Annotated in this window: 58 protein-coding genes (2 of these 58 only partly in view); 24 read left to right on the forward strand and 34 right to left on the reverse strand. The window is 64.8% G+C overall.

The genetic code is table 11. The features are described from left to right. The 3 genes from ACTXGA_RS17735 to ACTXGA_RS17745 form a co-directional block, all read left to right on the forward strand. Positions 1 to 1858 carry the 3' portion of a DUF3772 domain-containing protein gene (locus ACTXGA_RS17735; RefSeq protein WP_443395940.1) on the forward strand. It extends 563 nt beyond the left edge of the window, so 1858 of the gene's 2421 nt are visible here — the last part of the coding sequence; the start codon falls outside the window, past its left edge; its stop codon occupies positions 1856 to 1858. Further along, a complete protein-coding gene (locus ACTXGA_RS17740) occupies positions 1855 to 2571 on the forward strand; it encodes an alanyl-tRNA editing protein (RefSeq protein WP_443395941.1) in 717 nt (238 codons plus the stop codon). Before ACTXGA_RS17735 ends, ACTXGA_RS17740 begins: the two co-directional genes overlap by 4 nt. Positions 2572 to 2646: 75 nt before the next feature. Beyond that, entirely contained in the window at positions 2647 to 2997 is a 351-nt protein-coding gene (locus tag ACTXGA_RS17745; protein WP_443395942.1) for a GNAT family protein, read from the forward strand. 312 nt (positions 2998 to 3309) lie between these two features. Here ACTXGA_RS17745 and ACTXGA_RS17750 read toward each other — a convergent pair whose 3' ends face one another. From ACTXGA_RS17750 to ACTXGA_RS17760, 3 genes are read right to left on the reverse strand one after another with little or no spacing between them, the layout of a single operon-like run. Further along, positions 3310 to 3723 carry a Fur family transcriptional regulator gene (locus ACTXGA_RS17750; RefSeq protein ID WP_443395943.1) on the reverse strand — a complete coding sequence of 138 codons (414 nt, stop codon included), beginning with the start codon at positions 3721 to 3723 and terminating at the stop codon, positions 3310 to 3312. Beyond that, entirely contained in the window at positions 3720 to 4643 is a 924-nt protein-coding gene (locus tag ACTXGA_RS17755; protein ID WP_443395944.1) for a DMT family transporter, read from the reverse strand. The genes ACTXGA_RS17750 and ACTXGA_RS17755 overlap by 4 nt, the downstream gene beginning before the upstream one ends. 4 nt (positions 4644 to 4647) lie before the next feature. Beyond that, entirely contained in the window at positions 4648 to 5505 is an 858-nt protein-coding gene (locus tag ACTXGA_RS17760; protein WP_443395945.1) for a DUF533 domain-containing protein, read from the reverse strand. Between the two features lie 116 nt (positions 5506 to 5621). Here ACTXGA_RS17760 and ACTXGA_RS17765 point away from each other — a divergent pair, with 116 nt between their 5' ends. Then, complete coding sequence (locus tag ACTXGA_RS17765; protein ID WP_443395946.1) at positions 5622 to 6539, forward strand: DMT family transporter; 918 nt, start codon at positions 5622 to 5624, stop codon at positions 6537 to 6539. Positions 6540 to 6545: 6 nt separating this feature from the next. Here the strand turns inward: ACTXGA_RS17765 and ACTXGA_RS17770 are convergent, their stop codons facing one another. From ACTXGA_RS17770 to ACTXGA_RS17780, 3 genes are read right to left on the reverse strand one after another with little or no spacing between them, the layout of a single operon-like run. Continuing rightward, entirely contained in the window at positions 6546 to 7964 is a 1419-nt protein-coding gene (locus ACTXGA_RS17770; RefSeq protein ID WP_443395947.1) for a protein adenylyltransferase SelO, read from the reverse strand. Between the two features lie 45 nt (positions 7965 to 8009). Then, positions 8010 to 8456, reverse strand: coding sequence for a GNAT family N-acetyltransferase (locus ACTXGA_RS17775; protein ID WP_443395948.1), 447 nt, complete (start codon positions 8454 to 8456; stop codon positions 8010 to 8012). Continuing rightward, the gene (locus tag ACTXGA_RS17780) at positions 8453 to 9394 is read right to left on the reverse strand and encodes a nucleoside hydrolase (RefSeq protein ID WP_443395949.1); all 942 of its coding nucleotides are present in this window, start codon (positions 9392 to 9394) and stop codon (positions 8453 to 8455) included. Before ACTXGA_RS17780 ends, ACTXGA_RS17775 begins: the two co-directional genes overlap by 4 nt. 342 nt (positions 9395 to 9736) lie before the next feature. Between ACTXGA_RS17780 and zwf the strand changes: the two genes are divergently transcribed. The 4 genes from zwf (at position 9737) to ACTXGA_RS17800 (ending at position 14233) form a co-directional block, all read left to right on the forward strand. Further along, the gene (zwf, locus tag ACTXGA_RS17785) at positions 9737 to 11191 is read left to right on the forward strand and encodes a glucose-6-phosphate dehydrogenase (protein WP_443395950.1); all 1455 of its coding nucleotides are present in this window, start codon (positions 9737 to 9739) and stop codon (positions 11189 to 11191) included. A gap of 39 nt (positions 11192 to 11230) precedes the next feature. Then, entirely contained in the window at positions 11231 to 11908 is a 678-nt protein-coding gene (pgl, locus tag ACTXGA_RS17790; RefSeq protein WP_443395951.1) for a 6-phosphogluconolactonase, read from the forward strand. An 82-nt stretch (positions 11909 to 11990) separates the two neighbouring features. After that, positions 11991 to 13574, forward strand: a complete 1584-nt coding sequence (gene pgi / locus ACTXGA_RS17795; protein ID WP_443395952.1) for a glucose-6-phosphate isomerase — start codon at positions 11991 to 11993, stop codon at positions 13572 to 13574. An 89-nt stretch (positions 13575 to 13663) separates the two neighbouring features. Next, entirely contained in the window at positions 13664 to 14233 is a 570-nt protein-coding gene (locus tag ACTXGA_RS17800) for a PRC-barrel domain-containing protein (protein WP_443395953.1), read from the forward strand. Positions 14234 to 14284: 51 nt separating this feature from the next. On the opposite strand, the gene ACTXGA_RS17805 is transcribed toward ACTXGA_RS17800, so the two are convergent. Then, positions 14285 to 14704 (reverse strand): cupin domain-containing protein, encoded by a 420-nt coding sequence (locus tag ACTXGA_RS17805; protein WP_443395954.1) that lies wholly within the window; start codon positions 14702 to 14704, stop codon positions 14285 to 14287. A gap of 83 nt (positions 14705 to 14787) precedes the next feature. Between ACTXGA_RS17805 and ACTXGA_RS17810 the strand changes: the two genes are divergently transcribed. The 4 genes from ACTXGA_RS17810 to ACTXGA_RS17825 all read left to right on the forward strand — a co-directional run bounded on the left by ACTXGA_RS17810 (position 14788) and on the right by ACTXGA_RS17825 (position 18501). Beyond that, positions 14788 to 15411 (forward strand): holin-associated N-acetylmuramidase, encoded by a 624-nt coding sequence (locus ACTXGA_RS17810; RefSeq protein WP_443395955.1) that lies wholly within the window; start codon positions 14788 to 14790, stop codon positions 15409 to 15411. Further along, positions 15402 to 15956, forward strand: coding sequence for a holin family protein (locus ACTXGA_RS17815; RefSeq protein WP_443395956.1), 555 nt, complete (start codon positions 15402 to 15404; stop codon positions 15954 to 15956). The genes ACTXGA_RS17810 and ACTXGA_RS17815 overlap by 10 nt, the downstream gene beginning before the upstream one ends. Positions 15957 to 16042: 86 nt before the next feature. Further along, positions 16043 to 18010 carry a heme lyase CcmF/NrfE family subunit gene (locus ACTXGA_RS17820; protein WP_443395957.1) on the forward strand — a complete coding sequence of 656 codons (1968 nt, stop codon included), beginning with the start codon at positions 16043 to 16045 and terminating at the stop codon, positions 18008 to 18010. Next, positions 18007 to 18501 carry a cytochrome c-type biogenesis protein gene (locus ACTXGA_RS17825; RefSeq protein WP_443395958.1) on the forward strand — a complete coding sequence of 165 codons (495 nt, stop codon included), beginning with the start codon at positions 18007 to 18009 and terminating at the stop codon, positions 18499 to 18501. The genes ACTXGA_RS17820 and ACTXGA_RS17825 overlap by 4 nt, the downstream gene beginning before the upstream one ends. 75 nt (positions 18502 to 18576) lie before the next feature. On the opposite strand, the gene ACTXGA_RS17830 is transcribed toward ACTXGA_RS17825, so the two are convergent. Further along, the gene (locus ACTXGA_RS17830) at positions 18577 to 18804 is read right to left on the reverse strand and encodes a hypothetical protein (protein ID WP_443395959.1); all 228 of its coding nucleotides are present in this window, start codon (positions 18802 to 18804) and stop codon (positions 18577 to 18579) included. Between the two features lie 185 nt (positions 18805 to 18989). Here ACTXGA_RS17830 and ACTXGA_RS17835 point away from each other — a divergent pair, with 185 nt between their 5' ends. Both ACTXGA_RS17835 and ACTXGA_RS17840 read left to right on the forward strand, forming a co-directional pair. Then, positions 18990 to 19493, forward strand: a complete 504-nt coding sequence (locus ACTXGA_RS17835; protein ID WP_443395960.1) for a DUF2087 domain-containing protein — start codon at positions 18990 to 18992, stop codon at positions 19491 to 19493. 70 nt (positions 19494 to 19563) lie between these two features. Next, entirely contained in the window at positions 19564 to 20340 is a 777-nt protein-coding gene (locus ACTXGA_RS17840) for an enoyl-CoA hydratase-related protein (RefSeq protein ID WP_443395961.1), read from the forward strand. Between the two features lie 118 nt (positions 20341 to 20458). Here ACTXGA_RS17840 and ACTXGA_RS17845 read toward each other — a convergent pair whose 3' ends face one another. The 3 genes from ACTXGA_RS17845 to gltX form a co-directional block, all read right to left on the reverse strand. Further along, the gene (locus tag ACTXGA_RS17845; protein WP_443395962.1) at positions 20459 to 22579 is read right to left on the reverse strand and encodes a hypothetical protein; all 2121 of its coding nucleotides are present in this window, start codon (positions 22577 to 22579) and stop codon (positions 20459 to 20461) included. Positions 22580 to 22892: 313 nt separating this feature from the next. Beyond that, a complete protein-coding gene (gltA, locus tag ACTXGA_RS17850) occupies positions 22893 to 24188 on the reverse strand; it encodes a citrate synthase (protein WP_443395963.1) in 1296 nt (431 codons plus the stop codon). An 82-nt stretch (positions 24189 to 24270) separates the two neighbouring features. Further along, positions 24271 to 25686 carry a glutamate--tRNA ligase gene (gene gltX / locus ACTXGA_RS17855; protein WP_443395964.1) on the reverse strand — a complete coding sequence of 472 codons (1416 nt, stop codon included), beginning with the start codon at positions 25684 to 25686 and terminating at the stop codon, positions 24271 to 24273. A gap of 76 nt (positions 25687 to 25762) precedes the next feature. On the opposite strand from gltX, the gene ACTXGA_RS17860 reads away from it, so the two are divergent. Beyond that, positions 25763 to 27832: a ComEC/Rec2 family competence protein gene (locus tag ACTXGA_RS17860; RefSeq protein WP_443395965.1), complete on the forward strand. Its 2070-nt coding sequence runs from the start codon at positions 25763 to 25765 to the stop codon at positions 27830 to 27832. On the opposite strand, the gene lexA is transcribed toward ACTXGA_RS17860, so the two are convergent. The 8 genes from lexA to ACTXGA_RS17900 all read right to left on the reverse strand — a co-directional run bounded on the left by lexA (position 27826) and on the right by ACTXGA_RS17900 (position 34310). Next, on the reverse strand, positions 27826 to 28521 hold the full coding sequence (gene lexA / locus ACTXGA_RS17865) for a transcriptional repressor LexA (protein ID WP_443395966.1): 696 nt from the start codon (positions 28519 to 28521) through the stop codon (positions 27826 to 27828). The genes ACTXGA_RS17860 and lexA overlap by 7 nt on opposite strands. A 185-nt stretch (positions 28522 to 28706) precedes the next feature. Then, positions 28707 to 29873, reverse strand: coding sequence for a molybdopterin molybdotransferase MoeA (locus ACTXGA_RS17870; RefSeq protein ID WP_443395967.1), 1167 nt, complete (start codon positions 29871 to 29873; stop codon positions 28707 to 28709). Beyond that, complete coding sequence (locus ACTXGA_RS17875) at positions 29870 to 30766, reverse strand: GIY-YIG nuclease family protein (RefSeq protein WP_443395968.1); 897 nt, start codon at positions 30764 to 30766, stop codon at positions 29870 to 29872. The genes ACTXGA_RS17870 and ACTXGA_RS17875 overlap by 4 nt, the downstream gene beginning before the upstream one ends. Continuing rightward, entirely contained in the window at positions 30763 to 31239 is a 477-nt protein-coding gene (gene moaC, locus ACTXGA_RS17880) for a cyclic pyranopterin monophosphate synthase MoaC (protein WP_443395969.1), read from the reverse strand. The genes ACTXGA_RS17875 and moaC overlap by 4 nt, the downstream gene beginning before the upstream one ends. Then, a complete protein-coding gene (trpC, locus tag ACTXGA_RS17885) occupies positions 31236 to 32039 on the reverse strand; it encodes an indole-3-glycerol phosphate synthase TrpC (RefSeq protein ID WP_443395970.1) in 804 nt (267 codons plus the stop codon). Before trpC ends, moaC begins: the two co-directional genes overlap by 4 nt. Beyond that, a complete protein-coding gene (locus ACTXGA_RS17890) occupies positions 32036 to 32695 on the reverse strand; it encodes a uracil-DNA glycosylase (RefSeq protein ID WP_443396012.1) in 660 nt (219 codons plus the stop codon). The genes trpC and ACTXGA_RS17890 overlap by 4 nt, the downstream gene beginning before the upstream one ends. A 17-nt stretch (positions 32696 to 32712) precedes the next feature. Next, positions 32713 to 33732: an anthranilate phosphoribosyltransferase gene (trpD, locus tag ACTXGA_RS17895; RefSeq protein WP_443395971.1), complete on the reverse strand. Its 1020-nt coding sequence runs from the start codon at positions 33730 to 33732 to the stop codon at positions 32713 to 32715. Then, positions 33729 to 34310 carry an anthranilate synthase component II gene (locus ACTXGA_RS17900; RefSeq protein ID WP_443395972.1) on the reverse strand — a complete coding sequence of 194 codons (582 nt, stop codon included), beginning with the start codon at positions 34308 to 34310 and terminating at the stop codon, positions 33729 to 33731. The genes trpD and ACTXGA_RS17900 overlap by 4 nt, the downstream gene beginning before the upstream one ends. A 176-nt stretch (positions 34311 to 34486) precedes the next feature. Between ACTXGA_RS17900 and ACTXGA_RS17905 the strand changes: the two genes are divergently transcribed. After that, positions 34487 to 36136 carry a divergent polysaccharide deacetylase family protein gene (locus tag ACTXGA_RS17905; protein WP_443395973.1) on the forward strand — a complete coding sequence of 550 codons (1650 nt, stop codon included), beginning with the start codon at positions 34487 to 34489 and terminating at the stop codon, positions 36134 to 36136. 4 nt (positions 36137 to 36140) lie between these two features. Here ACTXGA_RS17905 and ACTXGA_RS17910 read toward each other — a convergent pair whose 3' ends face one another. The 4 genes from ACTXGA_RS17910 to ACTXGA_RS17925 form a co-directional block, all read right to left on the reverse strand. Continuing rightward, on the reverse strand, positions 36141 to 36788 hold the full coding sequence (locus tag ACTXGA_RS17910; protein ID WP_443395974.1) for a DUF1638 domain-containing protein: 648 nt from the start codon (positions 36786 to 36788) through the stop codon (positions 36141 to 36143). After that, complete coding sequence (locus ACTXGA_RS17915; protein ID WP_443395975.1) at positions 36769 to 36942, reverse strand: hypothetical protein; 174 nt, start codon at positions 36940 to 36942, stop codon at positions 36769 to 36771. Before ACTXGA_RS17915 ends, ACTXGA_RS17910 begins: the two co-directional genes overlap by 20 nt. Positions 36943 to 37032: 90 nt before the next feature. Next, on the reverse strand, positions 37033 to 37350 hold the full coding sequence (locus ACTXGA_RS17920; RefSeq protein ID WP_443395976.1) for a YbjQ family protein: 318 nt from the start codon (positions 37348 to 37350) through the stop codon (positions 37033 to 37035). Next, positions 37350 to 37565 carry a hypothetical protein gene (locus ACTXGA_RS17925; protein WP_443395977.1) on the reverse strand — a complete coding sequence of 72 codons (216 nt, stop codon included), beginning with the start codon at positions 37563 to 37565 and terminating at the stop codon, positions 37350 to 37352. Before ACTXGA_RS17925 ends, ACTXGA_RS17920 begins: the two co-directional genes overlap by 1 nt. A 189-nt stretch (positions 37566 to 37754) precedes the next feature. Between ACTXGA_RS17925 and ACTXGA_RS17930 the strand changes: the two genes are divergently transcribed. Then, complete coding sequence (locus ACTXGA_RS17930) at positions 37755 to 38141, forward strand: hypothetical protein (RefSeq protein ID WP_443395978.1); 387 nt, start codon at positions 37755 to 37757, stop codon at positions 38139 to 38141. A gap of 35 nt (positions 38142 to 38176) precedes the next feature. On the opposite strand, the gene ACTXGA_RS17935 is transcribed toward ACTXGA_RS17930, so the two are convergent. From ACTXGA_RS17935 to ACTXGA_RS17945, 3 genes are all read right to left on the reverse strand, one after another. Then, a complete protein-coding gene (locus ACTXGA_RS17935; protein ID WP_443395979.1) occupies positions 38177 to 39472 on the reverse strand; it encodes a PQQ-dependent sugar dehydrogenase in 1296 nt (431 codons plus the stop codon). 192 nt (positions 39473 to 39664) lie between these two features. After that, positions 39665 to 40039 carry a c-type cytochrome gene (locus ACTXGA_RS17940; RefSeq protein WP_443395980.1) on the reverse strand — a complete coding sequence of 125 codons (375 nt, stop codon included), beginning with the start codon at positions 40037 to 40039 and terminating at the stop codon, positions 39665 to 39667. A 196-nt stretch (positions 40040 to 40235) separates the two neighbouring features. Beyond that, entirely contained in the window at positions 40236 to 40940 is a 705-nt protein-coding gene (locus ACTXGA_RS17945; protein ID WP_443395981.1) for a cobalamin B12-binding domain-containing protein, read from the reverse strand. 175 nt (positions 40941 to 41115) lie between these two features. On the opposite strand from ACTXGA_RS17945, the gene ACTXGA_RS17950 reads away from it, so the two are divergent. Continuing rightward, on the forward strand, positions 41116 to 42213 hold the full coding sequence (locus ACTXGA_RS17950) for a PA0069 family radical SAM protein (protein ID WP_443395982.1): 1098 nt from the start codon (positions 41116 to 41118) through the stop codon (positions 42211 to 42213). A 19-nt stretch (positions 42214 to 42232) separates the two neighbouring features. Here ACTXGA_RS17950 and ACTXGA_RS17955 read toward each other — a convergent pair whose 3' ends face one another. The 5 genes from ACTXGA_RS17955 to ACTXGA_RS17975 all read right to left on the reverse strand — a co-directional run bounded on the left by ACTXGA_RS17955 (position 42233) and on the right by ACTXGA_RS17975 (position 47131). Further along, positions 42233 to 42454 (reverse strand): hypothetical protein, encoded by a 222-nt coding sequence (locus ACTXGA_RS17955; RefSeq protein WP_443395983.1) that lies wholly within the window; start codon positions 42452 to 42454, stop codon positions 42233 to 42235. Between the two features lie 98 nt (positions 42455 to 42552). Next, positions 42553 to 43569 carry a betaine--homocysteine S-methyltransferase gene (gene bmt, locus ACTXGA_RS17960; RefSeq protein ID WP_443395984.1) on the reverse strand — a complete coding sequence of 339 codons (1017 nt, stop codon included), beginning with the start codon at positions 43567 to 43569 and terminating at the stop codon, positions 42553 to 42555. Between the two features lie 139 nt (positions 43570 to 43708). Continuing rightward, complete coding sequence (locus tag ACTXGA_RS17965; protein WP_443395985.1) at positions 43709 to 44353, reverse strand: YdcF family protein; 645 nt, start codon at positions 44351 to 44353, stop codon at positions 43709 to 43711. Further along, positions 44350 to 45918 (reverse strand): glutamine-hydrolyzing GMP synthase, encoded by a 1569-nt coding sequence (gene guaA / locus ACTXGA_RS17970; RefSeq protein ID WP_443395986.1) that lies wholly within the window; start codon positions 45916 to 45918, stop codon positions 44350 to 44352. Before guaA ends, ACTXGA_RS17965 begins: the two co-directional genes overlap by 4 nt. Positions 45919 to 45958: 40 nt before the next feature. Further along, on the reverse strand, positions 45959 to 47131 hold the full coding sequence (locus ACTXGA_RS17975; protein ID WP_443395987.1) for an alpha/beta hydrolase: 1173 nt from the start codon (positions 47129 to 47131) through the stop codon (positions 45959 to 45961). 160 nt (positions 47132 to 47291) lie between these two features. Between ACTXGA_RS17975 and ACTXGA_RS17980 the strand changes: the two genes are divergently transcribed. From ACTXGA_RS17980 to ACTXGA_RS17990, 3 genes are all read left to right on the forward strand, one after another. Beyond that, on the forward strand, positions 47292 to 47471 hold the full coding sequence (locus ACTXGA_RS17980; protein WP_443395988.1) for a hypothetical protein: 180 nt from the start codon (positions 47292 to 47294) through the stop codon (positions 47469 to 47471). A gap of 102 nt (positions 47472 to 47573) precedes the next feature. After that, a complete protein-coding gene (locus tag ACTXGA_RS17985) occupies positions 47574 to 47915 on the forward strand; it encodes a Lin0512 family protein (protein WP_443395989.1) in 342 nt (113 codons plus the stop codon). After that, positions 47912 to 48214: a Lin0512 family protein gene (locus ACTXGA_RS17990; protein ID WP_443395990.1), complete on the forward strand. Its 303-nt coding sequence runs from the start codon at positions 47912 to 47914 to the stop codon at positions 48212 to 48214. Before ACTXGA_RS17985 ends, ACTXGA_RS17990 begins: the two co-directional genes overlap by 4 nt. A gap of 110 nt (positions 48215 to 48324) precedes the next feature. Here the strand turns inward: ACTXGA_RS17990 and ACTXGA_RS17995 are convergent, their stop codons facing one another. Next, entirely contained in the window at positions 48325 to 48957 is a 633-nt protein-coding gene (locus ACTXGA_RS17995) for a DUF2270 domain-containing protein (protein WP_443396013.1), read from the reverse strand. Positions 48958 to 49197: 240 nt separating this feature from the next. Between ACTXGA_RS17995 and ACTXGA_RS18000 the strand changes: the two genes are divergently transcribed. Then, on the forward strand, positions 49198 to 50742 hold the full coding sequence (locus ACTXGA_RS18000; protein WP_443395991.1) for a trimethylamine methyltransferase family protein: 1545 nt from the start codon (positions 49198 to 49200) through the stop codon (positions 50740 to 50742). A 16-nt stretch (positions 50743 to 50758) separates the two neighbouring features. Here ACTXGA_RS18000 and ACTXGA_RS18005 read toward each other — a convergent pair whose 3' ends face one another. Next, a complete protein-coding gene (locus ACTXGA_RS18005) occupies positions 50759 to 51046 on the reverse strand; it encodes a DUF6477 family protein (protein WP_443395992.1) in 288 nt (95 codons plus the stop codon). 265 nt (positions 51047 to 51311) lie between these two features. On the opposite strand from ACTXGA_RS18005, the gene ACTXGA_RS18010 reads away from it, so the two are divergent. Both ACTXGA_RS18010 and lipA read left to right on the forward strand, forming a co-directional pair. Continuing rightward, a complete protein-coding gene (locus tag ACTXGA_RS18010) occupies positions 51312 to 52391 on the forward strand; it encodes a DUF6456 domain-containing protein (protein ID WP_443396014.1) in 1080 nt (359 codons plus the stop codon). Between the two features lie 236 nt (positions 52392 to 52627). Further along, a complete protein-coding gene (lipA, locus tag ACTXGA_RS18015) occupies positions 52628 to 53575 on the forward strand; it encodes a lipoyl synthase (protein ID WP_443395993.1) in 948 nt (315 codons plus the stop codon). Between the two features lie 60 nt (positions 53576 to 53635). Here lipA and ACTXGA_RS18020 read toward each other — a convergent pair whose 3' ends face one another. Further along, positions 53636 to 53644: the 3' end of a c-type cytochrome gene (locus ACTXGA_RS18020; RefSeq protein ID WP_443395994.1), read on the reverse strand. The gene runs 867 nt beyond the window's last position; the window shows 9 of its 876 coding nt (coding positions 868-876); the start codon falls outside the window, past its right edge — the gene reads right to left on this strand; its stop codon occupies positions 53636 to 53638.

A 53644-nucleotide genomic window follows, 5' to 3' on the forward strand; every position in this document is an offset into this window, starting at 1 on the left:
CACCGACCGGGCAAACCGGACGCGGGCCATGCGGAACCTGCCGCTGGTGCTGTTGTACGTGCTGGTTGGCGTGATGCTGATTGCGCGCGGGTCGGTCTGGGCAAGGGCCGGGGTAGAGCGCCTGCGGGCGGGAACGCGGCGCGGCACCGGCGCCTTTCGGTTCCTCGTATCGCTGGGCAAGATCCTGTTGCCCTACCTTGGCATCGTCGCCCTGTTGCAGGGCGTCGAGGCGACCGGATTTGCCATCGACGACTGGAACGTCCTGCTGAACAAGCTGCCGATCTGGGTGGCGATGCTGTTCGGCATCCGCTGGCTGGCGGATGAGGCGCTGAACGACGACGATGAAATCGCGGCGCTGAAGCTGCCCGCCGATGAGCGGCCCGTGGCGCGCAGGCTGGCGAATGCGCTGGCGGCCCTTTACGTGGTGGAATCCATCGTCAGCACCCTGATCGAGCTTGGCGGGTGGTCTGCCGCGACGGCGGCGGTGGCACAGTTCCCGGTTCTGGTTCTGGCCGGTCTGATGCTGGTGCGGCTGGGCCGGGTGCGCAACGACGCGGCCATGGTCGGCACGCGGGAGGCACAAGAGGCGGGGCCGGGCGATTTCCGTCTGCGGTTTGCGCGCCTGTTGGGCCGGGCCTGTCAGATCATAGGGATCGCGGGGCCGGTGCTGGCGGCGATCGGCTATTTCCGCGTGGGCGAGTCGCTGGTCTATCCGGCCATTGCCACGCTTGCGCTTGTTGGCCTGATCATGGTGCTGCAGCGTTTCCTGACCAGCCTGTACGAGCTTGTTTCCCGCAAGGACGGGAAGGGCGGTGAAAGCCTGTGGCCGGTTCTGGGCGGCTTTGTCCTTGCCATGCTGGCGCTGCCCTTGTTGGCGCTGATCTGGGGCGCGCGCGAGGCGGACCTGACAGAGATCTGGGCCCGCGCGCAGGAAGGCATCAGCATCGGCGCGACGCAGATAACGCCGATGACCTTCTTTGTCGTGATCGCCGTCTTTGCGGCGGGATACCTGTTGACGCGTTTGCTGCAGGGGGCGCTGCGGACCTCTGTCCTGCCCAAGACGGAGATCGATCAGGGCGGGCAGAACGCCATCGTCTCGGGCGTGGGTTATGTCGGTGTCTTTGCCGCCGTGGTGACGGCGGTGACGGCGGGCGGTCTGGACCTGTCGTCGCTGGCCATTGTCGCCGGTGCGCTGTCCGTCGGTATCGGTTTCGGCCTGCAGAACATCGTGTCGAACTTTGTCTCCGGGATCATCCTGCTGATCGAACGTCCCATCGGCGAGGGCGACTGGATCGAGGTGAACGGCACCCACGGCATCGTCAAGGATATCTCTGTCCGGTCCACGCGGGTGGAGACCTTTGACCGTTTCGACGTGATCATCCCGAACGCCGACCTCGTGTCGGGGACGGTGTCGAACTACACCCGTGGCAATTCGCTGGGCCGGATCATCATCGAGGTGGGCGTGGCCTATGGCTCGGACACCCGCAAGGTGGAACGCCTGCTGCTGAACATCGCGCGCGAGCACGAAATGGTGCTGATGAACCCGGCGCCCGCAGTGGACTTCATGAACTTTGGCGCGGATTCGCTGGATTTCCGGATCCGGGCGGTTCTGCGCGACATCGGGCAGGGCATGGCGGTCAAGACCGAGATGCGCCACCAGATCAACGAGATCTTTGCCGAAGAGGGGATCGAGATTCCCTTTGCGCAGCGCGATCTCTGGCTGCGCAATCCCGAGGTGCTGGCCGATGCGGTCGAAGAACGCATGAGCGAGGCGCGCAAGTCCAGCGAGAGTACCTCGCCGCGTCCCTCCACCGCGGTCCTTGGCGACGAGCGGGTGGGCGACGAGGACGAAGGGTGAGCGATTTGCTGTACCGCGAGGACGCCTATCGCCGCGAGGCGGAGGGCGAGGTCATCGCGCTGACCGGAGAGGGCGGCATCGTGGTGTCGCAGGCGGTTTTCTATCCCACGGGCGGCGGCCAGCCCGGCGACAGCGGCTGGCTGGAATGGTCCGGCGGGCGCCTGCCGATCGCCACGACGGTCAAGGGCGAGGGCGGGGCTTCGGTCCTGTTGCCCTCCGAACCCGCCGCGCTGCCAGCGGTGGGCACAAAGGTGCTGCAGGTGCTGGACTGGGAACGGCGGCACAAGCACATGCGCGTGCACACGGCGCTGCACCTCTTGAGCGTGGTGATCCCGCTGCCGGTGACCGGAGGACAGATCGGGCCGGGAAGCGGGCGGCTGGATTTCCACATGCCGCAGCCGCCAGAGGACCGGGACGCGCTGCAACAGGCACTGAACGATCTGATCGACCGCGATCTGGAGGTCAGCGAAGACTGGATTTCCGAGGAAGAACTGGACGCGCGGCCCGATCTGGTCAAGACGCTGAGCGTCCAGCCGCCGCGCGAGGCCGGGCGCATCCGGCTGATCCGCATCGGGCGCGGCGGGGAGCAGGTGGACCTGCAGCCCTGCGGCGGCACCCATGTGGCGCGGACCGGAGAGATCGGCTGTGTCACGCTGGGCAAGATCGAGAACAAGGGCAAGCAGAACCGGCGGGTGCACATCGCCCTGTCGTGAGCGCGGACGGGAGGCTGGGCAGACGAACAGGGGTGGGGTAGACTGCCTGAGGTTGTCTGACCGGAGGATGAGCCGATGCGTGTCGTTCCAATCCTTTGCGCCTTGTTCCTTGGATCGGCCGGTCAGGCCGACACCTCGACCGAGGCTTTTCTGCAAAGCTGTCGCGATCTGCATCAGGGCCGTCCCGGTGGCGCGCAGTGTGAGGCCATGCTGGAGGGGGTTCTGGGGGCGTTCAGCCTGATCGGACGGGATTACTATCCGGTCTCGGCGGAACTGGGCTATTGCCTGATGCCCGACATGACGCCGGTCGAGGCGGCGACTGCCATCATCCGCTATGCGGACACCGATCCTGACTGCGCGCGGCTGGCGCATTTTTCCATGTGCATGAATCTTGCCTTTCAGAAAACCTACGCCGGATCCTGTTGAGAGGGGGATCCGATTGCGCGCTGCCGCGCACCGGTTTCCGGTTGGGGCTATGCGACGCCCGGATCGGGATCGTGGGGGAGGTGGCTGGCGGAATTGAAACTTCAGGATTCACCAGAACGAAGACCTTCGTTCCGGCCCCAACCCTCATCCCGCTTTGTGCCTGACAGCCCCGCCCCTCCGCGCCAAGCGAAATAGCGGTTTCCCGCCTTTGGCGGGTCCCTCCGCGATTTCCCTTGTCCCGGCGGTACGGCGCCGTCTTTTCGGCACGCGGGACGAGGGATGGCTCCGGAACGAAGATCGTCGCAGGCGAGGTCAGCGCTTTTTCAGCGGGACGCCGTAGAGTTCCATGCGATGGCCCTTGAGCCGGTAGCCGAGTTTTTCGGCGATCTTTTCCTGCAGCGCCTCGATTTCGGGGTCGACGAATTCGATCACCTCACCGCTGTTGAGGTCGATCAGGTGATCGTGGTGTTCGCGTTCCGCGTCCTCGTAGCGGGCGCGGCCATCGCCGAAGTCGACCCGTTCGAGGATGCCTGCCTCTTCGAAGAGTTTGACGGTGCGATAGACCGTGGCGATCGATATGTTGGGATCACGGTCCGAGGCGCGGGCATAGAGTTCCTCTACGTCCGGGTGATCGTTTGCGCCTTCCAGCACATCGGCGATGGTGCGGCGTTGCTCTGTCATGCGCAGGCCCTTGGCCGCGCAGCGGTCTGTGATGGTGTCGGTCATGGGCCCGGTGTCGCCTGTTCTCTGTCCGTTTTAGGCAATGGCGCGCGGGAGGCCAAGCCTCGAACGCGCCGCGCCCGAAGGACGTAGAGGCCGAGGGTTGTCACCACGATCAGCCCGCCTGTGATCATGCGGGGGGAGGGGGCCTCTCCGGTGCCGAGCCAGACCCAGAGCGGCGCCAGTACGGTTTCAAGCAGCAGGAGCAGGCTGACATTGGCGGCCGAAGTGTATCGCGAGGCCTGGCTGAGGGCGAAGAAGGACAGCGGCAGGACCAGAAGGGCGGTGGCGAGGATGGCAGTCAGGTTGCCGCTGGTCATGTTGGCCGGACCGGTGACGAGCCAGCCTGTGGCCCCCGCAAGGCCCGCGCCAAGGCCGATGACCAGCAGGAGCGGCATCTGCGGGTGGTGGCGCAGGGTGACGAAGTTCAGCGCCAGCGCGGCGGCTACGCCAAGGCCGCAGGCCGCGCCCAGGAGCGCGCGGGTATCGAAGGCGGTGCCCGTGTCGCTGACCGCCAGCGCGATCCCGGCAAGAACGCAGAGGGTCGCGCCCCAAGTGGCGCGCGAGGCCCGTTCGCCGTGCAACAGGCGGGCGAGGAGGGCGGACCAGACCGGCACCGTCGCCACGCCAAGCAGTACGGGTGCCACCGGGGCCACGGCGATGCCGATCGGGAAGAGCGTGGCGTTCAGGGCGTGGCACAGGATGACCATGATGGCCGCGCCTCGGCCCAGTGCCGTGACATCGGTGCGCCGGTCCGTGCTGGTCACAGCCCAGAAGGCGAGGAAGATCAGCGCCATGCACAGCCCGCGCCAGCCCAGCATCTGAAATCCCGACATGCCCGACAGCCGCATCAAGAGCGCATCGGGCGTCAGGATCAGGGCCCCGGCCAAGGCAAGGCCGAGGCCGAAGGCAGGCGCGCGGGCCATAGGCTCAGGCGTAGAGCGGCTGCATGCCCATCTGCATGTGCAACAGGTTCACCGCGGCCTCGTCCAGCCCCAGCGCCTTGGCCAGCCGGTCGAGGTATTCCGCCTCGGCCTGTGTATCGACGCGGATGGTCATCAGCGACGCGGAATAGACCTGCATCTTTTGCGCCTCGGGGACCTCTGCGGCGAGGGCCTCGGGATCGACCTTGGCTTTCAGCTGCTTCTGGATGAAGGCGCGGTCCTCAGCATCGGCGTCATCGCCGAGCGTTTCGAGGATCTTGGCCTGTTCGGCCTTGTCGATGCCGCCGTCCGACTTGGCCGCCATGATCATCGCGCGCAGCATCAGCGCCGCCGCCTCTTCGGCATCCGGCGCGGTGCCGGCGTTCTTGAAGCTGTCGAGCATGCCGCCAAGGCCCTGACCCTGGGCTGCCGCGGCGCTTCCGGCCATGGCCGACAGCATGCCAGCGAGCCCGGAGCCGCCCGAGCCCAGCTGCGAGAGCATGCCGCCGCCGCCGCCCGCGCTGCCGGCGCGGCCCATCAGGGCCGAGAGGTCCAGGCCGCCCGACTGCATCTTTTGCATCATTTCCGCCATGGGGTTGCCGCCCGCGGCCCCCATGCCCGGCATGCCGCCCATGCCGGAAGAGCGCATCGAGTCGACCATGTCCTCCATGCCTGCGCCTTCAGGGAACTGTCCGCCCATCATCTTGGCCATCTGCGCCTGCAGCGAGGAGGTGGGGGTCGAGCTTTTGACCTGTGCGCCGCCGCCCAGCAAGCCGCCGATTCCCTGTCCTCCGGACATCTTGTCCACGCCGCGTGCGGCTGCGTAGCCGATCGCCAATTTTGCCAGCGTTCCCATGAGACTCATCGGGTTCTCCTCCTGTGATGCTCTCGTTGTTTTCCGACTGTGACAGAAAGGGGCCGTTGCGCACAGGGGAAAGGGGATGCATTGACCTCGCCCCACGGGCGGTGTCCAAGGGAGGCATGCAACGCAAGGACAGCATGGATCTGGCGGGAGCCGCGGGGATGGTGGTCTTTGCGGGGGTTCTGGCGTTCAACCAGGTCGTCATCAAGTTCACCAATGCCGGGTTTTCGCCGGTCTTTGCCGCCGGGCTGCGTTCGGTGCTGGCGCTTTTGGTGCTGATGCTCTGGGTGCGGTTGAGCGGGCGGCGCATCAGTGGCCTGCGGCGGACATTGCTGCCGGGGCTGGCGCTGGGGCTGGTATTCAGCGCGGAGTTCGTTTTCCTGTTTCTGGCGTTGGATCTGACCAGCGTGTCGCGCGCCTCTATCGTGTTTTATTCGATGCCGGTCTGGTTGGCGGCGGTGGCGCATTTCGCCCTGCCGGGAGAGCGCCTGTCGGCGCGGCGGACGCTGGGCCTTGTGCTGGCGGTGGCGGGCGTGGCCTGGGCGCTGGCGGACCCGCAGAGCCGGGGTGCGGGGGATCTGCGCGGCGATCTGCTGGCGTTATTGGGGGCGTTTTCCTGGGCGGGGATCGCGCTGATCGTGCGGCTGACGCGGGTGTCGGAACTGGCGGCGGAGGGGCAGCTGTTCTGGCAGATCGCGGTCTCTGCCATGGTGCTCTGTGCGGTGGCGCCGCTGTTCGGGCCGCTGTTGCGGCAGGTCGATGCGCTTAGCCTGTTCGGGCTGGGCTATGGCACGCTGGTGGTTGCGCTTGGGTTTCTGTTCTGGCTGCGGCTGATGGCGATCTATCCGGCCTCGGATATCGCGTCGTTCAGTTTCCTGTCGCCGGTGCTGGCGGTGGCGTTCGGCTGGCTGGTGTTCGATGAGCCTGTGGGACTGGATTTCATCGGGGCGCTGGGTCTGGTCGCCGTGGGCATCGTCTTGATCAACCGGCGGTCAAGGAAGGCCCGCGCCGCGTCCGCCGTGAACGCGGCACGTTGATGCACTTCAGGTGCCACAGAATGTGGCCTTGACCCGTTCCGCCTCGACCGGGGCGCGCCGGAGGTCGGTAAGATCTGTATCTTCGGCAAACGGAGCGGCCAGCGCGGCGTGGAAGCGATGGAACGGCGCATCGTCGCCTGCGACGGCGGCCTGAATCATTTCCTCGACCCGGTGGTTGCGCGGGATCAGCACGGGATTGACCCGGCGCATGAGAGCCTGCGGATCGTTCTCTTGTTCCAGCCGGGTTTTCCAGCGGCTTTCCCACGCGGCCAGCGCGTCGCGATCCGCGATCTGGTCCCGGGCGTCGCCGTCCGTCAGGGCGCGGAAACTGTTGGTGAAATCAGAGCCGCCGTCCTGCATCAGGGACAGGAAATCACCGATCAGCGGCAGATCGTCGTCGGTGGGCGCGGAGAGGCCAAGCTTGGCCCCGAAGCGGTCCCGCCATTCGCGGCGCAAGAGGTCCGGCATGGAATGAACGGCCTGCGTGAAATCCTCGATCGCCTGATCGGCGTCGGGCATCAACGGCACAAAGGCGGTGGCCAGCTGCGCCATGTTCCAGACGATGATGTCGGCCTGCGCGGCATACCCATAGCGCCCGAACCGGTCGATGGAGGAGAACACCGTATCCGGGTCATAAGCATCCATGAAGGCGCAGGGGCCGTAGTCGATGGTTTCGCCGGACAGGGTGCAGTTGTCGGTATTCATCACGCCATGGATGAACCCGACCGACATCCATTGCGCCACCAGCGCGGCCTGCCGTTCGATCACGCGGTAGAGCAGCTCCAGCGGGTCTTTGACCTGAGGATAGTGGCGATCGACCGTGTAGTCGAAAAGCGTTTGCAGGTGGTCGTACTGACGGCGGGCGGCAAAGACCTGAAAGGTGCCGACGCGGATGTGGCTTTGCGCGACGCGGGTCAGGACGGCGCCGGGCAGGGGGCGTTCGCGGATCACATCCTCGCCGGTGCGGATCGCGGCCAAGGCGCGGGTGGTGGGAACGCCAAGGGCGTGCATCGCCTCTGACACCACGTATTCCCGCAGGACCGGACCCAGCCATGCGCGCCCGTCCCCCATGCGGGAATAGGGGGTGGGGCCGGAGCCTTTCAGTTGGATGTCACGGCGGATGCCGTCGCGGTCCACGACCTCTCCCAGCAGGAGGGCGCGGCCATCGCCCAGTTGCGGGTTGAACTGGCCGAACTGATGCCCCGCGTAAAGCTGTGCGATGGGGTCGGCCCCCTCGGGCACCTGATTGCCTGCCAACTGCGCGGCAAGGGCGGGGTCATCCGCCCCGGTGATGCCCAGCCGATCCGCCAGCGGCTGATTGAACGCAATGGTTTCCGGGGCCTTGACCGGCGTGGGCCCAAGCCTGCTGAAGAAGGGCTCTGGCAGGCGGGCATAGGAATTGTCGAAGGGGATGTGCAGGGTCATGACGGGGATATAGGTCCTGACGACCGATGACGCCAGCGGGGCGGTCTACAACACGCGGCTCATGAAGAGGTATTTGTCCCGTGCGGCAAACCGGGCCTTTTCATAGAAGTTGCGAGCGCGATCATCCTCACCGTCCACCTCGAGGTGGAGCGCGCGCAGACCGGCGTGCTTCATCGCCTTGGCGATGCCATCCAGTGCCTCAAGGCCCATGCCGCGTCCGCGCACGGCGGGGCGGATGAACAGCTCATCGACGATGGCATCCAGCCCGCCGAATTCCACCGACCAGCCAAAGGTCAACACCACATAGCCGACCGGCGCGCGGCGCGGACCGATCAGCCAGATCGCCCCGTGCGGCGAGCCGCTGAGCAGGGGCGCGATGGCGGCGGCGCGGTGATCCGCATCGGTGTCGAAATCCATTTCGGCGTGAAAGGCGGCGACGAGCGGCAGCAGCTTGTCCGCGTCGTCTTCGCCTGCGAGGTGGAGGGATTTCATAGCTGTGCCAGCCTTTCGGTCAGCAGGTCAAAGAAGCCGTCATCGTCGATCCGGCCCATGAAGGTGGCATTGGGGGTGCGGTCCGTCACGCCCCACCAATCCGCCACGGTCATGCCGCGTGTCAGTTTGGACTGCGTTTCGATTTCAACGTTGATGTAGCGGCCCGCGAACAGATCGGGGCGCAAGAGGTAGGCTGTGACGCAGGGGTCGTGCAGCGGCGCACCGTCCGAGCCGTATTTTTCCCGGTCGAAGCGTTCGAAGAAATCGGTCATCTCCGCCACCGCCTTGCCAACCGGCGTGCCAAGGGCGCGGAAGGCATCGTTGCGCGGTTTGGTGACCAGCGCCTTATGCGTGACATCCAATGGCATGACGGTGATCGGAGCGCCGGATTTGAACACGATTTCAGCGGCTTCCGGGTCGACGTAGATGTTGAATTCGGCGGCGGGCGTGATGTTGCCCACTTCGAAATAGGCGCCGCCCATCAGGACGATCTCCTGCACGCGGGTCGCAATCTCCGGCGCGCGCTGAAAGGCGGTGGCGATGTTGGTGAGCGGACCCAGCGGGCAGAGCGTGACGCTGTGTTCCGGTTCTGACTTTAGCGTCTCGATGATGAAATCTACGGCGTGCTGGTCCTGCACCGGCATCGTGGGGTCCGGCAGGGTCGGACCGTCGAGGCCGGTCTTGCCGTGGACATGTTCGGCGGTGACCAGTGTATGGGCGAGCGGACGGTCGCAGCCTGCAAAGATGCGTGTTTCGGGCTTGCCCGCCAGTTCACAGACCATGCGGGCGTTGCGCGTGGTCAGGGCCAGCGGGACGTTGCCGGCGACCGTGGTGATGCCCATGACGTCAAGGTCGTCAGGGGATGCCAGCGCAACCAGAATGGCGACCGCGTCGTCCTGTCCCGGGTCGGTGTCGATGATGATCTTTCTGGGGGCCAAATCCAGTCTCCCTGCTCGTCGCGGGCAGCAGTCGCATGCGACGCAGGACGGTGCAAGGACTGGCTGACCCGCAGGCAGAGGATTGCCGCAACGGCGGGGGCAGTGCGGCGAAAGCGGTCAATCCGCCAGGATTGGCAGCGGCCTGTGGCGGGGGCCAGAAAAAGAACCGTGCCCAATCCGACGCCGGTCAAAAGATTTTGCGCCATGCGGTCGCGATGCGGTACTTGGGGATTAGACTTTCACTGGCACATGGGTTATGCGGATTTCGAAAAGTCTCGTTAGCGCTAACGGGCGCAGCATGGGGCAAGCCCTCTGCAGCCGTAAAGGAAAGGCACAGGACTCATGGTTTCACGCGTAATTCCGGTCGAAAACTTCGACCTGGTCATCTTTGGGGCAACTGGCGACCTGGCGCGCCGCAAGATTCTGCCGGGTCTGTTCCGGCGATTCTGCAGCGGGCAGATGCCGCCGGAGGCACGGATCATCGGCGCCGCACGTTCGGAAATGGATTCCGCCGGGTTCCGGCAGTTGGTGTCAGAGGCCATCGTCGAATTCGGTGGCGGGCGCCATTGCGAGGACGGAACGCTGGATCAGTTCCTGGGACAGCTGGAATATCAGGCCGTCGACGCCACGGGCGAGGGTGGCTGGAACGAATTGAACAGCCTGATGCGCGACGGTGTGGTGCGGGCGTTCTACTTTTCGGTGGCGCCGTCGCTGTTCGGGGCGCTGGCCGAACGGCTGCGCAGTTTCGGGCTGGCCGATAACGACAGCCGGGTGGTTGTCGAAAAGCCCTTTGGCCACGATCTGGCAAGCGCCAAGGCCCTGAACGAAACGCTGCGCAAGCATTTTGCCGAAGATCAGATCTATCGGATCGACCACTATCTGGGCAAGGAAACGGTCCAGAACCTGATGGCGGTGCGCTTTGGCAACATGCTGTTCGAGCCGCTGTGGAACGCGCAATACGTCGATCATATCCAGATCACCGTGGCCGAGACCGTCGATGTGGGCGGGCGCGGGGGCTATTACGACAAGTCCGGCGCAATGCGGGACATGGTGCAGAACCACCTGATGCAGCTGTTGTGCCTGATCGCCATGGAACCGCCCGCGCGATTCGAGCCCGATGCGGTGCGCGATGAAAAGCTGAAGGTGATCCGCGCGCTGGACCCGGTGGATTACCATCATATCGTCCGCGGCCAATACGCCGCCGATGACAAGCAGCCCGGCTATCGCGCGCATGTGGAGGACCCGCGGTCGACCACCGAAAGCTTTGTCGCGATGAAGGTGCATGTGTCGAACTGGCGTTGGGCCGGGACGCCGTTTTATCTGCGGACGGGAAAGAAGCTGAAAGGCCGGGCCAGCGAGATCGCGGTCGTGTTCAAGGACGCGCCGCATTCGATCTTTGGCCCGGAGGCCGGGTTTCACCGCAACGTGCTGTCGATCCGCCTGCAGCCGAACGAGGGCATGACGCTGGGCGTGACCATCAAGGAGCCGGGCCCGGGCGGCATGCGGCTGGTGGATGTGCCGCTGGACATGAGCTTTGCCGAGGCATTGGGGCCGGAGGCCGAAGAGGTGCCCGACGCCTATGAGCGCCTGATCATGGACGTGATCCGCGGCAACCAGACCCTGTTCATGCGCGGCGACGAGGTCGAGGCAGCCTGGGCCTGGACCGATCCGATCATCGCGGGCTGGCAGCAGCGCGGCGAAGTGCCGAAACCCTATGAGCCGGGTTCGGTCGGACCCGAAGATGCCTTGATGCTGATGCACAAGGACGGCAGAAAGTGGCGGGAAATCAAGGCGTGAACCGTTTCGGAACGCGCTGCGGAACAGGGGGATCCTGACGTGAACTATGAAGTCGTCGAGTACCAGGACCGCGAGATGCTGGCCATCGATCTTGCGAACCGTTTGGCAGGAGAACTGCGCGCGGCGCTGTCGCATGAGGATCGTGTCGCCTTTGCGGTGCCGGGCGGAACGTCGCCCGGTCCGATCTTTGACGATCTCTGCGGGGTCGAACTGGATTGGTCGCGGGTGGATGTGCTGCTGACGGATGAACGCTGGGTGCCGGAGGGGCATCCCCGGTCGAACACGGCCCTGCTGCGGCAGCGGCTCTTGGTCGATCACGCCGCCAGCGCGCGTTACCTGCCGCTCTATGCCGATGCGCCGGAACCCGAAGGCGCGCTGGAAAAGCTGGCAGAGCCGATCTCACGCGAATTGCCGTTGGCGGTGGTGTTGCTGGGGATGGGGACCGACATGCACACGGCGTCGATCTTTCCCAGTGCGGACCGGCTGGACGAGGCCCTGTCGCCCAAGGCCCCGATCCTTGTGCCGATGCGCGCACCGGGCGCGCCCGAGCCGCGGATCACGCTGAGTGCGCCGGTCCTGAACGGTGCCTTGAACAAGCATGTGCTGATCTTTGGCAAGGAAAAGCGCGCGGCCCTCGAAAACGCCCGGGGCAGACCCGCGCACGAGGCGCCGATCAACGCGGTGCTGTCCGGGGCGACGGTGCACTGGGCGGCCTGAGACGTCATACTGTCACAAAAGCCCGAAAGCAGGGCCTGAAGACGCAAGTGTAAGCGCCGCAATCTGCGGCAAGGGGGACGGAATGTTCGATGATCTGAAGACTATGGCCGAAGGTATCGGCGCACGGCGGATCGAGGATCTTTTCGCGGACGATAGCCGGGCGCAGAGGTTCAGCCTGTCAGCGCTTGGCATGCTGTTCGACTATTCCAAGACGCAAATCGACGGTCCCGTGCTGGACGCGTTGCTGGCGCTGGCAGAGGCGCGTGGCGTGGCGCAACGGCGCGACGCCATGTTCGGCGGTGCCAAGATCAACGAAACCGAAGGCCGGGCCGTGCTGCACACGGCGCTGCGCAATCTGGACGGGGCAGAGGTCAAGGTCGACGGTGTCGATGTGATGCCGCCGGTGCTGGAGACGCTGGAACGGATGGAAGTTCTGGCCCGCGAGGTTCGCGCCTCTGACGTGACCGATGTGGTTAACATCGGGATCGGCGGATCGGACCTTGGCCCGGTGATGGCGACGCTGGCGCTGGCGCCCTATCACGACGGGCCGCGCACGCATTTCGTGTCCAACGTGGACGGCGCAGATATTGCCGATACGCTGGCCGGTTGCGATCCCGCGAAGACGATCTTTATCGTCGCCTCCAAGACATTCACCACCATCGAGACCATGACCAACGCCAAGACCGCCAAGAGGTGGCTGGCGGAAAAGGGCGTGTCGGATGAGGGCAAGTTCATCGCGCTCAGCTCCAACGTCCAGAAGGCCGGTGAGTTCGGCATTCCGGCCGATCGGGTCTTTGGGTTCGAGGATTGGGTCGGCGGGCGGTATTCCGTCTGGGGGCCGATCGGCCTGTCGCTGATGCTGGCCGTGGGACCGGAGAATTTCCGCGGCTTCCTGACCGGCGGCATGAAGATGGACCGCCATTTCCAATCCGCGCCCTTCGCCGAAAACCTGCCCGTGCTGCTTGCCCTTGTCGGGATCTGGCACAATCAGGTTCTGGGACATGCGACACGCGCCGTGCTGCCCTATGACAACCGCCTGATGCGGCTGCCCGCCTACCTGCAACAGCTGGAGATGGAGAGCAACGGCAAGGGCGTCAGCATGGACGGCGCCGATCTGCCCTATAACTCCGGTCCCGTCGTCTGGGGCGAGCCGGGCACCAATGGCCAGCACGCCTTTTACCAGTTGATCCACCAGGGCACGCGGGTGATCCCGGTGGAATTCATGATGGCGGCGCAGGGCCATGAGCCGGACCTGAAGCATCACCATGACCTTCTGGTTGCCAACTGCCTTGCCCAGTCCGAGGCGCTGATGCGCGGCCGGTCGCTGGACGAGGCGCGGGAAAAGGTGGCAGGCACGTTCGAAGGAGATGAGCTGGAACGGCAGGCGCGGCATCGGGTCTTTCCCGGCAACCGTCCGTCCACCACGCTGATCTATCCGCTGCTCGATCCCGAAACCTTTGGCAAGATCGTCGCGCTCTATGAACACCGGGTGTTTGTCGAAGGCGTGATCCTTGGGATCAACTCGTTCGACCAGTGGGGTGTTGAGCTTGGCAAGGAGCTTGCCACCGCTTTGGGGCCGATGGTGACGGGGGCCGAACCCGTGTCGGGCAAGGACGGATCCACCGCACAACTTTTGCGATTCGTACATACGCACGGGCGCGGCTGAAGTTCCGGTAATTACGAAAAAAATACTTGGGAACGGAGGCGCGAAATCGGTCGTTGTCATGGCAGATCAAACGGAAAAAGGAGACCGTTATGAAACGCCTTACAATGACCGTTGCTGCTGCTGCCCTCGTTCCCGCCGTGGCCTTTGCTGAAAGCCACTCCGCTGAACCTGTGGTTGAACCGGAACCCATGGAGCAGGCACAGCCCGCTGACACCGTGACCCCCACGATCGGCGATCCGGTGGCCTCCGACATGCCGAAAACCGACATGGCGAAGACCGACATGGAAGAGACCGAGCCGACTGCCGGTGACCTCTTTCACGGCGCGGTGAAGCTGTCCGCTATCTCCGGGTCCCCGATCTACACCCTGTCTTCCGAGGAAGAAGCGGATTGGGATATCTCGGTCGATTACACCGAAGTTTCCGACAACTGGGAACGCATCGGTTCGGTTGACGACGTTGTCCTGTCGGCTGACGGCAAGATCGAGGGTGTCCTCGCCGAAGTGGGCGGCTTCCTCGGGATCGGCGACAAGCTGGTGATGCTGCCGGTTTCGGACATGAAGATGGTTCTGGTGGACGAAGACACCTATGCGGTGGTGACCCCGTTCACGTCGGAACGTCTGACCGGCATGGACGAGTATGACGAAGACGCGTCGTTCTGATCGACCCGTCTGACACAAACGGAACGCCCGGGGAGCTCCCCGGGCGTTTTGCTATTCGGGGATGTCAAAGCCGGGCGCGGCCAGCTCGAAACCCTCGAAGCGGAAGCCCGGTGAGACGGTGCAGCCCACAAGCGTCCAGTCCCCCAGCGTTTCGGCGGCCTGCCAGTGGAAGGGGTCCACGATGCCCTGCGGGCGCTGGCCCGCGCCCAGGTCCGGGCCAAGGATCATGTCATCCCGCGGTCCCTGATCGGTCGCGGCCCGCATCAGGCGCAGCGGCGCACCGGCGTAGTAATGCCAGATCTCGCCCGCATCGACCCGGTGCCAGTGGCTGCGCTCACCTTCCTTCAACAAAAAATATATACAGGTGCCGGGAGAGCGGGGTTCGCCCTTGGCCTGCCACGTCTGGCGATAGTGGCCGCCTTCGGGGTGGGGCGACAGCTCCAGCAGGGCAATGATCTCATCCGCCGTCATGCAACGTACGCTCCTCTGAGGTTTGGTTAACGCCTCACGCGCAGGGTTTGACCATCGATATCAACCCGAGCAGGAGAAACAAGATGTCGAACCTGACACCGCGCGTCCGGCATATGGCCGAGGAAATCGTCGCCCGCGAGGGCGGGTACGTCAATGACCCGGACGATCCGGGCGGCGCCACGAAATACGGCGTGACCATTCATACCATGCGACGGCTGGGGCTGGATCTGACCGGCGATGGCCGGGTGGACGCCGAAGACGTGCGCCAGATCACCCGCGAACAGGCGGTCACGATCTTCCTGACGCATTACTTCGTCAAACCGCGCATCGCGGAACTGCCGGAACCGCTGCATGCCACCGTCTTTGACATGTATGTCAACGCGGGCGGCAATGCGGTGAAGATCCTGCAGCGTCTGCTGACCCAGATGGGCGAGCGCGTGACCGTCGATGGCGCCATCGGCCCGCAGACCATCGCCGCGACCGCCCGCGCCTATTCCAAGGCGCCGGAGCATATGGTGGATGCCTACGGGATCGCGCGGCGCAACTATTACTTCCGGATTGCCGACAACCGACCGGCCTCGCGCAAGTACGCGCGCACGCGGGCGGGGGGCAAAGGCGGCTGGATCAAGCGCGCCGAGGAATTCATCTCCCCGAAATACCACATGACGGAGGCCGAGTTTGACGCCCGGGTCGCGGCATGGGGTTGATTGGTCAGATCCTTGGGGCGCTGTTTGGCTCTGGCCGCAACGTGGTCACGGAAACCGCCGAGGTGTTCCGGGTGAATGCCGAGGCGCAGGCGCAGCGCGGCCATGACGCGCAGGGCGCTGCACTGGCGCAAATGGCCGGCGAGTTCCGCATCGTGCGACGCGGCTGGTTCGACCGGCTGATGGATGCGCTGAACCGGGTGCCGCGCCCGGCGATGGCGCTGGGGACGCTGGGGCTGTTCGTGACGGCGATGGTCGATCCGGTCTGGTTCGCCGCGCGCATGGCGGGCATCGCGCTGGTCCCGGAACCGCTGTGGTGGCTGCTGGCGGCGATCGTCAGCTTTTACTTCGGCGCGCGGCATCAGGCCAAGGGACAGGATTTTCAGCGCGAACTGGCCGCGACCATAGCCGCCGTTCCGCAGGTGGTAAAAACCGTGCGCGATGTCGAGGCGCTGCGCGATGTGACGCCCGAGGGGCCGGATGCGGCAGATTTTGACCGCGCCGCCGATAACCCGGCGCTGTCAGACTGGCGACGCAACGCCGGCTGAGGCGGCCAACACATTGCGACATTGTGATCCTTGGGGCGGGCCGATTTCGATTGGCCCGCTATTTTGCGGGCCCTATAGTCCGGAGCATGATTACAGAGCTCGGTCACTTCGCCCTCATCCTCGCCTTCATGGTTTCTCTGGTACAGACAGTGGTGCCCCTTGTGGGTGCGCACAAACGCTGGCCCGGCTGGATGGCGGTTGGGGAACCTGCGGCCACGGCACAGTTTCTGCTGGTGGCAGGCAGCTTTGCGGCGCTGACCTATGCCTTTGTGGTCTCTGACTTTTCGCTGAAACTGGTCTATGAGAACAGCCATTCGGACAAGCCGATGATCTACAAGATCTCCGGCGTCTGGGGAAACCACGAGGGATCCATGCTGCTCTGGGTGCTGATTCTGGCACTCTTCGGGGCCTGCGCGGCGTGGTTCGGGGCCAATGTGCCGCCGACGCTGCGGGCGCGTGTGCTGGCGGTGCAATCCTCGATTTCCGCGGCGTTCTACGCCTTTATCCTGTTCACCTCGAACCCGTTCACGCGGCTGGCCACGCCTCCGATCAATGGGACGGACCTGAACCCGCTGCTGCAGGATCCCGGATTGGCCTTTCACCCGCCGTTCCTCTACCTCGGCTACGTCGGGCTTTCGATCTGCTTCAGCTTTGCCGTCGCCGCCCTGATCGAGGGGCGGGTGGATGCGGCCTGGGGGCGCTGGGTGCGGCCCTGGACGCTGGCGGCCTGGATCTTCCTGACCATCGGCATCGCGCTGGGATCGTGGTGGGCCTATTACGAGCTTGGCTGGGGTGGCTTCTGGTTCTGGGATCCTGTCGAGAATGCGTCTTTCATGCCCTGGCTCTTTGCCGCCGCTCTTTTGCATTCCGCCATCGTGGTGGAAAAGCGCGAGTCGCTGAAAAGCTGGACGATCCTTCTGGCCATTCTCGCCTTTGGTTTCTCGCTGATCGGCACGTTCATCGTGCGGTCGGGCCTGCTGACGAGCGTGCATGCCTTTGCCAATGACCCGGTGCGCGGGCAGTTCATTCTGTATATCCTGCTGTTCTTTACCGGTGGCGCGCTGACGCTGTTTGCGGCGCGGGCCAATGTGATGGATTCCAAGGGCGTCTTTGGCATCGTCAGCCGTGAAAGCGCACTGGTGGCCAACAATATTCTCTTGGCGGTGTCTAGCTTTGTGGTCTTCGTCGGCACCATGTGGCCCTTCGTGGCGGAGATGCTGTTTGACCGGAAACTGTCGGTCGGGGCGCCGTTCTTCAACATGGCCTTTACGCCTTTCATGGTGGTGCTGGGCCTGTTGATGCCGGTGGGGGCGATGATCAGCTGGAAACGGGGCAAGCTGGACCGCGTGTTGAAGGCACTGACGCCGGCCTTTGTTCTGGCCATTGCCCTGATGGGCTTGGTCTGGGCGATGCAGTCGGGGCGCAGCCTGATGGGGCCGGTCGGCGTTTTCCTTGGCACCTGGATGGTGGCGGGCGCGGCAACGGATCTGCTCAGCCGGACGGGCCAAAAGCGTGACCTCAAGCGCCTGTTCCGCCTGCCGAGGGCGGAGTGGGGCAAGGCCGTGGCGCATTCCGGGCTGGGCATCACCATGCTGGGCATTGCCGGGCTGCTGGCCTGGCAGGAAGAGGACATCCGCGTCGCACAGATCGGTGAGCCGTTCACCGTGGGGGCCTTTGAGTTCGTTCTGAATGACGTCCGGCGGGTCGAGGGGCCGAACTATTTCTCCACCATGGGAGAGGTCGCGGTGTCGCGGGATGGCCGGGAGTTTGCAGTTCTGAACCCGGAAAAGCGCAACTATCCCGTGGCCGGGATGCCCACGACGGAGGCGGCGATCGACTACCGGTTTGTGCGGGACATCTATGTGGTGATCGGCGATCCGCAGGATGATGGCGGCTGGGTCATGCGGGTCTATATCAAGCCGCTGGCGAACTGGATCTGGGGCGGCTGTATCCTGATGGCGCTGGGTGGTCTGCTGAGCCTGTCCGACCGCCGTTACCGGATCGCGGCGGGCGCGCGGAAAGCCGCGCCGGTGCAGGGGGTGCCCGCGGAATGAGAACGATTGCCGCGCGGCGGGGCGGAACCCTGCCTTTCATCCTTGGCATGATCCTTGCGCTGGTGGCCTCCGTCGCGTTGGCGGTGCAGCCCGATGAGGTGCTCGACGATCCGGCGCTGGAGGCGCGGGCGCGTGATATTTCGGCCGGGCTGCGCTGTCTGGTCTGCCAGAATGAGAGCATCGATGAAAGCAACGCCTCGCTGGCGCGGGACCTGCGGCTGTTGGTGCGGGAGCGGCTGCTGGCGGGGGACAGCAACCAGGAGACGGTGGATTTCATCGTCGACCGCTATGGCGAATTTGTCCTGCTGAAGCCGACGACGGGCGGCTGGAACTGGCTGCTCTGGGCCTCTGGGCCGGGGCTGTTTCTGATCGCTGTGATCGTCGGGGTGATGTTCATCCGGCGGCGGTCGCAGGCCTCTGCAACGAATGAGGCGGGGCTGAGCACGGACGAGCAGAAGCGGCTGGATGAGCTGTTGAAGGACGAGGGCTGACGCCGATCCCCAAAGGGGTGTCCACGCGTGGACAGCTTAGGGGGAATGCAGGATCAAGGGGTTACAGGGTCGTTTTCATCCTGTGTTAACCTTTGCCCCCATGCAGGGGCCCGCTTGGCCCATCTGTTTCCCAACGAACCACTGTGTCCCGCAGGGGGTGCGAAAACCGCCGTGGCGGTCGCCGTCGCCCGTGTCCATCATCGGCTGGATTTCCGCCGCCTCCAGCAACAGCGCCTTGGCAAAGGCGGCGTCTGGGTCGGGCCGGTTGTGGTGAAGGATGGCGCCCGCGCCGCGCGTGGACATGCCGCCGTGGACGCAGGCCGCGCGCTTTGCTATGGACGGGGCAGGGTCCGCAGTTCACCCAGGCGCCGCCACTTGCTAAACCTGCGATTTCCAGATCCGGGACCGTTCTTTCCGACGATACCCACGGACAAGGGCGGACCTCCACTCCCTCATGCGGGGAGGCGGTATCGGTGACGGAGGACGCGATGTCCAAAAACCCCCTATCCCTGACCATTGCGGACCTGTCCGGTTTCGCCAAATCGCTGCGCGCCGGGCTGGAACAGCCGCCCTCGCATCTGGAAATGCTGGGGCTGATCGCCCGCGCGGCGGGGTTTCGCAACTATCAGCACCTGCGCGCGCGGCTGGCAGAGACCCCGGCAGAGCCGGTCGATGACCGCGCCGTGACGCGGGCCGCGCGGTTTTTCGATGCCGAGGGGCTGTTCACGGACTGGCCCGGAAAGACCGGCGTGCAGCATCTGTGTCTCTGGGTGATCTGGGCGCAGATCCCGGCCGGACCCCGGTGGAGCGAGCGTGAGATCAGCCAGCGGATCGACGATTTGTGCCGCTTTCGCGACGCGGCGCAGATCCGGCGCGCGATGATCGGGCAGGGGTTGCTGACAGGGGCATGCGACGGCAGCGATTATGCCCGCGTCGAGCGCCGCCCACCTGCGGAGGCACGCGCGCTGATTGCCCGTGTGCGGCAGCCGTGACGCCGCGTTTGCCTTTGCGATTCCGCGCGCCGGGGTGTTTGATGCGCCCCAAGCCAGAGGGAGCATGTGCATGCAATACGAGATGATCACCTACGCGGTGGAAAGCGATGTCGCCACCGTCACGCTGAACCGCCCCGACGTGATGAACGCGCTCAATACCCAGATGCGGGCCGAAATCACCGAGGCGGTGACACGCGCGGGCAAGGAGGCGCGGGTGCTGGTTTTGACCGGAGCCGGGCGGGCCTTTTGTTCCGGGCAGGATCTGGGCGACCGGGCCAATGCCGCGAACCTGGACCTGGAACGGACCCTGCGCGACGAATATGTGCCGATGCTGCGCGCGATCTGCGATTGCCCGGTGCCGACGATTTCCGCCGTCAACGGGGCTGCGGCGGGGGCGGGGGCGAACCTTGCGCTGGCCGCGGACGTGGTGATCGCGGCGGAATCGGCCTTTTTCCTTGAGGCCTTTACCCGCATCGGCCTGATCCCGGACGCGGGCGGGACATGGTTCCTGCCGCGCCAGATGGGGCTGGCCAAGGCGATGGGGGCGTCGCTGTTCGCCGAAAAGATCACCGCCCGTCAGGCGGATGACTGGGGCATGATCTGGGAGGCGGTGGCCGATGACGGGTTTGCGGCCCATGTGGCGGCGCGGGCATCGCATCTGGCCAAGGGGCCGACGGCGGCCTATGCGCGGGTGAAACAGGCGCTGCGCGGGTCCTTTGACAACGATCTGGACACGCAATTGGCGGTGGAATCGAAGCTGCAGGGCGAATGCGGAAAGACCCGCGATTTCAAGGAAGGGGTCGTGGCCTTCATGGAAAAACGCCCGGCGGTCTACGAGGGCCGGTAAGCGAAAGGGGGCGCTGCCCCCGTCTCCCTCCGGTCGACTCCCCCGGCGGTACTTTCAAAGAGAAGAAACCCGGGCGCAGGGTGAGGCCGCGCCCGGGTTATTGATTGGCGCGGCGGCGTCAGATGTAGATGTAGACGTCGTCCATCATCACGTCATGCGGCAGATCCTCCGGGATTTCCTCTTCCGCAAGCGAGGCATCCGCCATCAGTTGATCGTAGGTAACATCGTATTGGCCGCAGTCCGCTGCGCTGTCGGTCGGGGCAAAGCAGAGGTCGTCCACCGCGCCGGAGCCTGTGAGGGTGACGGTCATGCTGGCCACGCCGCTGGCGTTGATGGCGATGTCCTGCGCCGCGTTATTGCCCGCCGCCGGGATGTCCAGCGAATTGATCAGCTCGCCTTCGGCGTCGTAGAGGTCAATCGCGCCGCCGTCTTCCTCTACATCCAGCACGGTCAGGCTGGTGACGTCTGAGATGGCGTCGAATTCGAAGGTGAGCGTGCCGCCGTTGTAATTGTCGTCCGGGTCCCAGCTGTGGTTGTCCTCGGAGAGGATGATGGCCTTGCCCTGATCGGCAAAGCCGAGGTCCCAGTCGCCGCCGGTGGGATTGGCGGTGTCGAAGATCATGGCGTCGTTTTCGCTGTCGGCGGCATCCCCGGCGCGTTGTCCGGTGACGGAGAAGCCGTCGAATTGCAGGGCGGCGGTGTCGCCGGCATGGGCGTCTTCGAAATCCTCGCAGGTCTCTTCGGTTGCGGGGGCGTCGGTGATGACGGTGTCGGTCACCACGTAATTGTCGACGAAGATCTCTTCGTTGCGGGCCGAGATATCGGCGTCCAGCACAAGCTGGACCGAGGTTGCATCCGTGAGCGGGCCGCCCTCGTAGCTGAGGGTCTGGCTCTGGGCGGTGATGCTCTGGCCGGTGGTGTCGCCCACCAGCGCGGTGCCCTCGGCGTTCACGGTGTAGGTGTCCAGCAGGTGCCAGTCAGTGCCGTCGACCAGCGCCCAGACCTCGAGGCTGTCGCCGTAGTGGCCGCCGCTTTCGAAATATTCGGTATGGGGTGCGCGGGCGTCGAAGGAGAGGCTGGCCGCGCCGTCGAGGGTGACGCTTTCGAACCAGATGTTGCCGTCGTTGCAGCCGTCGGCCTTGAGTTCGCCGTTCCGCACCTCCCAGCCTTCGTTCCAGCGGATGTCGTCGCTTTGCGTGGCGTAGGCGAGGCCGTCGAAGGATTCCTCGGCCAGGGTTGTGGTGACGGGGGCGCCTGCGGTTTCGGTTTCGGTTGCGGTGATTTCGACGTTGTCGATGCGGATCACCTCATTGCCGGCGGAGATGTCCGAGGCGAGGCGGAACTGCACGCTGCTGTCGGCGCTGTCCAGAACGCCGCCGGAATAGCTGAGCCCGCCCCAGCCGCCGCCGATGGTCTGGCCGGTGGTGTCGCCCACGAGGGCGGTGCCGGCGTCGTTGACGGCAAAGGTGTCCAGCGTGACCCAGTCACCGCCGTCGATCTGGACCTGCAGGGTCAGGCTGTCGGCGGCATGGCCGCTGTTTTCGAAGTTGCGCAGGCCCGCGCCGCGGGCGTCGAGGCTGAGGGTGACGGGGCCGTCCGTGGTGACCTGATCAAAGACCAGCGCGCCGTCGTGGTGGCCGTTGGTCACGGCGCGGCCGTAAGAATTGATGTACCAGCCGTCGCTTTGCGCCACGCTGTCGCCAAAGTGGCCGTCGAAGGTTTCGCTAAGGGCGGTGATCTGGACCTGAGTTTCCGGGGCGCCGGTGCCGCCGGTCAGGGCAAGGCCGTTGCCGCCGTCCGAATTGATGACGGCGGTCATGGTCTGCAGGTCGAGGTCGGCGGCGGTCAGGGTGTAGTCGCCCGCGTCGAGGTAGAGCGTCAGCGAGGCCTGATCGACGTCGCCGCCCGAGGAATAGGGGATGGTGCCGAACTCCAGCCGGACGTCGTAGCTGTCTTCGATCTGGGCGCCGTTGTTGAGCTGATTCAATGCGCCGGTGGCCACGTCAAAGCCGGTCAGGCCGTCCCCGTTGGAGCCGATGCTCTCGTCATACGCGGGCCAGATGGTCAGATCGGGCGCGAGGCTGTCATCGGTCAGGTTGAAGAAGAGCGCGTCGATGTCGGTATTGGCCGGGTCCTGGGCAAAGACCTGCAGGACGATGTTGCCGCCATCCTCGATGACGACGACGCGCACCTGCGGATCGCAGCCAAGCAGGATTTCCGTATTGGGCGATGTGGACATGGGCGGCTCCGGGAAAATGGGCGTAAAAATGGCGGATTTGCGTCCTTCATGCCCAGAAATCGCCGGGAAGCGTCGCATTTTAGGGGAAACGATCCGTTTCCGCCGGATTGCTGCCACATTTCGAGGGGCTCTGTTGCGGCATCGGAAACACTGACCCGGGTTCCCGTGTGGCCGTATTCAGGGCGTCACCGGGCGAAATTGGCCGGCGGATGCGCGCCCGCAACCTGCACCGATTCCGCGATTCGGCGGGCCCCAAATGCAGAAAGGCCCGGCGGGGTGCCGGGCCTTTGCAGTCTGGATCTGTATCCGCCGGTCAGCGGCTTTCGATGTCCACGTAATCGCGCTCTGTCTCGCCAAGATAGAGCTGGCGCGGGCGGCCGATCTTGTTCTGCGGATCGTTCAGCATCTCTTTCCACTGGCTGACCCAGCCGACGGTGCGCGACAGCGCGAAGATCGGCGTGAACATGGAGGTCGGGAAGCCCATCGCCTCGAGGATGATGCCCGAGTAGAAGTCGACGTTCGGGAACAGCTTTTTCTCAGCAAAGTAGGGATCGGCGATCGCCTGCTTTTCCAGTTCCTTGGCGGTGGCGAGAACCGGGTTGTTCTCGACGCCCATCAGGTCCAGCACCTCATCGGCGGACTGCTTCATCACCTTGGCGCGCGGGTCGAAGTTCTTGTAGACGCGGTGACCAAAGCCCATCAGGCGGAACGGGTCGTTCTTGTCCTTGGCGCGGGCAATATACTCGGGGATATTCTCGGGCGAGCCGATTTCCTTGAGCATTTCCAGGCAGGCCTGGTTGGCGCCGCCGTGGGCGGGGCCCCAGAGGCAGGCGATGCCGGCCGCGATGCAGGCAAAGGGGTTTGCGCCAGAGGACGAGGCCAGACGCACGGTCGAGGTCGAAGCGTTCTGTTCGTGGTCGGCGTGCAGGGTAAAGATCCGGTCCATCGCGCGGCTGAGGATCGGGTCGACCACATATTCCTCTGCCGGAACGCTGAAGCACATATGCAGGAAGTTGGCCGCGTAATCGAGGTCATTGCGCGGGTACACGAAGGGCTGGCCGATGGAGTATTTATAGGCCCATGCCGCGATGGTCGGCATCTTGGCGATCAGGCGGTGCGAGGCGATTTCGCGCTGGCGCGGATCGGCGATGTCGGTGCTGTCGTGGTAGAAGGCCGCCATTGCGCCGACCACACCCACCATGATTGCCATCGGGTGCGCATCCCGGCGGAACCCGCGGAAGAAATACTGCATCTGTTCGTGCAGCATGGTGTGGCGGGTGATGGTGTTTTCGAAGTTCTCCAGTTCCTCCGCCTTGGGCAGATAGCCGTAGAGCAGCAGGAAGCAGACTTCGAGGTAGTGCGATTTGGAGGCGAGTTGGTCGATCGGGTAACCGCGGTGCAGCAGCTCACCCTTTTCACCGTCGATGAAGGTGATGGTCGAGTCGCAGGAAGCGGTGGAGGTAAAACCCGGATCGTAGGTAAAGACACCGGCCTGACCGTAGAGCTTGCGGATGTCGACCACGTCCGGACCGATGGTCGGCGAGTGGATCGGCAATTCAAAGGTATTGCCGTCGATGTTCAGGGTCGCGGTCTTGTTGGTCTCAGCCATGCTGTCATCCCTCTGATGTCCTGGGGCGGGGCCGTCGGGCGGCCCCTGCCGGTTGAAGTCACATGGCCGGACGCGGGGTCTGTCAACCCTCTTGCACGGTCGCGGCCAGGGCCAGACGCGCAAGGGTATCGTCGCGGCCCAGAACGAGCATCATGTCGAAAACCGACGGTGTCACGGCGCGCCCTGCCAAAGCGGCCCTGAGCGGGCCTGCGAGCTTGCCGAACTTGGTCCCCTGATCCTCGGCGAAGCGGTTCAGAACCGCCTCCAAATCCTCTCGTGACCAGCTAGCATCTTGCAGGTGCGGCGTCAACTTCCCCAGTATACCACGGGATACCGTATCAAGGTTCTTCAACGCTTTCTCATCCGGTTCGATCGGCGTATCCGTCAAGACAAACTGAGCCTTTTCAAGCAGTTCGGGAAAGGTCTTGGCCCGCTCCTTGAGGCAATACATCGCACGTCCCAACAGCTCTTCCTTTTGCGGTGTCAGGCGCGGCTCTCCTATTGATTGACGGAACGCCAGGATTTCTTGCAGCAGCGCAGCATCGTCCGCGACAGCGATATGCTGGCCGCAGAGGTTTTCCAGTTTCTTCAGATCGAAACGGGCCGGAGACTTGCCGATTCCGTCGAATCCGAACCACTCTTTTGCCTGCGCATCGGTAAAGAATTCATCATCACCGTGGCTCCATCCAAGCCGCGCAAGGTAATTGCGCATGCCCGCCGCGGGATAGCCCATCTTCTGGTACTCTTCCGCGCCAAGCGCGCCGTGGCGTTTGGACAGTTTCTTGCCGTCGGGACCGTGAATCAGCGGGATATGCGCGTAGGTGGGCAGCGGCCAGCCCATGGCGGTGTAGATGCCCATCTGGCGCGCGGCGTTGTTCAGGTGATCGTCACCCCGGATCACATGGGTCACGCCCATGTCGTGGTCATCGACCACGACCGCCAGCATGTAGACCGGCGTGCCGTCAGAGCGCAGCAGGATCATGTCGTCCAGCTGATTGTTGCGGATGGTGACGGTGCCCTGCACCTCATCGGTGATGACGGTCTCGCCGTCCTGCGGGGTCTTCAACCGGATGACATAGGGCGCATCGGGGTGGGTGGCCGGATCGGCATCGCGCCACGGGCTCTGGAACAGGGTCGAGCGGCCCTCGGCGCGGGCGGCCTCGCGGAAGGTTTCGATCTCTTCTTGGGTTGCAAAGCATTTGTAGGCCGCGCCCTTGGCCAGCAGGTCGCGGGCGACCTCGGCGTGGCGGTCGGCGCGTTCGAACTGGCTGATCACCTCGCCGTCATGGTCCAGCCCAAGCCAGTCCAGCCCGCGCAGGATCGCCTCTGTCGCCTCGGGGGTGGAGCGGGCGCGGTCGGTGTCTTCGATCCGCAGCAGGAACTTGCCGCCGCGGCCGCGGGCATAGAGCCAGTTGAACAGCGCGGTGCGCGCGCCACCGATGTGCAGAAAGCCGGTGGGCGAGGGGGCAAAGCGGGTGACGACCTGAGCGTCGGACATCGTGGTTAACCTTTTCCTAACGGGCGTGGGGCTAGTCTTGGGCGTTCCTTAACCAGCCACCCATCGGGGGGCAAGCATGGGTCAGGCCTATCAATGGCTCGCGGCGGCGCTGCTGGGGCAGCGCGGGTATCTGTTTCCCTGGACGCCGGTGTTCCTGGCGGCCGGGATCGGCCTGTTTTTCGCGCTGCGGGTCGAACCATCGGCGGCGGTGCTGTGGGTCTGCGGATCGGTCGGCATCCTGGTGGTGTTGCAGCATCGCGCCGGGCCGGTCTACGGCCCCTTGCTGGCGGCTGTGGCGCTGGTGGCGCTGGGGTTTGCGCTGGCGGGCGTGCGGGCGCACCGGGTTGCGGGGCCGGTGCTGGATTTCCGATATTACGGCGCGGTGACGGGGCGGGTGGTGCAGATCGACCGCTCTGCCTCTGACGCGCTGCGGCTGACGCTGGACCGGGTGCAGCTGGAACGGATGGACCCCGATGAGGTGCCCGCAAGGGTGCGTGTGTCGCTGCATGGGACCCAAGGTTATCTGGATCCGAAGCCGGGGCAGGTGGTGATGCTGACCGGGCACCTGTCGCCGCCGGGCGGCGCGGTAGAGCCGGGGGGCTTCGATTTCCGGCGACATGCGTGGTTCTTGCGGCTGGGCGCGGTGGGCTACACGCGCAATCCGGTGCTGCTGCTGGAGGAGGCGGATGCGGGGCTGCCGGTGGCGCGCCTGCGCATGTGGCTGTCGGCGCGGGTGCAGGCGGCATTGCCGGGCGAGCGGGGGGCCTTTGCCGCCGCGATCATGACCGGGGACCGTTCCGGCATGGGGCAGGAGACGCTGCAGGCGCTGCGGGACAGCAACCTTGCGCATCTGCTGGCGATTTCGGGACTGCACATGGGGCTGTTGGCAGGGTTCGTCTTTGCGGCGCTGCGTCTGGTGCTGCTGGTACACCCGCATTCGCGCCACCGCTGGCCGGTCAAGAAACTGGCGGCGGGGGGCGCGCTGCTGGCGGCGGCGGGGTATCTGGCGCTGTCGGGCGGCAACGTGGCGACGGAACGCGCCTTCATCATGGTCGCGGCGGCTCTCTCCGCGCTGATGCTGGACCGCCGTGCGCTGTCCCTGCGCAGCGTGGCGATTGCGGCGTTGGTGGTGCTGGTGCTCTGGCCCGAGGCTCTGCTGGGACCGGGATTCCAGATGTCCTTTGCCGCCACCACGGCGCTGGTCGCGGTGTTCGAGCGGTTGACGATCTGGCAGCGGGACCACGAGCTGCCGCGCTGGGTGGGGCCGGTGCTGTCGGTGGTGGTCTCCTCGGCGGTGGCGGGGGCGGCCACGGCGCCGGTGGGCATGGCGCATTTCAACCAGATGGCGCATTACGGATTGCTGGCGAACCTGACGGCGGTGCCGGTGATGGGCATTCTGGTGGTGCCGCTGGCGGTGTTGTCGGCACTGCTGATGCCCTTTGGTCTGGACTGGATCGCGCTGCAGGTGATGGCGCTGGGGCTGGGCTGGATCCTTGGGGTCGCGCATGAGGTGGCGGGCTGGCAGGGGGCGGTGGGCCATGTGGTCGCGCCGGGGCCGATGGTGCTGCCACTGATCGCCTTTGGCGGGCTGCTGCTGTGCCTCTGGCGCGGGCGGGCGCGGATGGCGGGCGTGGTGCCGATGGCGGCGGCGGCCCTGCTGTGGTGCCAGACAGAGCGGCCACCGGTCCTGATCTCCGACAGCGGCACGCTGGTGGGGCTGATGACAGCGCAGGGGCGCGCGCTGTCGCGGGATCGCGGGTCCGGGTTCGTGGCCGGGGTCTGGCTGGAAAACGACGGGCTGGGCAGCAGCCAGCCGGAGGCGGCGGCGCTCTGGCCGCAGCCCGTCACGGGGCGGGTGGCCCGGGCAGAAATGTCGGGGGTTGAAATCCTGCATCTGCAGGGCAAACGCGCGGCGGCCAGCGTCACAGGCTGCGCACCCTCGCAGATCGTGGTGTCGAGTGTTGATCTGGTCCTGCCCGGCGGCTGCCGGATCTTTGATCCGCGCAGCCTGCGCGACAGCGGATCGGTCGCGGTCTGGACCGATGGCACGGATGTGCGGGTGGTGACGGACCGGGACCTGTCAGGTCAAAGGCTCTGGCACGGTCGCGCGCCAGAGCCGGTTCGACTGGCGCAGAACGCTCAGTAAGTGCGGATCAACCCGACCAGACGGCCCTGAACGGTGACGGCCCCCACGGGCAGAACGCGCGGTTCATGCGCCGGGTTGGCGGCCTCCAGCACGATCATGTTGCCCTTGCGGCGGAACCGTTTCAGCGTGGCCTCGTAACCCTCGATCTGGGCCACGACGATATCGCCATCCTCGGCGGCCGAGGTTTCGCGGATCACCACCACGTCGCCGTCATTGATCCCGGCGTCGATCATCGAGTCGCCCTTGACCTCCAGAGCGTAGTGACGGCCCTGACCGTGCAGCATCTGGCCGGGGACCGCAACACCGGGGGGCGTTTCATTGATCGCCTCGATGGGACGCCCGGCCGCGATGCGGCCCAAAAGCGGCAGTTCCATCAGGTTGGCAGCCCCAAGGTCGAAAGCGCCGTTGGGACGCGCCTCTGCGCGGTCGCCTTCGATCACCCGTGGGGTGAAACCGGCGGGCCGGCCGCCAAGGCTTTCGGGCAGTTTGACGATCTCGATGGCGCGGGCGCGGTGGGCAAGACGCCGGATAAAGCCGCGCTCCTCCAGAGCGGTGATCAGGCGGTGGATGCCGGACTTGGACCGCAGGTCAAGCGCGTCTTTCATTTCATCGAAACTGGGCGGCACGCCATCGCGCGTCATCCGCTTGTTGATGAAGTCAAGAAGGTCGAGTTGTTTCTTGGTCAGCATCCCGAAACTCCGCTGTTTGTTAACTTTTGTTCTATGAGTGTTCTTGTTTTGTGTCAACTGGGTTGTGGAAAACTATGCTGAACTGTGGTTTGGAGCAGCGGCGTGGCTTTCCGGGGCTTTGCCCCTGTAACCCTGCGGGGCCGCCCCCCGAGGGTATTTGGAAAACCAAAGAAGGCGGGCGAGGATCAGAGCGGCAGGTACTCGACCGTTTCGCCGGGCGTGCGCGGGCCATCGGCCACCGGGCGGACCAGCAGCGCATTGGCCGCGCCGAGCACGCTGAGCAGGCTGGAATCCTGCCGGTCCAGCGCGGTGATGCCGTCGCCGGTCAGCTCTGCCCGCATGTAATGTTCGCGCGGACCGTTCGGGAGAAGCGGCGCGGCAAGGCGGGCGGTCAAGCGCGGGGCGGGTGTAGCGCCAAGGCCCAGCATGGCGCGGATCACCGGGGCGACAAAGACATGGCCGCAGACCATGGCCGAAACCGGGTTGCCCGGCAGACCGATCATCATGGCGTCGCGCAAGCGGCCGGACATCAGCGGTTTGCCCGGGCGCATGGCGACCTTGTAAAAGGCGCGCTCCATGCCCAGTTCCGCCGCCACCTGCGCCACGAGGTCATGATCACCGACAGAGGCGCCGCCGATGGTGATGACAAGGTCCGCGTCATCGACAAGGTCAAAGGCGTGGATCAGCGAGGCGGTGGTGTCGCGGGCAATCGGCAGGATGCGCGGTTCGGCCCCCAGATCGCGCAGGAGCGCGTGCAGGCCAAAGGTGTTGGAGGCGATGATCTGGTCCGGGCCGGGGGTGTCGCCGGGCATGACAAGCTCGTCGCCGGTGGAGATCAGGGCAACCCTTGGCCTGCGGGTGACGGGCACCTCGGCGATGTTCATGGCCGCCAGCAGGGCGACGTCCTTGGAGCCCAGAAGGCGCGGCGCCGCAACCGTTTGCCCGTTGCGGAAATCTGTCCCGGCGGGGCGGATGTGCGGGCCATCGTCCAATGCGTCGGTGACGGTGATGGTGTCGCCGTCGCGGGTGGTGTCTTCCTGAATGACGATGCGGGTGGCGCCGGGGGGCACCGGCGCGCCGGTAAAGATGCGCACCGCCTGACCGGGGCGGACAGAGCCGTCAAATCGGCTGCCCGCCGCGCTTTCGCCGATCACGGTCAGCCGGTCGCCGGGGGCGGCAGCGGTGACGGCATAGCCATCCATGGCAGAGGCGGGAAAGGGCGGCTGATCGCGTCTTGCGGTGACCGGCTGCGCCAGCACCCGGCCCGCGGCCTGAACCAGCGGCACGCGTTCCACCGGCAGCGGGCGGGCCAGCGCGAAAAGGTGGTCGAGCGCCTCTGATACGGAGATCATGTTGTGCTGTCCTTTAACTGCTCTTCTTCCCAGTCGGCGTAGGTCCGGTTGTCAGCTAGTTTCCAGCTCGTACGGCCATTCGCAGACCGACCTGAAACGAATGCAGCGGCGGCCGAAGGACTTGAAAAAGCATAGTCTTCCATCAGAACTCCGACTTTTCCTCCGTCGGTTTTTACGACCCCGCTTTCGACAAGTTCGTCGTGAAGCTTCCAATAGGTCGAATTGTATTTTCTGTCGCCAACCCAAGAAGCGCGCACTCTGGAACCGGCGACGACAACCATCTCGTCGCCTTCCAATTTTGCCTTCGCGCTGACACCATGCCTCGGGACTTCCAATAGAAATTCCAAAGCCTGTGGAGATTCAGCTTTTTCCGTTTTCACGGCATCAGAACGCTTCCTACTCTGCAAAAGATCTACGCGGATGGCCGGCAAGACCATTTGCAGCGTATCCAGAAAGCTTTCCATATTTGCTGTGGCAGCTTCGTTTAAGCTGGACCGGGGCGGCGCATTCCCGTTTTCAAGCCGGCTCTGGCTTGCGTCCAAAGCCATTTCAACCAGTCGGCTTTCAAGATATTTGACATGCGCTTTGTGTAGAGCGTCGCCAGCCGTGGTTATCAGGACGACTTGTTCCCACCAATCCTTCTGCGTCGCATGTTGCTTGATGCGGTCCGACATCACTTCTGCTTCGCCGATGTAGGCGAGTGGCCCCTGATCGTCTTGGCCGAGCAGAATATAGACGCCGGTTTGCGTGGCTTCAGCGCGTTTGAGACCTTCGGGCAAACGGGTCCGCGGAATGCGCAGCACGTGGCCTGTCCAGTTGAAAACTTCGGCAGTCAGCATCCCTTCGGGACGACCGTCCACAAAGAACAGTTCCAGTGACCGCCCAGAGATCATGTCGCCTCGTAACGGCCTGATTTTCCGCCGTCTTTCAGGGTGACGCGGATGCCGCCGATCTGCATGCCCTTGTCCACGGCCTTGACCATGTCATAGACCGTCAGCGCGGCGGTGGAGACGGCGGTCAGCGCCTCCATCTCGACCCCGGTCTGGCCGGAGGTCTTGACAGTGGCGGTGATGCGCAGGCCGGGCAGGTCCGGGTCCTGCGTCAGGTCGACGGTCACCTTGGTCACCGGCAGCGGGTGGCAGAGCGGGATCAGCTCTGGCGTCTTCTTGGCCCCCATGATCCCGGCGAGGCGGGCCACGCCGATTACATCGCCCTTTTTCGCGCGGCCCTCGGTGATCAGGGCAAAGGTCTCGGGCGCCATCTGCACATGGCCCTCGGCGGTGGCGATGCGGTCGGTCACCGGCTTGTCGGAGACATCGACCATATGCGCGTTGCCGGCGGCGTCGAAATGGGTCAGGCCGCTCATGCCGGCACCGGATTTTTCAGCAGGGCTTGCGTGGCGGCGGCCACATCCGCCTGCCGCATCAGGCTTTCGCCGATGAGAAAGGCGCGGGCGCCGCAGGCGGCCATGTCGGCAAGGTCGGCGGGGGTGTTCAGGCCGGATTCGGAGATCAGGAAGCGCCCCTCCGGGATGCCCTTTGACAGCTCTCGGGTACAGTCCAGCGTCGTTTCGAAGGTCTTGAGATTGCGGTTGTTCACACCGATCAGCGGGCTTTTCAGGGTCAGCGCGCGGTCCAGTTCCTCGGCGTCGTGGACCTCGATCAGCGCGTCCATGCCCCAGTTTGCCGCGCAGTCCTCCAGTTCCGCCGCCTGCGCGTCGGATACAGAGGCCATGATGATCAGGATGCAATCGGCCCCCAGGGCGCGCGCCTCGGCCACCTGATAGGGATCATACATGAAATCCTTGCGCAGCGCGGGCAGGGCGCAGGCGTTGCGGGCGGCGGTCAGAAAGGGCTTGGCGCCCTGAAAGCTGGGCGTGTCGGTCAGAACCGACAGGCAGGTGGCGCCCCCGGCCTCATAGGCCTGCGCCAGCGTGGCGGGATCGAAATCGGCGCGGATCAGCCCCTTGGAGGGTGAGGCCTTCTTGATCTCGGCGATCAGGCCATAGCCGGTCCGGGCCGCTGCCATCAGGGCCTGCGCAAAGGGCCGCACCGGAGAGGCGTTGCGGGCCTCTTCCTCGACCGTGGACAGGGGTTTGGCGGCCTTGTCGGCGGCCACTTCCTCCAATTTGTAGGCTTTGATCTTGTCGAGAATGGTGATGGTCATGAGGCAGGTCTTTCGGGCGTCGTCCAGTTGATCGGCGTCTGGCCTCTGTCCTTAAGCCAGTCGTTGATGCGGGAAAAGGGCCGCGAGCCGAAAAAGCCCCGCCGCGCCGACAGCGGTGAGGGATGCGCGCTGGACAGGATCAGGTGATCGGGGCCGTTAATATGCTTGGCAAAGCCCTGCGCGTGACCGCCCCAGAGCAGGAAGGCGCGCGGCTGATCGCAGAGCGCGCGCAGCACCTGTTCGGTCAGCCGGGCCCAGCCGAGTTTGGCATGCGCACCGGCCTTGCCCGCCTCGACCGTCAGCGCGGTGTTCAGCAGCAGCACGCCCTGAGACGCCCAGAACCGCAGGTCGCCGTCTGAAGGTGTTGCGCCAAGGTCCTCCTGCATCTCCTTGTAAATATTGGACAAGGATCGGGGCAGGGGGCGCACCTGCGGTTCCACCGAAAAGGCCAGCCCGTGGGCATGGCCGGGCGTGGGATAGGGATCCTGACCCAGGATCACCACGCGGGTTTGATCCGGCGGACAGGCGTTCAGCGCCGCGAAAACCTGTGGTGCGGGGGGCAGAATTTGCGCCTCCGACGCCGCCAGATCTGTCTGGATGCGGGGCAGATCCTCCGCGAAGAACGGCAGGTGCCGCCAGCCGTCGGGCGGCACCAAGTGGTAGGCGGGGCCGGTCACGCCGCCTGCGTGGCCTTGGCCAGCGCCTGCACCTTGGCCAGCGCCGATCCGCTGTCGATGCTCTCTCGGGCGCGCTCGACGCCGTCGCGCAGGTCCGTGGCCTTGCCCGCGATGGTCAGGGCGGCGGCGGAATTCAGCAGTACCGCGTCGCGATAGGCGGAATGCGCGCCATCCAGCAGGGCGCGCATGGCCTTGCCGTTTTCCTCTGGCGTGCCGCCGATGATCTCCTCAAAGGGATGCTCGGGCAGGCCCGCGTCCTCGGGGTGCAGTTCGGCCTCATGAATGCTGCCGTCTTCCTCAAGGGACGCGATCCAACTGACCCCGGTGATGGTCAGCTCATCCGTGCCGTCAGAGCCATGCACCAGCCAGGCGCGTTCGGACCCAAGCTGCCCCAGCGTTTCGGCCATGGGGCGGATCAGGTCGCGGGTAAAGGCGCCGGTGAGCTGGCGCTTGACGCCCGCCGGGTTGGTCAGCGGCCCGAGGATGTTGAAGATCGTGCGCGTGCCAAGCTCGGCCCGGACCGGGCCGACATGGGCCATGGCCGGGTGATGCATGGGCGCCATCATGAAACAGATTCCGACGCTTTCCAGCGCCTTTTCAACGGCTTCTGCGCCGATCATCACGTTGATGCCCATCTGTCCCAGCGCATCCGCCGCGCCGGATTTGGAGGACAGGTTGCGGTTGCCATGCTTGGCCACGGTCACACCCGCACCCGCCACAACGAATGCCGTGGCGGTCGAGATGTTCAGCGTGCCCTTGCCGTCACCGCCGGTGCCGACGATGTCCATGGCCCCGGCGGGTGCCGCGACCTTGTTGCATTTGGCGCGCATGACGGCGGCGGCGGCAGCGTATTCGTCCACCGTTTCGCCGCGCGTGCGCAGGGCCATCAACAACCCACCGATCTGGGCGGGTGTCGCCTCTCCGGCAAAGAGGATGCCAAAGGCGGTTTCCGCCTCGGCGCGGGTCAGGGGGCGGTCGGCACTGGTGCCGATGAGGGGGCGCAGATCGTCGCTCATGCGGGCACCTTCAACACGTCAAGAAAGTTCTGCAACATGGCATGGCCATGTTCCGAGGCGATGGATTCCGGGTGGAACTGCACGCCGTGAATGGGCAGGTCGCGGTGCATCAGGCCCATGATGGTGCCGTCCTCCAGCTCTGCCGTGACCTTCAGGCATTCGGGCAGGTCGGACCGGCGCACCACGAGGCTGTGATAGCGCGTCGCCTTGATCGGCGAGGGCAGCCCCTTGAAGACGCTTTCACCGTGGTGATGCATCAGGCCCATCTTTCCGTGCACGATCTCATCATGCCGGACCACCGTGCCGCCAAAGACCTGACCGATGGTCTGATGACCAAGGCAGACGCCCATCAACGGCGTGCGGGTTTCGGCGGCGGCCTCTGTCAGCGCAAGGCAGATGCCCGACTGATCGGGCGTGCCGGGGCCGGGGGACAGGACGATGCCCGTCGGTTTCAGCGCCATGGCCTCCTGCACGTTCAGCGCGTCGTTGCGCCAGACCTGCACATCGGCGCCCAGTTCGCCGAAGAAATGCACGAGGTTGTAGGTGAAGCTGTCGTAATTATCGATCAGAAGCAGCATGACCGTGGCCTTTTCGTCCGGGTTTTGTCGCGGGGGGCGATCGTGGGGCTGGCGGGCAGGGCCCACGTCGCGGTATACATGCGCAGGCCGTCCGGGCGCCGTCAAGTCCGGCGGGACCCGGGGAAGACGGGGATCAAGGCGCCGGGACAGGCGTGTGAAGGATGAGAGAGAGCAGCATGGCACGGGGTTTTCTGTCGGGAGTCGTATGGGGCGGACTGTTTTCGGGCGCCTGCCTGGGCGCGTGGTCCCTGTCGGCGGACTTTCCGACGCGGGGCGCGATGATCGCGCCACCCGCCGGATCGGTGGACAGCGCGCTGCTGGACGCGACCGATCCGGGCAGCGATGTGCCCGCCGATCCGCCGATGCCCGAGGTTTCCGAACCCGTCGCGGACCCCAAGGATGGCTCTGCCCCGCTGATCGTGCAGGATCCGGAGGCGGCTGAGGTGGCCCAGCCCAAGCCGGACCTGTCGCAACCCGGACGCCGCCCGGTGGCCGAAACCGGTGTTGACCGTCCCGAACAGCCCAAGGCCAGCCTGAATGCGCCCGCCGATCCGGTGGTCGTGGGCGCCGATACACAGCCGCTGGATCCGCCGGTGGTGGGCAACGCGCCCGATCTGCCGGGCAGCGGATTGCCCGCGCCCTCTGCCGCGCCGGTGATTGTCGGGCGCGATGCGCCGATCAAGCCGGGCGCCACTGCGCCCTTGCCCGGCGCGCCCGAACCGGAGGCCAAGCCGATCATCGTCACCGGCCCCGCGCAGCCGCCCGCGCCCGCCGTGCCGGAGGCTGACAGCGCGCTGGTAACGCCGGAACCGGAGGTGGCGGAGCCTGTCACGCCAGAGCCCGCCACGCCCGAGGTGCAGACCGCCGATCCGGCCCGCCCCGATCCCGAAACACCCGATCCCGCAGCGCCCGGTGCCGAGGGGCCGGAACTGGCCGCCGTGCCGCCTGCGCCCACGCCGCGGCCGCTGTTCGAACAGGCTCAGCCGCTGCCTGAGCCGGAAATCACCACCCAAGCGCCCGTCGCCCCGACCATCGGCAAACCCGCCCGATCCCTTGTCGGACGTGGACCGCAGGGTTTGGATGATCCCGCGCCGGGACCGGATCTGACCGAAGTTGTGATCCCCCTGGGCGCGCCGAACGCCGACAGCCCGCTGATCCGCTTTTCCGAACAGGTCGAGGCGCCCGCGGATGTGCCGCGCATGGCGGTGGTTCTGGTGGATGACGGCTCTGGCCCGCTGGGGCCGTCCGGCCTGCAGAGCTTTCCCTTCCCGATCAGCTTCGCCATCGCGCCCACCCATCCCGATGCCGCAGGCGCGGCCAAGGGCTACCGCGATCTGGGGTTCGAAGTGTTGGTGCTGGGCGATCTGCCCGAAGGCGCGCAGGCCACGGATGTCGAAGTGACCATGTCCGGCATCCTGGATGCCGTGCCGCAGGCCGTCGCCGTGCTGGAGGCGCCGGGTGGCAGCCTGCAGGAAACCCGCGCGATCGCGGGGCAGGTGGCCGCCTATCTGGCCGGGTCCGGGCATGGGCTGGTGATGCAGCCCAAGGGGCTGAACACCGCGCAAAAGCTGGCGCTGAAGGATGGCGTGCCCGCGGTGACGATCTTCCGCGATTTCGACGGCGAAGGGCAGGATACCTCGATGATCCGCCGGACGCTGGATCAGGCGGCCTTTCGCGCCCGGCAAGAGGGCGGTGTGGTGATGATGGGTCGGCTGCGCGCCGATACGATCACGGCGCTGGTGCTCTGGGGGCTGCAGGACCGCAGCGGGACCATCGCGCTGGTGCCGGTGTCGACCGTGCTGACAGAGGCGGTGGCACAGCCCTGAGGGCTCAGGCCCAGCTTTCCAGCGTTGTGGCCAGATCGCCGTAGCCGGTGAACCGCCGCTCAAAGGCCAGCCCCATGCGGTCGGCGCAGGCCTCCGCCTTGGCGGTCAGGGCGGCATCCTCGGTCTGGGCCAGATAGACCAGCCGTTCGTAATGGCCAAAGTACATGTCGCGCAGCTGCGGGTGCCGGTCGAGGCCCAGCGGCTTCCAGACAAAGGCATCGAACTGACGGCACAGGAAATCCGTCAGGTAAAAGGCGGTGATCTCGTCGCGCGCCTCGAATTGCGCCAGCCCGTCGAAGAAGGCGTAGCAATGCGGGCCGGCCACCATTTCCACCCCCATCTCCGCGCAGGCGGCCTGTAGCAGTCCGCCGGTACCGCAATCGGCGTAGACCACGCAAATCCGGTCATAATCGGAACGGTGTTTGTCCACTGCGGCGCGCACCGCATCGGTGATCTTTTCCGGGTGGTTGTGCAGGATCGCGGGCAGACAGGCGAGGTCCATGTGCTCCCAGCCGTTCAGCCGGATCAGGGCCAGGATTTCCCGCGCCAGCGCCCCGCAGGCCAACAGCAGCACGCGGCCCGACCCGGCGGGCGTCAGCCCGGCCTCGGTCAGCTCGGCGTCGCGCGGAAGCTCAGGTACGGCTGTCGTCATGGGGGACATGCGCCAGCGCCCAGCGGGCCAGCAGCGCAAGCGCAAGGAGGACCGGCAGAACCGTCAGCACCCCGAAAGAGGACATCGCCCAGACAGTCAGGACCGCAGCGGATACAACGGCACAGATCAGCAGGGCAAATGATGTCACGGGCATCGGGGTCTCCTCACTCCTTCAGTATGGGCCAAAGACGGATAAAGAAAAAGCGAAATTGATGGGGCTTTTCGTCTCTTTGCGGCGATCTGCCTATCGGCTGAGCCGAACGGCCGTTCCATAGGCAACAATTTCCGACGCGCCCTTGGCGATGGCAGATGTCTGGATGCGCATGCAGACGATGGCATCCGCGCCCTTGGCCTCTGCCTCGGCCACCATGCGGTCGATGGCCTGTTCGCGCGCCCCGGCCATCAGTGAGGAATAGCCCGTCAGCTCGCCCCCCACCAACTGCTTCAGCGCGGCGACGATATCGGTGCCAAGATGCTTGGCCCGCACCGTGGCCCCCCGGACAAGGCCCAGCGACTCGGCGATCTGATGACCGGCAACGGTTTCTGTGGTCACGATCAGCATCAGTGTTTCATCCCGTCATAATGGTCTTCTTCGGCATTGCCGACCCGTTCGGCGATGACCCTGTACAGGACGTAGCCCACCAATGCGGCGGGCAACAGGGCCAGCCATGCAAACGGCACGCTGAACGCGGCGAGGATCAACATGCTCAGCCACATGGTCACGGCGCTGCCCACCAGCACGCAGACGATGATCAGCACAAGGGTTTCGAGTTTCATGGCGGCCTCCTTAGGGAAAGATCGTGCTTTCCCGGCCCCGGTTCAAGGCTGCGGTTCAAATGGACGGAAAATCCGATGGCCGGTCGGGCGCTGATCCCTGTCCCAAGTCCCCCAGGGCCTGCGGATCGACTTTGCGCCGCCGAATTGATAGGTTTTTGTATTGATCACATGCACTGAGGGGGCGTTGCGATGCGTGTTGTTCTGCCGCTTGTCCTGATCGCCGCCACGGCGCTGCCCGGTGTCGCCTTGAGTGACATCAAGACAGCCAGAGAGCGCGCCAGATCGGGCACTTTTGATGACAGCGGAGAGGTGCGTTGTGCGCAGGAGGTCGGCGAACCCCTGAAAACCTGTACCGCCAAGGTGGCGCGCGCCGATGGCGCGGCGGTGGCCGTCGTGAGTTTTGCCAACGGGTTTTCACGGATGCTGATGTTCGAGGATGGCGAATTCCGGCGCGGCAACGCGACCATGTCCGGCGTCGGAACGGATTTCGACTGGCGCCTGTCAAAAGGCATCTACCACGTGCGGGTGGATGATCAGCGGTTTGAGTTGCCAGAGGTGCTGATCTTTGGGGAGTAGGCCGCGCGATCCCTCGCGGGGCCCCTTTGCCTAGATCACATGCCGCCCGGCGTCAGCTTGGAGATCACGCCTTCATCGATGGCGGTATACAGGCTGCCATCCGGCCCCATGACCAAGGACCGGAACCGGCCCGGCTCCATCGGCAGGGTCATCTCGGTCACATCCATGACGTCATTGTTCTCTTCGTTGAACTGGATGACGTCGATGCGCTGACCGATGGGCGTTCCGCCAAAGCCGATGCCCATGATGCCGACTACCATCGCGCCGTCCCAGTCGCCCCATGCCTCACCGGCAAGGAAAGCGGCAGAAGAGGTGCCCTGTGACCAGCCGTTGTTGTTCCAGATCGGCGGCATGGCGTCGGGATAGGTCTCGAAGTCGGTCATCGGCATAAAGGCCGCCCGCTCAAAGCGGTTCATCCCGGCTTCCTGGTTGGGGCTATAGCCGCAGTACCCATCCGGGCAGTCACCACGTCCCGCCATGTTCGGGCGCGGATCCCAGCCCGCGTTGCCGCCATTTTCCAGGATGGTGATTTCGTCCGAATGCCACGGCCCATGCTCGGCGGTGATCGCCGCGCCGGTCACCGGGTGAAAGGCGATGCCCTGCACGTTGCGGTGGCCATAGGTGTAGGTCCGTTTGTCAAAGCCGTCGGGCGGGCTGTTGTCGGCGATGGCATTGCCGTCCACGTCGATCCGCAGCACCTTGGACCCCATCATCGTCGGGCTTTGCGGCACCTGTCCGTTGTGGGTGTCGCCGGTGGTCAGGAACAGGTGGCCATTGGAGTCAAAGCGCACGCGCCCGCCATTGTGCGCGCCCGGTCCGCCAAAGGGGTGGTCCGAGGCAGCCATCTTGTAAGGCACGTCATCCACGATATCGGTGCGGTCCGATACGGCGGTGAAATCCTCGTTCAGGGTGAACCGCATCAGCCGGTTGGTGTGCGGATCCGACATGTTCGACGTCGAATAGACGTAGATGCGGCGGTTGTTGTCGAACGCGGGGTCAAAGGCGACGCCCATCATGCCGGCCTGACCTTCGCAGAACAGATCCGCCCCGTTCGAGGCGTAGCCTGCTGTCTCTCCTACGCCGTAGAGCGCGTTGACCGTGCCATCCGGCATCCGCACCGACAGGCCCTTGCACTTCTCGGTAAACAGCATCGTGCCGTCATCGAGGAAGGCCATGTCCCACGGATTTTCCAGGTCGTCCAGAACAACCTCATGTTGAAGCTTGGTGGTGTTCATGCCGCTTTGGGCCAATGCCGGCGACGCCAGGAACGCCGTCCCCGCAAGCAGAACAGCCGCGTATTTAACAGTCGCTTTGGTCTTAATTTTTTTCATGATTTCCTCCCTGAAGCAGTCTTCCGGCGAAAATCAGAATGGGTATGGCGTGACTCAGATTATCTGATCACGGTCAATCCTGTAACGCTTCGAGACTACGGGAAACACGGTAATTCTAGGAACATTGATCGGTCAACGCTTAAATTGTTGGCACTTTGCGAACAACTCGCACCTGGAATTACCGGCCCCGCCTCAGTCAAAGGCGGTTGCGACATAGACCGAAAGGTTGGCGATGTCCTCGTCCGACAGCTTTTTGGCGTGCTGAATCATCAGGATCGAGTTGGGGCCGATCTTTTCGCCAGAGCGATAGATTTCCAGCTTTTCCGCAATGTATTCCGGCTCTTTGTCGGACAACTTAGGGTAGCTTGCCACGCCCTGCGCCTTGTTGCCGTGGCAGGCCCGGCATGTCTTGCGAAACACCTTTTCCGCCGCGGCCAGATCGACCTCTTCGGGGATCGTGACCGCGTCTGCTTCCGTGACCTCTGTTGCTTCGGTGGCGTGGCTCTCTGCCCAGGCAGACACCCCGAAACAGATCATCGACACGGTCAAAACGGTGGATTTCATCATCGAAACTTTCCTCCCTTGGCCGGTCTTTGCCAGCCGATCCCGATTTCATCGCAGGATTGCAGATATCGCGCAAGCGTCCGGCATCAAGCCCGCCCGCCGGATTTCGGGCGGGGCAAGAGGGGAATGGCGCGGCCCCAAAAAGCAAAAGGCCCCGCCGGGGAGGGCGGGGCCATCGAAAGGCGGGAGCGGGAAAACCTCAGCCCGCCGCCATCTGGTTGTGCTTGCGTTCGATGAACTTCTTGGCGGTTTCCACCGCCACCGCGGCGTCCCGGCAATAGGCATCGGCGCCGATGGCCTTGCCGAATTCCTCGTTCAGCGGCGCGCCGCCCACCAGCACGATGTAATCGTCGCGGATGCCCATCTCGACCATCGTGTCGATCACGACCTTCATGTAGGGCATCGTGGTCGTCAGCAGCGCCGACATGCCAAGGATGTCCGCCTCTTCGGCCTTGAGCGCGTCCAGGTATTTGTCGACCGGGTTGTTGATCCCCAGGTCCACTACCTCGAAACCCGCGCCTTCCATCATCATCGAGACAAGGTTCTTGCCGATGTCGTGGATGTCGCCCTTGACGGTGCCGATCACCATCTTGCCCATGCGCGGCGCGCCGGTTTCGGCCAAGAGCGGCTTGAGGATGGCCATGCCGCCCTTCATCGCGTTGGCGGCCAGCAGCACCTCGGGCACGAACAGGATCCCGTCGCGGAAATCGTTGCCGACGATGGTCATGCCACCGACCAGCGCCTCTGTCAGCACCCGGTACGGGGCCCAGCCACGCTCAAGAAGAATGTTCACACCCTCTTCGATCTCTTCCTTGAGACCGTCATAGAGGTCGTCGAACATCTGTTGGACAAGCTCTTCGTCATCCAGTTCAGAGAGGATGATGTCGTCTTCTTCATCGGACATGGGCGCGATTCCTTCGGTTGGGCATGTCGTTTGGATGCCTCGATCCTTGCGACTAATCGTTGTTTTCCGCATCCGTCAATTGGCGGATTGCGACATTGGGCGAAACGGTTCCGACCATTCGCGGCCTGTTGCCGCAATTCTTGTCAGTGTTCCTGTTGTGTTCTATGTTGTGGGCATGACATCCCCCGCACGCCCCGTCGATCCCGCCCAGGCCCGTGGCCGCGCCGCGCGCAGCCGCGATTGCGGGCGCTATGAACGGCTCAGGCGGGAGGATCAGGATGACGGCTGGGACATTCCCGAAGAGGCGGGTGTCATCCGCACAGAGGTGTCGGAGGAGGTGCCGCGCACGATCATCAACTACGTGCGCTCGCCCGATCTGCCGTTTGACCGGACGCTGAATCCCTATCGCGGCTGCGAACACGGCTGCATCTACTGTTTCGCGCGGCCCACGCATGCCTGGCTGGGCCTCTCGCCGGGGCTGGATTTCGAAACGCGGCTGGTGGCGCGGCCCACTGCGCCCGATGTGCTGGCGCGTGAGTTGCGGGCGATGAAGTACAGCGTCGCGCCGCTGGCCATCGGCACCAACACCGATCCCTATCAGCCCATCGAACGGGACCGGGGCATCATGCGCGCCTGTCTTGAGGTGCTGCGCGACTTCAACCACCCGGTGGCAATCGTGACCAAGGGCGCGCTGATCGAACGCGACATCGACATCCTGTCCGGCATGGCGGCGCAGGGGCTGGCGCGGGTCGGCATTTCCGTCACCACGCTGGATGAGGGCCTGTCGCGCCGGATGGAACCGCGCGCCCCCGGACCCAAACGCCGCCTCGCGGCGATCCGCAGGCTGGCCGAGGCCGGGATTCCGGTGCGCATCATGGCCTCTCCGATGATCCCCGCCCTGACCGACCCCGAGCTTGAGTCGATTCTGACCGCCGGGGCGGAGGCGGGGGCCACCACGGCCAGCTGGATCATGCTGCGCCTGCCGCTGGAGGTCTCTCCGCTCTGGCAGGAATGGCTGGAAACCCACTACCCGGATCGGGCGGGGCGTATCATGGGGCATCTGCGCGACATGCATGGCGGAGAGGTCTATTCCGCCAAGTGGTTCGCCCGGATGCGGGGCGAAGGGCCCTATGCCGATCTGGTGGCGGCGCGGTTCAAACGCGCCGCCCGCCGGCTTGGCCTTGACCGCGATCAGGGGCCGATGCGCTGTGACCTGTTCGCGCCGCCGCCGCGCGCGGGCGATCAACTGGGGTTTCAGTTCGACGCGAGCTGAGGGCGCGGAACGCGCCGGGTCAGCCTTCGCGGGCGTTGTCGACCACCAGTTCAAAGCGCGGCTCGCCGCCGGGCAGCGATGGTTGCGCGCCGCAAGTGCCAAGCGGATCCGGCAGGCCAAGTTCCCTAGTCGCGATTTGCCGCGCATAGGACAGTGCCGTTTTCGACGCTGTTCCGCCATTCTCCTCAAGGTACCTTTCAAGGTCGCTCAATACGTCGGCGACCCAAGAGTGATCCGCCATGGTCAAGCCTCCTGCTCACAAGATCTTTGTCTCATGCTACAGGGTGATAAGGGCGCCCCCTTAAATGAGGCTTAACCAAGGCATTTTTTTGACAAAAATCAGCCGCGCCGCCGCCGGCTGCGGCGTTCACGCCCGGCGCCTGCGTCGTCGCCGGTGCCATCGCTGTCCGAGGAAAAGCCGCCCAGCGTCTCGGCAATGCGTTCCAGCGTCGGACGCTCGCCGCGTTCGCGGGTTTCCAGCGCCTCGCGCATGGCCTTCAGGTGGACCGGCATGGTGCCGCAACATCCGCCGATGATCGTCGCGCCGGAATCGCGGGCCATCACGGCATATTCCGCCATCAGCGCGGGCGTGCCGTCATAGTGGATGTGACCGTCGTGGTATTTCGGGATACCGGCGTTGCCCTTGGCGATGATGGGCCGTTCGGTGCCCTGCGCGACAAAGCCCAACACGGTGCGCAACAGGTCCGACGCGCCGACACCGCAGTTGGCGCCAAAGCCGATCGGCGGGGTGGGCAGCTCTTCGACCATCTTGACCATATCGGCCGAGGTCATGCCCATCATGGTGCGCCCGGCGGTGTCGAAACTCATGGTGCCGCACCAAGGCATGCCGACATTGGCGAATGCCTCTGCGGCGGCCTTGTATTCTTCGGGGGCGGAAATCGTCTCGACCCACAGAACATCCGCGCCGCCGTCCTTCAGGCCCGCGGCGGTTTCCTCGAACATTTCGACCGCGTGTTCATGGCTCAGCGTGCCGGCGCTGCCCATGATCTCTCCGGTCGGGCCGACGGACCCGGCCACGATCACTTCGCGCCCCGAGGCGTCGGCGATCTCGCGGCCCAGTTCTGCGGACAGCTTGGACAGTTCATAGGCGCGGTGCGCCGCGTCGTGCAGTTTCAGCCGCGAGGCATTGGCGCCAAAGGAGTTGGTCAGGAACAGGTCCGACCCGGCCTCGACCGCGCCACGGTACAGGGCACGGATCTTGTCCTGTTCGGTCTCGTTCCAGAATTCGGGCGCGTCGCCCGACATCAGACCCATGTTGAACAGGTTGGTGCCCGTGGCCCCATCGGCCAGCAGCCAATCGCGTTTTGCGAGGGCGCGGGTAAGTGCGTCGGTCATCGTTCTTGCCTTTCCGAACGTCTTTGCCCGCGTGTTTCACATCTGGTGCATGCAGGCAAATTCATAATGGTCATCATTTACATGAGGTGGGTTTGCGGGTTTTGCGACTCTGTTGTGCGGGATTTGCCCGAAACGGGGCTCAGGTCAGAAAGGTCTTTGGCAAGGATGCCTCAAGACCAAGCAGTTGCGCGGCGGACCAGATCGCGGCGCGCGGGATATTCACCGCCCATGATCCGGTCTCACGCACCACGACCCATGCCTTGGATTTGGTGGTGCGTCCGGGTTTCTGGCTGGCGCAGACCGGGGCAGGGCGGCCACCCCAGGCGAAAGACGCCCAGGCGCGCCAGGCATGATAGGATTCCGTGACCAGCAACAGGCGCGCGTCCTGCGGCAGGTCGGGCAGGGAAAAGAGCACGTTCTGCAGCGTCGAGAAGGACTCCGTCTCAATGCGCAGCGCACTGTCCGGCACGCCCTTGTCACGCGCGATCCCGGCCATGCCCTCGGCGCTGCTCTTGTGGGTTTTCGGATCCCCGCCGCCGGTCAGATGCAGGACCGGCGCAACGCCGTTCTGGTACAACACAACGCCGGTATGGATGCGCCCCGTGCCGTGCTCCAGCACATGCGCCTCTCCCTCACGGCCACCGCCGAGGATCACCGCGATGTCGAATGCCTCATCCATCACCAAACAATCCCGCGTCAGCAGGATCGACCCGACGGTCAGCGCAAAACAGAGGCTCAAGTAGAGGACAAGCCCCCGCAGGATCCGCAAACCCCAGCGGGTCATTCCCACTCGATCGTGCCTGGCGGTTTCGAGGTCACGTCATAGGTCACGCGGTTGATGCCCTTGACCTCGTTGATGATGCGGGTCGCCGTCTCACCAAGGAAATCATGGCTGAACGGGTAGTAATCCGCCGTCATGCCGTCGACAGAAGTCACGGCGCGCAGCGCGCAGGCGTAATCATAGGTCCGCCCGTCGCCCATCACGCCCACGGTCCGCACCGGCAGGATCGCGACAAAGGCCTGCCAGATCTCGTCATACAGCCCGTGCTTGCGGATCTGGTCGATATAGACCGCATCCGCCTTGCGCAGGATCTCCAGCTTTTCGCGGGTGATCTCACCGGGGCAGCGGATCGCCAGACCCGGCCCGGGGAAGGGGTGACGCCCGATAAAGCTGGCGGGCAGGCCCAGTTCATGCCCCAGCGCGCGCACCTCGTCCTTGAACAACTCGCGCAGCGGCTCGACCAGCTTCAGGCCCATCTTCTCGGGCAGGCCGCCGACGTTGTGGTGCGATTTGATCGTCACCGAAGGGCCGCCGGAAAACGACACGCTCTCGATCACATCCGGGTACAGCGTCCCCTGGGCAAGGAACTGCGCGCCCTCGATCTGGTCGGCGTATTTCTGGAACACGTCGATGAACAGCTTGCCGATGATCTTGCGCTTGGTCTCGGGGTCGGACACGCCGTCCAATTCCCCAAGGAACAGCTCCTGTTCCTCGGCGTGGATCACATGCAGGTTCATGTGGTCGCGGAACATGCCCACGACTTCCTCTGCCTCGTGCAGGCGCAACAGCCCGTGATCGACAAAGACACAGGTCAGCTGATCGCCGATCGCCTCGTGGATCAGCGCCGCCGCGACAGAGCTGTCGACCCCGCCCGACAGCGCGCAGATCACCTTGGCCTCGCCCACCTGTTCGCGGATCTTGGCAATCGCCTCTTCGCGGTAGGCGCCCATGGTCCAGTCGCCCTTGAACCCGGCCTCGCGCACGAAATTCTCATACAGGGTGGCGCCATTCGGGGTGTGATGCACCTCGGGGTGGAACTGCACCGCGTAAAAGCGCCGCGCCGGATCGGCAGTGATGGCAAAGGGCGCTCCGGGCGAGGTGCCGAAGACCTCGAAGCCGGGCGCGATTTCCGACACGTGGTCGCCGTGGCTCATCCAGACCTGCTCACGCCCCGATCCATCCATGAACCAGCCGGTCAGCATGTCTAGCCGCCGGTCCGAAGGCTGCACATAGGCGCGGCCGAACTCGGCGGTGCCCTCACCGGCGACAACCTTGCCGCCCAGATCCTGCATCATGACCTGCTGGCCATAACAGATGCCAAGGATCGGCACGCCCAGATCGTAGACGGCGCGCGGCGGACGCGGGCTGCCCTCTCGGGTTACCGAATCGGGACCACCGGAAAAGATCACCGCTTTCGGAGCGAAGTCGCTCAGGAAGGCGTCGGTGACATTCTGGTAAGGGTGGATTTCACAATAGACATTCAGCTCACGCAGGCGGCGCGCGATCAGCTGCGTCACCTGGCTGCCAAAGTCGATGATAAGAAGGCGGTCGTGCTGGGTCTCGGTCATGCCTTCCATTAGGCAGGCCGCGCGCAAATGGCAATGTCGCTCAGGCGCTCAGAAAGGCATCGGTGCGGTCCATGACCAGATCCCAGGCCGGATCCTGCGGCAAAAGCATGTGATTGCCGCCCTCCAGCCGCACGAATTGCGCCGCCCTAAGATGCGCGGCCAGCTTTTGCCCCTGGCTGATCGGGTGAATCGCATCGCCCGCCGCGTGAAAGATCAGCGCCGGAACATCCACCTTTTCCAGATCGGCGCGCACGTCGAACCGGTCGATCACACCGCGCAAGGCGACGGCGGTTTCCGCGCTGGCGGTGGACAGCTGCATCTCGGCCAGTTCATCGCGCTGCGCCGATGTGGCATCGGGCGCAAAGACGGTGGTGAACCCCTTGATGAAGGGGCTGCCCGCCTTGCCCCATCCAGCGCGGATCATGGCCAGCATGGTCTCTTCGTCCACGCTGCCCGGGGCGGTGGGGCGGAACACGCGCCCCTCCACATAGCCGCCCACCATCACCATGCGCCGCACCCGTCCGGGATGGCGCGCGGCAAAGCGGATCGCCACCGGCACCGCCTGAGAGGCGGCAAAGAGGTCAAAGCTGTCAAGCCCCGCCGCATCGGCCACGGCCAGCAGGTCGTCGACAAACTCGTCGATATCCGTCAGCGGCGCATCGCGGTCTGACAGGCCTGTGCCGCGCAGGTCATAGCGGACCAGCCTGCGGCCCCGTGCCAGCCGCGCGATCAGCGGCCCCCAGATCAGGCTGCCGGTGTCCATCTCCAGATGCGACAGCCAATGCCCGATGCGCAGCAGGGGTGGGCCGTCGCCGGTGGCGCACCATGCAATCGCGGTGCCATCGCGCGACAGGGCGTATTGCACCTCCGGCGCGGACAGGGCGGTCGGTTGGGTCTGCGCAGGCGCGTCCTGCAATTGGGCCACAAAGGCCAGCCCGCGCCGGGGGATCGTGCGCAAGACGCTCTGTTCCTTGCCGGAATCGCCCACGGCGGCGCGGGCCGCACTGATCCGCGCGGCAATGGTCGCATCCGACACCGCCAGCCCGTCCCAGACGGCGTCGACCAGCGCCTCTTTCGACACCACGGCCCCGCCGGACTGCGCCATGACCGCCAGGAGGTCAAAGACCTGGGGCTCCACATGCACCTCTGTGCCGTCGCGATGCAACTGGCGGCGGTCAAGGTCCAGCAGGCATGTCCCGAAACGCAATTCCATGCGGAAACTGTCGCCCAGTAGGGGCCGAAAACAAAGGGTTTTCGCGCGCCAGAAGGGAAAGACAAGACCATCACAAGCAAACCACAAGACCGTCTTCAAGCGGCGCAGGCCGGGCCGTGGTCAGATGATCCCATCGACAGTCCTTACCGGAGAAACCGCCATGACCCGCCCCACCGACACCATCCGCACCCGTCCCGATGGCTCTATCGACACCGCCTATTACATGGCCCGTGGCCGTCGGATGCGGTCCGAAGCCGCCCATGCCCTGTTCTCGCCAGAGCCTGAATCCCCGCGCAAGCGCCGCGGTTTTGCCCGGCTCTTTGGCGGCAGCCCTGTCTGACGCGCCCGGCCAGCCGTCAGGCATGACCCCGCGTGCCGAAAATGGCCTTGCCATTCTGCGGTGCGCGGGGGCCCCTTGGCGCGGACAGACAGGGGATTATTCATGCAGGTTCTGACGGAATTCGGCCTTGGCACCTCGCTCCGGCGCGCCGATTACACAGAGGCGGCGGCGCGGGCGATCCGCGATGCGCTGTGGAAATGCTCGATCAACGCGGCCGAATGGCAGGGGCGTGAAAAATCGGACATGCGCCTGCGGGTGCAGGTGGCGGTGCAGCAGCCGGACAAGGTGGATGCCGCGCAACTGGCCGGGGTCTTTCCCTATGGCCAGGCAGAGGTGTCCGTGGGCTTTGGCGGTCTGGACGTGCCCCGGCCCGAAGGCGTGGGCAATCCGACCGTGATGGCCCATGCGGCGATCACCGTCAGCTTTGACGGGGCGGCGGCATGAAACAGCGGTTGATCGTACAGATGGGCATGGGAATCGGCGACACCGTCGCGCAGGCGGCGGAACGCGCCGTTACGGATGCACAGGCGCGGGCGCGTCTGCATATCGCGGCGGATGTGGAAATCCGCGTGACCCTTGGCGTGCCCGGTTCGGCAGAGCTGGACACCAGCGGGCTGAATCGCGCCTTCGGGGCGGCGGACGTCGACCTGAAAGTGGTGCCGGGGGGCATGACCGTCCCGCAACCGGGCGGGACAGAGGTCTTGGTCGTCAGCGCCGCGATCGAGGTCTTTCCGCTGGCCTGAAGGGGGGGCTGACAGGCGGGTGTTTATTAAGGGACGGTAAATCCGTCCCTGTAACCCCTTGATCCTGCATTCCCCCTAAGCTGTCCACGCGTGGACACCCCCAGACCGGCTCACCCCATCGCGCGGCCTCGATTGCCCCGTTTCTTCGCCTTTTGATAGTCGCTGGCCCAGCTCCACAAGGCGATGCCCAGCCACGTGGCGAGGTAGAGCGCGCCAAATCCGATCACCACCCAGCCGGGCAGCGGCCCGACCGCCGATCTCTCCCAGATCTGATCGGACGAGGTCAAAGGCGTGGGATGGACCACGATCTTGCCTACATATGAGGCCGACTGGATCAGCAGGATCCACAAATAATTCCGCCGGATCCGCCGCCCCATCGCCGTCAGGGTCGAGATATGATACTCGGGCTGCAAATAATCCTTGGCCAGCACCTCCTGCCAGTTCTCCTCAAGGTGCAGATCCCCTTCCATCAACATCGGCGCATAAAGATGCCGCTCCATATACCGGCAGCGCGCCCGCCAGACGTTGAAGTAGCGATAGCGCCGCGCCTCCAGCACCAGAAAGAAAATGATCAGCACGCCCACCAGCACCAACGGCAGCGGCGAGGCATCGGGCGAGGCAAAGGCAATCGACAGCGCGATGCCCAGCGTCACCACCGCCCAGTTGGTCGTGGTGTCCAGACGGGTGCGCCAGATCGTGCTGCGATAAACCTCGCCCCGCCAGAGATGCGCGATGGCGCCCATCTCGGCCTGTGTGAAATTGCTGCGCGAAGGTTCCTCGGTCACGATGTCTCCTCCCATCCCGAACGTCAGAGGATGATGACTCAGGCAGAGCGGCGGGTAAACCGCGCAGACCAAGGCGCGCGCATGTCGTTTTCCCCCCTCAACTGCCGGAAATCGCGCGCGGGTTTGATCTGCTGCTTGATATGAGCGGGCAATCTTTTTTCGGGGCGGGGCCCCGTCTACTGGCGTGGAGGCATGACGATGGCAGAGGCAGCAGCGCGCAAACGGGGCCGCGGCGGCGGCGGGGCAGCACGTCGGGCGGAACGGAGCGCCGTTCAGGTGGACACCGCACGGTTCATCGAGCGCAACATCCCCGACCTCGAAGTGCTGGACGACGCAGCGCTGGAACTGATCGAGGACCGCGCCGAGCAGGTGCTGGAAGAAATCGGCGTCAATTTCGTCAACAACCCCGGCGCGCTGGCCCTCTGGAAAGAGGCCGGGGCCGATATCGACGGCGAACGCGTGCGCCTGCCGCGTGGCCTTGCCCGCAAGTTGATCAAGACGGCGCCGTCAACCTTCACCCAGCACGCCCGCAACCCCGCCCGCAATGTCGAGATCGGGGGCCGGAACCTCGTGCTTGCGCCGGTCTACGGCCCGCCCTTCGTGCGCGATGCGGACGGCGGACGGCGCTACGCGACGATGGAGGACTTCCGCAAGTTCGTGAAGCTGGGCCAGATGTCCAAGTGGCTGCACCATTCGGGCGGTACCGTCTGCGAGCCCACCGATATCCCGGTGAACAAGCGGCACCTAGACATGCTGATGGCGCATATGACGCTGTCGGACAAACCCTTCATGGGTTCCGTGACCGAACCCAGCCGCGCGCAGGACAGCGTGGACATGTGCAAGATCCTGTTCGGTGAGGAATTCGCGACCAACAACACGGTGATGACCTCGCTCATCAACATCAACTCGCCATTGACCTTCGACGACGTCATGATGGGGGCGCTGGAGGTCTATGCGGCCAACATGCAGGCCTGCATCATTTCTCCCTTCATCGTCGGCGGGGCGATGGCGCCGGTTTCGGTCGCAGGGACGCTGGTGCAGGTGCTGGCAGAGACCATGGCGGGGATCGCTTATTCGCAGCTGGTTCGCCCCGGAGCGCCGGTCATCATGGGCGCTTTCGTGACCTCGATCGACATGAACTCTGGCGCGCCGACCTTTGGCACGCCGGAGGCTGCGCAGATCACTTATGGCGCGGGCCAACTGGCACGCCGTCTGGGCCTGCCCTACCGGTCTGCCGGATCCTTCTGCGGGTCCAAACTGCCCGATGCGCAGGCCGCCTATGAGACCGCGAATTCGCTGAACATGGGCCTGCTGTCAGGGGTGAACTTCATGCTGCACGCCTGTGGCTGGCTGGAAGGGGGGCTGGTGTCCTCGTTCGAGAAGTTCGTCATGGACGCGGACCAGCTGGGCACCCTGCACAAACTAGCCGAAGGCGTGACCGTCAACGAGGACACGCTGGCCATGGATGCCATCCGCGAGGTGGGCCCGGGCGGGCATTACCTTGGCTGTGCCCATACACAGGCGAATTTCAAGACGTCCTTCTGGCGTTCGGACCTGTTCGATTACAAACCGTACGAGACGTGGTCCGAAGAAGGGGCCCGGGACACGGTCGCCCTTGCATCGGCCCGGGTGCAGCGATTGCTGGATACCTACCAGCAGCCGCAGCTGGACCCTGCGATTCATCAGGCGCTGAAGGCCTACGTCGATCAGAAAAAGGCATCCATGCCGGACGCGTTCGCCTGACGGACGCGGCCTGACGTCAGTACGAGGATTCGCGCAGGATGCGGGCCTCTCCCATCATCGCGGTCAGCACCTCGACGTGCCGGGCCACCGTATAGGCGGCGTCTTCGACGCGCCGCCTTGCGTCCATTTCTGACTCGATCTCCATCAGGCGCATCAACGCGGCGCCGGGACGCGGCAGGGTGCCATAGCCCAAGACGCGATGCAGATGCGGGTCGCGCCGGTAGTCCTGTGCCCCGATGCGCGCGGCCCGGATCAGCAACCGGGGGCGGCGCAGGTCGTTCAGCATTCCAAGAATATCTTTCATCGCCTCGCTCCTCGCTTTTGCGAATGTGAGGCAACTATGCACAGCCCTGACGGGTGTTGCGCGATCACCGAACGCTCCGAACGGAGGGTTCAGTTATGGTTTAACTTTCTTATAAATAGTCACTTTTGCGGTGCTTTGTTAACCATATGGTAACAGGCACACGTTTAGGTTGCAGGTATGGCCACTGGGGATAAATCTGTGGAAAATTGCCCTCAAGCGGGAATTGCGCATGGCTGATGCGCGCATCGACACCTTGGCAGAACCAATGCCGAAATGGGTTCCAGATGCGGCGCGTGCCTACCTTGCGCACACCGAACAAGGGCTCTCGATCCGGGAGTTGGCGCGGCAAGCTGGGTGTCACGCCTCGACCGTTCTGCGACAGGTGCGCAGAATCGAGACACGTAGAGATGATCCTCTTGTAGACGCGGCTTTGTGCAACCTGGGGGCGACCGGTGGGGAATTACCGGTGCAAGAGACCAGAAAGGACAAGGATCGGATGAACGCTGCCATGACTCCCACTCCGCCGGATGAGCAGACGCTTGCCCGCGAGGCGCGGCGCGTGTTGCGCCGACTATGCGAAAGCGGCGCCGTTCTGGCCGTGGCCGCGGAAATGGACAAGGCCGTGGTTGTACGCGACACCGGGGAAGGTGGCAGTTCGCGAACCGCGGTCGTGGACGTTGCCATCGCGCAGGCCATGGCACTGAAGGACTGGATCGCCTGCGAGGCACCGGCACGGATTTCGCGCTATCGGATCACGTCGGCGGGCCGGGCGGCGCTGAACCGCCTTGTGGCCGAACAGGAAAACCGGGTGCGCGGCTTTGCCGAGGCACAGGCCGGTTTCGAAACCGGCCGTGACGCCGAGGCCGCGCTGGATGAGGTGGAACGCGACCCACGCGCGCGCAAAGGCCGGTACATGCTGGCGGAAAGCCCGCTCAACGCCCTGTCGCGGCGGCGCGAAAAGGGCGGCGAACCCTTTCTGACAGAGGAACTGGTCGCGGCCGGAGAACGCCAGCGCGAAGATTTCGAACTGGCGCAGATCGGGCCGCGGACAACGCAGAACTGGGATCAGTTCCTGACCGCGGGCGTGGTGACATCGCCTTCGGATGGGGGCGAATCGGGGGCCTCGGCCGCTCAGGGGCGTCTGCAGGCCGCGCTGCGGGATCTTGGCCCCGGGCTGGGCGATGTGGCCTTGCGGTGCTGTTGCTACCTTGAAGGTCTGGAAACGACGGAAAAGCGGCTGGGCTGGTCGGCGCGGTCGGGAAAGATCGTGCTGCGCATCGCGCTGCAACGTCTGCGCCGTCACTACGAGGAGCGCGGGAAAGGCGGCGGTGACCTGATCCGGTGATGCCAAGGGGCGGCACAGGTCTGTTCGCAGTGCAATTCGCCAGCGCGACAAACGCATGGCCCCGAAGCGGCGAGATGCCACTCCGGGGCCTAATGCTTTGAAACATTAGGGAAAGGTGCAGGGGGTACTCGTAAACACTGGGGATAGGTCACCAACGTGATGACCGGGTACACTGGAAACACCCCCTGCTTTCCTTTAATAAAGGGCAAGCCGTTGCTGATTTAGGGGAAAAATCCGTGCGTGATCTCAAAATGCCCGCCGAACGCCATCCGGAAAAGGCGCATCGCCCCGATAATGCCCAGCCGAAAAAGCCCGATTGGATCCGGGTGAAGGCTCCGGTCGGCAAGGGATACAACGACACCCGCCGCATCATGCGTGAAAACAATCTGGTGACGGTCTGCGAAGAAGCGGGCTGTCCCAATGCCGGTGAATGCTGGAACCAGGGGCACGCCACCATGATGATCATGGGGGATATCTGTACCCGCGGCTGTTCTTTCTGCAACATCGCCACCGGTCGTCCCGATTCGCTGGATGCGTTCGAGCCGGGCAGGGTGGCGGACGCGGTTCAGAAACTGGGCCTCAACCACGTTGTCATCACTTCCGTCGACCGTGACGATCTGGAGGACGGTGGGGCCGAGCATTTCGCGCAGACCATCCGCGCGGTGCGTCATCGGTCGCCGGGAACGACCATCGAGATCCTGACACCCGATTTTCTGAAATGTGCCCCCGAGGCGCTGGAAGTTGTCGTCGCCGCACGGCCGGATGTGTTCAATCACAACCTTGAAACCGTTCCCGGCCTGTACCCGGAGGTGCGGCCCGGTGCGCGGTATTTCCATAGCCTGCGGCTGTTGCAGCGGGTGAAAGAGATCGATCCGTCGATCTTTACCAAGTCCGGCATCATGGTCGGCCTGGGCGAAGACAGTCAGTCGGTTCGGCAGGTGATGGACGATATGCGCGCGGCCACGGTGGATTTCCTCACCATAGGTCAGTACCTGCAGCCGACACCGAAACACCACGCGGTGGACCGGTTCGTGACGCCTGATGAGTTTGCGGCCTATGAGAAAGCGGCCTATGGCAAGGGATTCCTCATGGTTTCGGCGACGCCGCTGACGCGCTCTTCCTACCACGCGGGTGATGATTTCGCCCGTCTGCGCGCGGCAAGAGAGGCCAAGCTGGCCCGCTGATCCTTTCGATTTTTCGAGAAGAATGACAGGCTCCGGACCGGAAACGGCCCGGAGCTTTTGTCAGTTCAG

Origin of the sequence: Antarctobacter jejuensis (assembly GCF_052266595.1) — a bacterium.
Classification (GTDB): Bacteria; Pseudomonadota; Alphaproteobacteria; order Rhodobacterales; family Rhodobacteraceae; genus Antarctobacter; species Antarctobacter jejuensis.

Excerpts from the sequence above, each read along its gene's own strand:
- ACTXGA_RS17745 (WP_443395942.1), top strand. The coding sequence starts at position 2,647 with ATGCGTGTCGTTCCAATCCTTTGCGCCTTGTTCCTTGGATCGGCCGGT.
- ACTXGA_RS17750 (WP_443395943.1), bottom strand. The coding sequence starts at position 3,723 with ATGACCGACACCATCACAGACCGCTGCGCGGCCAAGGGCCTGCGCATG.
- ACTXGA_RS17755 (WP_443395944.1), bottom strand. The coding sequence starts at position 4,643 with ATGGCCCGCGCGCCTGCCTTCGGCCTCGGCCTTGCCTTGGCCGGGGCC.
- ACTXGA_RS17760 (WP_443395945.1), bottom strand. The coding sequence starts at position 5,505 with ATGAGTCTCATGGGAACGCTGGCAAAATTGGCGATCGGCTACGCAGCC.
- ACTXGA_RS17765 (WP_443395946.1), top strand. The coding sequence starts at position 5,622 with ATGCAACGCAAGGACAGCATGGATCTGGCGGGAGCCGCGGGGATGGTG.
- ACTXGA_RS17770 (WP_443395947.1), bottom strand. The coding sequence starts at position 7,964 with ATGACCCTGCACATCCCCTTCGACAATTCCTATGCCCGCCTGCCAGAG.
- ACTXGA_RS17775 (WP_443395948.1), bottom strand. The coding sequence starts at position 8,456 with ATGAAATCCCTCCACCTCGCAGGCGAAGACGACGCGGACAAGCTGCTG.
- zwf (WP_443395950.1), top strand. The coding sequence starts at position 9,737 with ATGGTTTCACGCGTAATTCCGGTCGAAAACTTCGACCTGGTCATCTTT.
- pgi (WP_443395952.1), top strand. The coding sequence starts at position 11,991 with ATGTTCGATGATCTGAAGACTATGGCCGAAGGTATCGGCGCACGGCGG.
- ACTXGA_RS17800 (WP_443395953.1), top strand. The coding sequence starts at position 13,664 with ATGAAACGCCTTACAATGACCGTTGCTGCTGCTGCCCTCGTTCCCGCC.
- ACTXGA_RS17805 (WP_443395954.1), bottom strand. The coding sequence starts at position 14,704 with ATGACGGCGGATGAGATCATTGCCCTGCTGGAGCTGTCGCCCCACCCC.
- ACTXGA_RS17810 (WP_443395955.1), top strand. The coding sequence starts at position 14,788 with ATGTCGAACCTGACACCGCGCGTCCGGCATATGGCCGAGGAAATCGTC.
- ACTXGA_RS17815 (WP_443395956.1), top strand. The coding sequence starts at position 15,402 with ATGGGGTTGATTGGTCAGATCCTTGGGGCGCTGTTTGGCTCTGGCCGC.
- ACTXGA_RS17820 (WP_443395957.1), top strand. The coding sequence starts at position 16,043 with ATGATTACAGAGCTCGGTCACTTCGCCCTCATCCTCGCCTTCATGGTT.
- ACTXGA_RS17825 (WP_443395958.1), top strand. The coding sequence starts at position 18,007 with ATGAGAACGATTGCCGCGCGGCGGGGCGGAACCCTGCCTTTCATCCTT.
- ACTXGA_RS17830 (WP_443395959.1), bottom strand. The coding sequence starts at position 18,804 with ATGTCCACGCGCGGCGCGGGCGCCATCCTTCACCACAACCGGCCCGAC.
- ACTXGA_RS17835 (WP_443395960.1), top strand. The coding sequence starts at position 18,990 with ATGTCCAAAAACCCCCTATCCCTGACCATTGCGGACCTGTCCGGTTTC.
- ACTXGA_RS17840 (WP_443395961.1), top strand. The coding sequence starts at position 19,564 with ATGCAATACGAGATGATCACCTACGCGGTGGAAAGCGATGTCGCCACC.
- ACTXGA_RS17845 (WP_443395962.1), bottom strand. The coding sequence starts at position 22,579 with ATGTCCACATCGCCCAATACGGAAATCCTGCTTGGCTGCGATCCGCAG.
- gltA (WP_443395963.1), bottom strand. The coding sequence starts at position 24,188 with ATGGCTGAGACCAACAAGACCGCGACCCTGAACATCGACGGCAATACC.
- gltX (WP_443395964.1), bottom strand. The coding sequence starts at position 25,686 with ATGTCCGACGCTCAGGTCGTCACCCGCTTTGCCCCCTCGCCCACCGGC.
- ACTXGA_RS17860 (WP_443395965.1), top strand. The coding sequence starts at position 25,763 with ATGGGTCAGGCCTATCAATGGCTCGCGGCGGCGCTGCTGGGGCAGCGC.
- lexA (WP_443395966.1), bottom strand. The coding sequence starts at position 28,521 with ATGCTGACCAAGAAACAACTCGACCTTCTTGACTTCATCAACAAGCGG.
- ACTXGA_RS17870 (WP_443395967.1), bottom strand. The coding sequence starts at position 29,873 with ATGATCTCCGTATCAGAGGCGCTCGACCACCTTTTCGCGCTGGCCCGC.
- ACTXGA_RS17875 (WP_443395968.1), bottom strand. The coding sequence starts at position 30,766 with ATGATCTCTGGGCGGTCACTGGAACTGTTCTTTGTGGACGGTCGTCCC.
- moaC (WP_443395969.1), bottom strand. The coding sequence starts at position 31,239 with ATGAGCGGCCTGACCCATTTCGACGCCGCCGGCAACGCGCATATGGTC.
- trpC (WP_443395970.1), bottom strand. The coding sequence starts at position 32,039 with ATGACCATCACCATTCTCGACAAGATCAAAGCCTACAAATTGGAGGAA.
- trpD (WP_443395971.1), bottom strand. The coding sequence starts at position 33,732 with ATGAGCGACGATCTGCGCCCCCTCATCGGCACCAGTGCCGACCGCCCC.
- ACTXGA_RS17900 (WP_443395972.1), bottom strand. The coding sequence starts at position 34,310 with ATGCTGCTTCTGATCGATAATTACGACAGCTTCACCTACAACCTCGTG.
- ACTXGA_RS17905 (WP_443395973.1), top strand. The coding sequence starts at position 34,487 with ATGGCACGGGGTTTTCTGTCGGGAGTCGTATGGGGCGGACTGTTTTCG.
- ACTXGA_RS17910 (WP_443395974.1), bottom strand. The coding sequence starts at position 36,788 with ATGACGACAGCCGTACCTGAGCTTCCGCGCGACGCCGAGCTGACCGAG.
- ACTXGA_RS17915 (WP_443395975.1), bottom strand. The coding sequence starts at position 36,942 with ATGCCCGTGACATCATTTGCCCTGCTGATCTGTGCCGTTGTATCCGCT.
- ACTXGA_RS17920 (WP_443395976.1), bottom strand. The coding sequence starts at position 37,350 with ATGCTGATCGTGACCACAGAAACCGTTGCCGGTCATCAGATCGCCGAG.
- ACTXGA_RS17925 (WP_443395977.1), bottom strand. The coding sequence starts at position 37,565 with ATGAAACTCGAAACCCTTGTGCTGATCATCGTCTGCGTGCTGGTGGGC.
- ACTXGA_RS17930 (WP_443395978.1), top strand. The coding sequence starts at position 37,755 with ATGCGTGTTGTTCTGCCGCTTGTCCTGATCGCCGCCACGGCGCTGCCC.
- ACTXGA_RS17935 (WP_443395979.1), bottom strand. The coding sequence starts at position 39,472 with ATGAAAAAAATTAAGACCAAAGCGACTGTTAAATACGCGGCTGTTCTG.
- ACTXGA_RS17940 (WP_443395980.1), bottom strand. The coding sequence starts at position 40,039 with ATGATGAAATCCACCGTTTTGACCGTGTCGATGATCTGTTTCGGGGTG.
- ACTXGA_RS17945 (WP_443395981.1), bottom strand. The coding sequence starts at position 40,940 with ATGTCCGATGAAGAAGACGACATCATCCTCTCTGAACTGGATGACGAA.
- ACTXGA_RS17950 (WP_443395982.1), top strand. The coding sequence starts at position 41,116 with ATGACATCCCCCGCACGCCCCGTCGATCCCGCCCAGGCCCGTGGCCGC.
- ACTXGA_RS17955 (WP_443395983.1), bottom strand. The coding sequence starts at position 42,454 with ATGGCGGATCACTCTTGGGTCGCCGACGTATTGAGCGACCTTGAAAGG.
- bmt (WP_443395984.1), bottom strand. The coding sequence starts at position 43,569 with ATGACCGACGCACTTACCCGCGCCCTCGCAAAACGCGATTGGCTGCTG.
- ACTXGA_RS17965 (WP_443395985.1), bottom strand. The coding sequence starts at position 44,353 with ATGACCCGCTGGGGTTTGCGGATCCTGCGGGGGCTTGTCCTCTACTTG.
- guaA (WP_443395986.1), bottom strand. The coding sequence starts at position 45,918 with ATGACCGAGACCCAGCACGACCGCCTTCTTATCATCGACTTTGGCAGC.
- ACTXGA_RS17975 (WP_443395987.1), bottom strand. The coding sequence starts at position 47,131 with ATGGAATTGCGTTTCGGGACATGCCTGCTGGACCTTGACCGCCGCCAG.
- ACTXGA_RS17980 (WP_443395988.1), top strand. The coding sequence starts at position 47,292 with ATGACCCGCCCCACCGACACCATCCGCACCCGTCCCGATGGCTCTATC.
- ACTXGA_RS17985 (WP_443395989.1), top strand. The coding sequence starts at position 47,574 with ATGCAGGTTCTGACGGAATTCGGCCTTGGCACCTCGCTCCGGCGCGCC.
- ACTXGA_RS17990 (WP_443395990.1), top strand. The coding sequence starts at position 47,912 with ATGAAACAGCGGTTGATCGTACAGATGGGCATGGGAATCGGCGACACC.
- ACTXGA_RS17995 (WP_443396013.1), bottom strand. The coding sequence starts at position 48,957 with ATGGGCGCCATCGCGCATCTCTGGCGGGGCGAGGTTTATCGCAGCACG.
- ACTXGA_RS18000 (WP_443395991.1), top strand. The coding sequence starts at position 49,198 with ATGGCAGAGGCAGCAGCGCGCAAACGGGGCCGCGGCGGCGGCGGGGCA.
- ACTXGA_RS18005 (WP_443395992.1), bottom strand. The coding sequence starts at position 51,046 with ATGAAAGATATTCTTGGAATGCTGAACGACCTGCGCCGCCCCCGGTTG.
- ACTXGA_RS18010 (WP_443396014.1), top strand. The coding sequence starts at position 51,312 with ATGCCGAAATGGGTTCCAGATGCGGCGCGTGCCTACCTTGCGCACACC.